This window comes from Winogradskyella aurantiaca (assembly GCF_003362725.1).
In the GTDB taxonomy this organism is placed as follows: Bacteria; Bacteroidota; Bacteroidia; order Flavobacteriales; family Flavobacteriaceae; genus Winogradskyella_A; species Winogradskyella_A aurantiaca.
On record NZ_QKTV01000003.1, the window covers coordinates 57,672 to 115,342 of the forward strand.

Below are 57,671 nucleotides of genomic sequence, written 5' to 3' on the forward strand. Positions count from 1 at the left end.
TTCCCTGATCCCTGAACACTTAAATCTTTGGTAAAGGTTTCAACTTTCACAGAATGCTTCGTTTCAATTTCGTTTTTCAATTCGGTTAATTTGTCAGCTCTTCGAGCTACAATAATTAGGTTGCCACCTCTTTCTGCATGGATATAAGCAAGTTCTTTACCTATGCCACTGCTCGCACCTGTTATTAATGCTGTTAATTCCATTTGGTTCTCTTTTAATTAGACAGTACAAATTTAAAGCAGTCTCCAACTTCTATTTTATATGAATTACAGAATGATGTATACAAATTACTGATAATCAAAAAACCAGAGCTATGACTCTGGTTTTTATTAAAGGATATGTTGCGTTTATTTATTTAACTGAATCATTTGCAGGTAAGGTAATATCTTTCTTAACAACTGCTTTACCGTCCGACTGCTCCATAGAAATTAAACAATCTATATTTTTACGTTTTAAACGTCTTTTACAATTTTTACTTATTAACGGATCATCTTCAAACATTAAGGCTGGAAGTGCAAAATCTTCTGAATCTGGCAGTTTAGCTACCAAATAAAACTGCTTTGGACCGTAACGTCTTGGATAGTTTAGTTTTACAATAGCTTCACCAGGAACAAATGTATGAAAGGTATAATTACCTTGATCATCTGTCTTCACCCATGTTCTGTGACGTAAACGCTCCTTTCCATTGTTGGTTTCAAACTGAAACTCTCCATTTTCATCATGTTGATATAAATACAATATCACATTTTTAGCAGGAGTCAATCCATCAGACAACAGTACTTTTCCTGTTATAGTTACTTGTTCTGGTTTACTATCAGCATCAGGCATGGTAGCCTCATTTGATAAATCCATTTGCTCATAATCGTAAAACGGAATATCCTCATTTTGACCAAACGCCAAAATTGGAGTAAAAGACAGAACTAAAACAAGGATGAAATAATTTAAAGGTTTCATAAGATTCGGGTTTATTAATCAATATAAAACTAGAACCTAATCATGAGGGTTGCATTTTTTTTTGTTTAAACCCACAAAAGTCCGATTTGAGGATTTTTCGAACGATTTTATCCGATAAACAACAAGTTTTCAATCACTTAAAACCATCTCAAATTCAATAATCCCAGCATCAATTTCTGTTTTAACTAATGTACCATTCTCATAATGGTATACACTTTTATGCCCGTTTGGTGCTGTTTTAGTATACTGGTGTGCACCAGAGGTTTCGAGTTTATGAAATTCCCCCTTCTCTTCAGAAAAGACTTTTGATAAGCCAATTGGTTCATCAAAAAACAGACGTTCTACACTAAAAGAAATGGATTGATTGATGCTTATAGGTTTGTCACTATTCTTAGTGTACACATAACCTTCTTTAGTTTTTTTTACTTCCGAAAAGTTCTTTCCTTTTTTACCAACTTCTGAGAGTACTTTGGATTGCAATAGGATATCATTGAGGTAAACTGTACTATTTTGATGCTGGATTCTAATGGTTGCCAATAAATGGTACTCAATATCTACATACGAATTATACCTCACAGAATCATTGGTTTTGACTCTTGTTGTTTCTAAGGACCCCATGACCTTCCCCTTGTGCAGTATACGATATTTAAGCGTTAACGATTGAGAACTTAAGGTGAGACAACTCAAACCAAATAAAAGCAACACAAGGGGTTTAATTGAGTTTAGCTTGCCTTTTAAACGGAAAATATCCATGTCTTCAATTTTATAATTTAAATTATGACTTCTTTTAAAACAATCAAAACCCTGAATAAACATTTATGATATCTTTGATTATTAAATAAGAAATCGCCTTTAGCATTGTTTAAACACTTTTTAATTACTCGATTTAATCTTAGAAAGGAAGACTGGATCTCAAACAAACACAATAAACCCATTCTCACAGATGAATGGCATGTGAATAGGTTCGAACTTTTTAAGACCTATTGCTTTCCCAGTGTTGCTGCTCAAACCAATAAAAATTTCGATTGGATTGTCTATTTTGACACAACCACTAAAGACGAATTTAGAACCATTATTTCTGAATTAGAGAAAGAGCTTCCAAATTTTAAGCCTTTTTACATTGATGGGATGACACATTTTATTCCTTCTATAAGGGCTCATATGAAGAATGTTGAAGAAGACTTTATAATTACAACAGGTATCGATAATGATGATTGCATTAGCATGAATTTTATAGATGAAATTCAACAACAATTCGATGCCCAGGAATTTATGTGCATTGATTTTGTTGATGGGTATACTGTAGAAACTCAATCCTCCATAAAAATTGGAAAAAAACTGCACGCCTTTAATCCGTTCTTATCGCTCATAGAACGAAATATCGATCCAAAAACCATTAAAGATCGGTCCCACAGAAATTGGAAAAAAGAGCGCAATATCAAAAGAATACCCAATAAAAGAATTTGGTCTTCGATCATTCATTTTGAGAATAAAGTGAATGAATTCACTGGTTATGGTAAAGTAGACCCAGAAGAATTCTTTGAGAAATTTAAAATATTACCCCGTCAGGAGTCTTATATCAGGGCCAATTTAGTTCCCACATCTAAATGGAAAATGCAAAGCTTCATAAACCACCTGGACTCTCGACTAACCTATGCTTCTAAAAGCATTAAACGTTCTTTAGGGCTTTATTACAAATAAGGTATGCATTGATTAAAAGTAATTGATTTAAATAGGATTAAAGACTTTCTCGATTAACAAGATTTAAAATAGCTTGTTTAATTTATGCTAATAAAAAATTCCAAAATTATAATGACCTTAATTCGCTTGTTATTATAAAATGAATGGCTGCATATAAAATGTTATCACAATTGAGCCCAAACATTCAATCATCAAAAAAAATATAGTAACATTTCTTAAGAAAATGTCATGATTAGTTTTAGGGTTGACAACGACCATTATATTTACAAAAACTTGGTATAAAAAAGATTGATATTACCGGCCTTATTCCCTAATCTTATTATTCTAATTTCTTCATGCTTATTGTTTTGGGGAAAATAGTCTCCATTTCACCAAATATCAAATCAACTTCCGGGTTGTCTCGATATACTAATGCCATGCCATTGTCCTGTATTTCAACAATTAATACCGCAAATTTTCTAGTTTTATAATTACCGTATGGAAATTTAATTATCCCATCGTCTATTATCTTAGGTATTTTAATACCTGAAATATACCTTCCAGTTTGAAATTCGCATTTACCAGAATCAAATTGGCAAAATTTGGCTCTAAACATTTCCATATAGACATTTTCAAATTGTACTTTCTCAGTATATATTTTAATTTGAAATGCATCATTATTTTGAGTGCCCTCCCAAACCCCAGTGTACTTTTCAAATATATCTGTTGGTATCCTGTAATAAGCACCATCAATGGTATTTTCTAGTTTCTTTCCTTTTTCAAGGTAAATTTCTTGTCCAATTCCAATATGAGGAATGACCAATATTAAAGTGATAATAAAATATTCTTTCATGAGGACAATAGTCTTACTTATTCATTTGAAGAATTAGAGTCTAGACCCTTCTATTACTGCAAAAAAAGTGCTTTATTATTTCAATCCCTCTAGATGAGAGTTAGTTACTACTACGATTATCACATCATAATACCATTTTTAGATTTAATGGGTGGCGGCAGTTCTGTTTCACCAAGCATTTCTCTAAGATCGATCTCAATGGTTCGGCATAGCGATAGCATGGGAATATCGTTGGCCATCCCCTGAAATGGATTCTCTGAATAGTCACCAACAACATCCATCATCACATAAATCCAAGCTACTAAAGCAGATACAGGTACAGATACCCATAAGCCCCATTCTCCAATTTTCATCAATTCCGGAACCATACTAAAGGGAATAAACAGTATGAAAATATAGACAAAATGTTGGCTCATATTGGCGTATTGTCTGGGCAAAGGAAACTTCTTAATACGCTCATTCTTTCCTTGAAGTTCATAAAACGTCCTTAGAACTCCAGAAATGGTCATATGTCTAAAGTCGTCAATTAGGTCGTTTGCTCTTAATTCTCTTAAGTCTTTGGCTTGCTCATTAATTATTTGAGTCGCGGTATTAGCATAATTGACAAGCCTGTCATGTTCCTCTTCTGGTAAAAATTGACGCAATTCCACTTGTGTTACCTCATCATTTACTAAACCAATTCCATATTGTTCCTGGAAAATACTTGCGGTTCTACGCACATGTCCTTTCTGGCTAATATGTTCCCACTCTGTTGGAATTAACAATTGACTTCTATGTGCATACAACCAAGCTATGTGTCTGTATATTAATCGCTTCTTTACTTTATTAATATGTTCTTGAGGAACCTCAGAAGAAGTGAATTGATTAGAAATAAAATTGGTGACGTACATTCCCCAAGTGCGGCTATCATTTACAATTCCACCCCATATCTTTCTTGCCTCCCACATACGATCATAAGACTGGTTGTTCTTAAAACCAACATAGAATGCCACAGCAGTACCAATAACGGATACAGGTAGCCATGGAATTACAATCGAGATTATTTTGTTATAATAAAGTGCCGCCACGACACCCATGAACAACATGAGCCAGATAATTCTTACCCAGCCCCATTTCAACATTTTTAATAAACTGATGCTTTTGGTTGTGATCATACAGGTAATTTATCTATGGATCCTTCGTATCTAATAGAAGTCCTATTGGCACCATATACCTGAACTACAGCACGTTTATTGGTAAAAACATCCATTTTAACATTAAACTGCTCCGTTCCATTTTTTATCACAAACCTTACCAATACGCGGCTATTCTTATCGTTTTCAATAATTTCCATAGACTGCGGTGTGGTATTAAATTCAATCGCCGTAGATCGGGTATCTGCATAATACCCGGTTTGAACTTCACCATAATAAGGGAGCCGCCCTTCAACATTATCAGTACTAAAATTCAAATAACTATTGTCTTTTTCCAAAACAATTCTAGATCCAACATTTTCAGTCCCTCTAAAAATTGCATCTGTGGCTTCTACCACGGCATTTGTTTGAAGTGGATATGCAATGGTTGCAGAAAACCGGTAATTCTGCGAATTAACAATTTCCTTTATCTCGTTATACTGTTGCAGGTTGTAAGCCTGTTCTGCCTCAGATTTTGAAGGACCACATGACACCATTATTACAGTGCATAAAATTGCGCTAACTCGGTGTAATCGTTTCATACATTACATGTTTTGTGATGAACCTAAATTTACTAAATATTAACGGATGCATTTAGAACTGATTCAGCTTATTATTCTCAATATTTAATGCTTTTCTACAATCGTCCAATAAATTCGATGAATTCCATTTTTTATTTTTTGAACGAAAAAAGAAGAATTTCAACTTTAATTTTTTGAAGTCCTTAGTACCCGTGTTTAACTTCAATAATAGAAAAACTGGATTCCCTCGCCTTGAATATTATAAATTTAGAGATTATGGAAACCACATTATCCTTGTTTAATCAAATTAACAGCCTCTCCTATTGGTTCTTGCATCAATCGCGATTTAAATGTGTTATTAAGCTGGATGCAGAAATAGACGAATACTACGTAAGTGTCAGAAAAAATAATGAGATACTTTACACTTATTCCATAAACAGATTCAGCAAAAAAAACAGGAGTTACCTGGAATTTGAATTGCGATCCATCGTTAATCAACTACTCTATTTCAAGGATTACGTTGCTGAAGCATCGTGACAAGAAAACATTGTGACCAATGAAAGCTATTTATTATTTCTTGTCAACTAATAAACTTGAATTACTGGAGTTATCAAGCTTATCCCAAAGATAATCTGAGGTTAATCTAAAACTACCAAGATGTTCAAAACTACAATTCTGTGGCTCTATAATGGATAAAAAAGGTTCCTGTTTCTTGTTATTATATAAATGGTAGACCTCACCAACCTGGGGTTCAAAACTAAATTTAGCATTGGTCACCAACTCATTATATTCTAACACTACCATTAATTGTTCATACTCCGCTTTAAGAGCTTGATACTTGGTCTTAAGATGCTTATTCGCCTTGTATACCTGAGAATTCTTCCAGGTCCCATTATTAGGCATTGTTATTTGTGGCGCCCCTACCCCTGTTGCATATGGCTTAAAGGCAGCGTCGTATTGTTGAGTATCCTCATTAAAAACAACTAAATCTGGCTTTTTCTTTTTGGTCATCTGATTTCTAATTAAAGATATTCTGAAGTTAAATTTTCAACGACCAAACCGTCTTCCAGGCTTTTGATAATTCCTTGGGCAGCACGCTCTCCTGAAATCATCGCTGCATTTAAGGAACTATTCAACAAATAATCTCCAGCTAAAAAGATTGTGGACTTCAATTTGGTTGTCTCTGGGCTTATGTCGTACTGTAATTCATTTAATTGAGGTAGAGCCTTAGGAATATGAAACAGATGCAGAAATTCAATACCGGTAATTCCACAATAGGAATCCAATTCAGTTTTAATAATTTCTATCAATTCCTTGTCATCAAAACTATGATCTTTAACTACTGTAACTGAAAGGAGTTCTTGATTTCCTTTATGTTCCATATCTAAAGATGAAGAAAAGAATATATTGTTTATAAAAGCATTTTTATCTGCGATCAAACCAATCAGCGCTTTTTCTATTGACCGTTTTGGAATTTTAAAATAAAGATTGGTACAAGAATGCCATTGAACATTTTGAGATTTCAAGTTAGATATCAAATTCCCAGGATCTGTCGCTATTAAGGTAAAATGCGTTGCTAATTTAACTCCATCGTCTAATAGAATTTCTGAGTCACCAACAGATGCAACCTTAGCGCCAAACTGAATAGACGTATTCTTCAATTTCAATTTTAATTGATCCGAAATTGCTCCAATACCATCTTTAGGCACAACAGCCAGACCTTCGCCAAACATTTTGTAAACAAATTGAAACATCCGGCTTGAGGTTTTTAGTTCATCTTCCAAAAAGATTCCAGAGAAAAATGGCTTGAAAAAGGTCTCAATCATTTTTGATGAAAAACCGAGGTCTTCGAGATATTCTAATGTGCTCACTTCTTTTGAAGAAAAAATTGATTCTATGGATCTGGACTTCAATTGTTTATTAAGATTAAAAATTCTAACCTTGTCGGCTAGGGTTCCAACATCCGCTATTAAAGTTGACCAAATGAAATTGAAATCACGAATTGGATCTCCAATGGCCATTGATCTTCCATTTTTAAAAACAACAGCACCTGGCAATAATTTCTGAAGGTCCAATTGATTGAAATCCAAATATTTTTTGGCCATTGGATAGGCTTCAAGTAACACCTGAAACCCCTGGTCTAATTGGTAGCCGTCGACTATTTGAGTTTTGACTCTACCACCAACTGAATTGGAAGCCTCTAAGATAACAGGGCGGTACCCTTGAAGTTCTAATACCTGAGCAGCAACAAGGCCGCTTACCCCCGCTCCTACAATATGAATTCTATAATCCTCTTTTTTCATAGCTGTCCTGAAGAAAGCAAAGTTAAAGATTCAATTTTCAAAAAAGGCTGAATTCTTATAAGCATGTTAAAATCTTACGCAGAAGTTAAATGAGGTCATAATTTTGTTTTTCAATTTTTATAAAATGCAGAATTTGTTTCGCCTTATAGCTTTATTAGAAGGAGTTAGTTACATCCTCCTTTTAGGAATTGCCGTACCAATTAAGTACCTATTAGAGGATCCTCAATATGTCAAGCTATTAGGAATGCCTCATGGCCTCCTCTTTATATTATACATCGTTCTTGCTATTTGGTTAAAACCCGATTATGGCTGGAATAAAAACCAATTTATTTGGGTAATCATTGCTTCTATTATACCTTTCGGAACGCTTTATATAGATAGGCGCTATCTGAAAACCAGCTAAATGAGACATAAAATTTACGATTTCCTGCTTTCCAAGGGAATTTCAGAAGGAACAGCGGCATTCCTCAACATGATGGTCTTATTAATTGCCCTTCTCATTGTGGCTTTTATTATAGACTTCATTACCAAACGCATACTTTGGAAAATATCTGAGAGTGTAGCCAAGCGCACCAGTACTAACTTTGACGATATTCTTATAACTAATAAGCTCCCAAGGAATATAGCTCATATTATTCCACTTATTATCCTCATTGAATTTGTGCCAGACGTATTCACTGATTATTTAGACATTGAGGATATTGTAGAAAAAGCGCTTAAAATTATCGCGGTATTCTTAACCCTAAGTATTGCTAGAAGCTTTTTTAGTTCGGTTAGAGATTACTTAAAAACTAAAAATAGTTTTAAGGACAAACCTATAGATAGCTACATACAGGTGTTTATGATTTTTGGTTGGATTCTTGGAATCTTTACCATGGTTGCTATTGTAACTGGTATTTCCTTCTTCCAGTTTCTGGGTTCAATAGGTGCAGCCTCAGCAATTATCATTTTGGTATTTAGAGACACCATATTAGGATTTGTTGCTAGTATTCAGGTGACCATTAATGACATGGTACGAATTGGGGATTGGATCACATTTGAAAAATACGGTGCTGATGGTGACGTGACTGAAATTAATCTAGCAACAGTCAAGGTTCAAAACTGGGACAAAACTATTACTACCATTCCAACATATGCCCTCATTTCAGATTCCTTTAAAAATTGGCGTGGTATGATGGACTCTGGTGGTCGGCGAATTAAACGTTCTGTTATCATTAGAACTGCAAGCATTCATTTTTTAACCCCTGAAGATATTGAACGTCTGAAAAAAATTGAATTGGTAAGTGATTATATCACAGAAAAAGGGAGTGAAATTGAAAAATTCAATTCGGCAGAGGGTATTGATAAAAGCGTCCTAATTAATGGACGTAACCTAACTAATTTTGGTGTATTTAGAAAGTACTTATTGACCTACATAGAAAACCATTCTGCGGTTAATAAGGACATGACTTTAATGGTTAGACAATTAGAACCAACACCTCAAGGTATTCCAATGGAAATATATGCCTTTAGTAGTGATATCAGGTGGAAGAATTACGAGTTTATTATGGGTGATATTTTTGACCATGTTTTAGCCTCAGTCAAATACTTTGATCTTGAAATCTATGAACTGGGCATGCACATAGACGCTTAACTTTTATTCAATCTGTCTCGTACAAACTCGACTTGGGTTTTTCCATGAGGTTTAGGGTTGCCGTTCTCGTCAAGATTTACCATGACAATATTGTCAACTGTTAGTATGGTTTCTCGTGTCATCATGTTTCTGGCTTCACATTTCAATACTATTGAGGAGCTTCCAAACTTTACAACATCCATACCCAATTCAACAATATCACCTTGTTTGGCCGAACTCATAAAATTGATTTCTGAAATATATTTGGTAACCACTTTTGAATTTTCCAACTGTACAACCGTATATAAAGCAGCCTCCTCATCAATCCATTCCAATAGTCTTCCACCAAATAAAGTAGCATTAGGATTTAAATCTCCTGGTTTAACCCATTTTCTTGTGTGAAATCTCATAATTAAAATAATTGATTGTTAATAACAAAGTTAACAAGATAACACAAGGTCCATCACCTCATGATTACTATTAATTAAATTTAAATCCATATTCTACTAAATCCTGAATTATGACTTCTAGATCTGAACACCTACAAGCCGCTAGGCCCACCATTGCTAGTGCTAAAATTCTGCCTGGTATGAGCTCTGAAGAGAAATTCCAAAATGCCACTTTAAGACCTGTTGTTAAGCTGCAACATGAATTATTAATATCTGTTTTTAGGAATTACATAAGTAAGCACAAGAATGTTTTTTATGAGCTATCTCTTCAAAAACAAATAGATTATATAGAAAATGCCATACACAAGGATATGAAGTTTAGAAATAGTGTCAAGGGTATGATCATTGGACAATTCACTATCTCAGAATATGAAGCTTATATTCTCAATTCCTCTGCTTTAAACAAGCGCATGATGAATATTGTTAAAGAACGTCTAATTGACAGCATTCAAATTTTTACCGAAACTAAAGTGTTAAAGGCTGTATAGTTATTGTAGTCAAATGACGTTACTTACTGAGGTTTTAACTTGTTGTTTATAATAGGGTAAACTATTTCTATAATGAAATTTTAGTGCTTCTAATTGAAAAACAACAGTCTGGGTTCACTGTATAAGGGATTCCCCGTTTAAATCGGTTGTCAATATATCACTCATCAGATCAAAAAATGGTCGTACAGATTTAAAGGCGTTATTAACATTAATCATAAAATTCTTATTCAGTACTTCAGAGTCTTTATAAGGTTTTGTAAAAATGTATTGCTTACGTCTAATTAAGTCAATAGCAGGGTGTTCTTTATTAAATCCTTTTGGTGCCGTCTTGAGAGACTCCCCTACAAAGCCTCCCCAGGCTGTTTTAAAGGACTCAGACTCAAGAATATTTCTAATTTCAGAATCGTCCATTTCAAATTCTTTACGTATTCGAAACAAGTCTTCTTTGTTTGGCTCCCAAAACCCTGTAGCAATAAAACTTTTGTCATTGGGCTGGATGTGCAAATAATAGCCTCCTCTTAATTGAGGCTTAACACGGTGGAAAGATCCACCAAAATGAGTTTTATACGGTAGTTTATTTTTTGAAAATCTAACATCTCTATATATTCTAAATACCTTAATCCGGTCAATCTGATCATGTGTTTCGAGGAGCTCGCCCAATTGATTGTAAAATTCTTTGACTTCAGATTCAATAGCTTTGAACTGTGCTTTGCGTTCATTAAACCAATCCCGATTGTTATTATTTTCAAGATTTTTCAAAAAATTAAATACCCCTTTATCTATTTGTTTTTGCATAACTATTGACGTTTTCAATGGTGTATCAAAGATAAACCTATAACAACTGCTTTGAAAAGTTTACGATATTTTTAATATTTGCGCCCAATTGCAGAGAATAATGAAAAGGATTAAATAATTTCAATTCTTTTTTTAGCAAATTTGCTAATTGAAAGAATTTTCATTATAATGCGATCTGTATTATAACTTCAATCATTTATGGGTAGACCAGCAACACGACCAACCAAGTTAAAAGACGGATATTACATTGAAATTAGAAACAAAGGTGATAAGTCTGGGGTCAAGATATATAGTGCAACCAAACTTCAAATGGAACGGGCCATTAGAATGTACGAAAGATCTAAGCAAGTATACATTCTTGGGGAATCTGTTAATGGCAAGTTCGTAGTTAAAGAACCTGTTCTTCATACGGCGAGTTAGTTACTTAGCCTATCATTTTAATTTATTATTTATAAATTGTTGATTCAATCAGCACAGAAATTTGTGCACAATTTTAACTAATTGAATCAATAATTATGAGTGAATCAACTACAAACAAGCCACACGTGTGGTTTTGGGTAATTTCTATTGTTGCCCTAATTTGGAATCTGCTAGGCGTCATGGCTTATCTTGTTCGCGCCTATGCCACGGAAGAAATGATTGCAGCTTTACCACCCGAACAACAGGCTGAATATCTTATTGAATTCCCAGCTTATTATACAGCTGCATTTGCCACTGCAGTTTTTGCCGGAGCTTTGGGATGTATCGCCTTATTATTAAGAAAGAAGTTTGCCTACTATCTATTTATAGTATCTCTTCTAGGCGTTTTAGTTCAACAAATCTACTTGTTCTTAAACGTGGATGTTCCAAGTTATGTAATGCCTGTATTAGTGGTACTGGTCTGCATATTTTTAGTTTGGTTCTCCAAGAAATCCATCAGTAAGGGTTGGATCAAGTAAAACTGAATTATTTAGAATAGAAAGGGGATTTATCCCCTTTTTTTTATTCAAATGCTATAGAGTGTAAGATCAATCCAGATGCAGGTGCAATAAAGTTAATCTTATCCAATTCACCAGTTTCTAAAGAAGATTGGATGTGCTTTGAAGTCAATTCTCCATTACCAACTCTTATGAGAGCACCCATCATTAAACGTATTTGGTTTCTTCCAAAACCTTTGCCTCTCACCTTCAAAACATAGGACGTTTCTGGAAAGAAATTAGCCCTATAATCTTGATTCATAGTTATTTCTGAAGAATCAACAGTTCTGTTGTGTATACTGTCATCGTTTGATTTGTAACAATACGCTTTAAAATTATGCGATCCTTTAAACAATTGAGCAGCTTCCATCATAAGACCAATATTTAGATCCTCCTGAATATTAGTCATAATTGGAGCGCAAAACGGATGATTCTTTTGTCCAAAAGAAAAAACATAATGGTATTCCTTAATTTTTGAATCCTGTATAACGTTAAAGTTCTTATCAACTTCAATTATGGACAAAGCCTTAATGTCTTGTGGTAGATTTAAGTTAAATAAATCTATGAACTCCTTAAAATCAGCAATCGGCGTGTCATAAATAAATAACTCAAAAGCCGCCTCGTTAGCGGATACCATAGCATCAGTGCGACCAGCACCAAGTGTTTTAAACCTGGTTTCACCGAGAACGTATTTCAGAGTCCGGTCAATCATATGGTGCAAGGTTTTCAACTGAGGTTGTTTTTGCCATCCATGAAACCGATATCCTAAATATTGGATTTTTACCAGATAATAAAACCGCTTCTCGAACACTATTGAAGATTTACTAAATACTATTGATGTCTTGATTCCAGAACTGAAACAACATCTTCTAAGGTAAAACCTTTCGCTTTAAGTAACATTAAATAATGAAATAACAAGTCTGCCCCTTCATTTAGAAATAAGTCGTCATTATTGTCCTTAGCCTCAATAACAATTTCAACCGCCTCCTCACCTACTTTCTGGGCAATTTTATTGATTCCTTTGGCAAATAGAGAAGCCACGTATGATGATTGTGAATTGCCTTCAGCTACTCGTGAGTCAATAATTTCTTCTAGACGACTTAAAAATCCAAAGTCAGACTTGTTTTCTTCATACCAGCAGGTATCAGTACCAGTGTGACAGGTGGGGCCATTTGGTTGAACCTTAACCAATATGGTATCACCATCGCAATCAACTTTCATGTCAATTAATTTGAGAACATTACCACTAGTCTCACCTTTGGTCCAAAGTCGGTTTTTGGAACGGGAAAAAAATGTAACCAATCCAGATACCTTTGTTTTTTCAAAAGCCTCTTCATTCATATAACCAAGCATCAACACGGTTTTTGTAGTGTTGTCCTGAACAATTACCGGAACTAAACCGTCGCCATTTTTATTAAAATCTATAGTCATAATCTAACCTCTATATCCTGTTCTTTAAGTTGTTTCTTTAATTCCATAATTGGAATTTCACCAAAATGGAATACACTAGCTGCCAATGCCGCGTCCGACTTTCCTTCTTTGAAAGTATCCACAAAATGTTGAACAGTACCCGCTCCACCAGAAGCTATGATAGGAATGTTTACCAAGTCAGACAATTTAGCTAGAGCCTTGTTTGCGAAGCCAGATTTAGTTCCATCATGATTCATTGAGGTAAATAAAATTTCCCCTGCGCCTCGTAGTTCAACTTCTACAGCCCATTCAAATAATTTAAGGTCTGTTGGAATGGTCCCACCTGCCAGGTGCACGTACCATTCATCATCGATTTGTTTCGCATCTATGGCTGCAACGATGCATTGACTGCCAAATTTTTCAGACAATTCATTAATTAAATCGGGGCGTTTCACTGCAGCGGAATTAATCGAGACTTTATCAGCACCACAATGCAACAGATCATCAACATCCTCTACCGAGGAAATTCCACCACCAACCGTAAACGGAATATTAACTTGCTCTGCTACCTTTAAAACCATGTCATGCATGGTCCTTCTGCGCTCTTGAGTCGCTGAAATATCTAAAAAAACCAATTCGTCAGCGCCTAATTCCGCATACTGTTTAGCCAAAACCACCGGATCTCCAGCGTCCCTTAGGTCAACAAAATTAACCCCTTTTACGGTGCGGCCGTCTTTAATATCCAGGCAGGGTACAATTCTTTTTGTGAGCATACTAACTATTTGTAATTATAAAATTCTCCAACTCTTTAAGACTAATTCTGTTCTCATAAATTGCCTTCCCTATAATGACACCTTCGCATCCTAATTCTTCAAGTTGTGGTAATTCCTCAAACTTTGAAATACCTCCTGAAGCAATCAATTTAATACTTGGATTTCTTTTAAGTATAGCTTCATAAAGCGAAAAAGATGGCCCTTGAAGCATTCCATCCTTTGAGATGTCAGTACAAATTACATAGGTAATTCCTTTGGTCTCATAGGATGCTATAAATGGAATTAGATCCAATTCACTATTTTCAAGCCATCCACTAGTTGCTATTTTGCCATCTTTTGCATCTGCGCCTAAAATTATTTTCTCAGAGCCATGAGTGTTTATCCAGCTTTCAAATAAACCAGGATCTTTAACAGCAATGCTTCCACCAGTAATTTGATTGGCACCGGATTCAAAGGCAATCTTCAGATCATTATTTGACTTTAATCCCCCACCAAAATCAATCTTTAGTCCAGTTCTTGTTGCAATGGCTTCCAGGACATTATAATTAACAATATGACTCGCCTTTGCACCATCAAGATCAACCAAATGCAGATACTCAATCCCAGAATCTTCAAAGGATTTGGCTACCTCTAATGGATCTTCATTGTAAACCTTTTTGGTATTGTAATCTCCTTTAGTAAGTCTAACACATTTACCATCGATAATATCTATTGCAGGAATAATTCTCATATTATAGATTTAAAAAGTTTTGAAGTAATTTTTCTCCAATTACACTACTTTTTTCAGGATGAAACTGTACACCAAAAAAATTATCATTCTCTAATGCAGAAGCATAGTTAAATCCATAATCTGTTGTGGCAATCGATTCTTCACAATATTCGGCATAATAACTATGCACCAAATACATATAGCTACCTTCTTCTATATCCTTAAATAATGGTGACTTTAAGTCTTTAATAATATTCCAGCCCATTTGAGGAACTTTCAAGTCATTTGAAAATCGTTTTACTTCGGTGTCAAATATTCCTAAACCAGTGGTATTCCCTTCTTCGGTATGGTTGCACATCAGCTGCATTCCCAAACATATGCCTAATACTGGCTGTTTCAACTGGGGGATTAATGCATTAAGTCCGGATGCTTCTAACTTATTCATAGCAGATTTTGCTTCACCAACCCCCGGAAATATAACCTTGTCTGATTTTAGTATGTCTTCAGGGTCATCGGATAACTTTGCTTCAAAGCCTAAACGCTGAAAGGCAAACTGAATGCTTTTAATATTTCCTGCCCCGTAATTAACAATCGATAATTTCATTAGAGTACTCCTTTTGTTGATGGTAAAATCATTTTTTCAACATCGCGCTTGACTGCCATCTTAAGAGCTTTAGCGAAAGCCTTGAATATCGCCTCAATTTTATGGTGTTCATTATCACCTTCAACTTTAATATTTAAGTTACATTTAGCCCCATCAGAAAACGACTTAAAGAAGTGGAAGAACATCTCTGTTGGCATTTTTCCAACCATTTCTCGTTTAAACTCCGCATCCCAAACAATCCAATTACGCCCACCAAAGTCTATAGATACCTGAGCTAATGAATCATCCATAGGCAGACTAAATCCATACCTTTCAATTCCTAATTTGTTACCAAGAGTAGTGGCAAAAACCTCACCAAGTGCTATGGCGGTATCCTCTATGGTGTGATGTTCATCAACTTCTAAATCACCATCAACTTGAATATTTAAATCAATTTGACCATGGCGCGCAATTTGATCTAGCATATGATCAAAAAAGGCAATTCCCGTATTGATTTGACTTTGGCCCGAACCGTCCAAATTAAGATCGATTTTAATTTTGGTTTCGTTAGTGTTGCGCTCAAAACTACCTATACGTTCTGTGGATTTTAAAAACTCATATATCTCCTTCCAATCATTAGTTTCAAGCGCTATATATGACGAAAGCTCATCATTAGTCACAGTGACCTCATCCGATCCTAAATAGGTCTCATCATTGATATAAATTCCTTTTGAACCAAGATTCTTTGCCAATTCAACATCCGTTAAGCGGTCTCCAATTACAAATGAATTTTCAAGATCATAGTCACCGTTCATATAATGCATTAACAAGCCTGTATTAGGTTTTCTTGTAGGAGCATTATCTTTTGCAAATGTTCTGTCAATTATTTGTTCAGAAAACACAACCCCTTCCTGTTCAAAAGTTTTCATGATAAAATTATGGACTGGCCAAAAAGAATCTTCGGGATATACCTCAGTTCCCAGTCCATCCTGATTGGTGACCATGACCAATTCAAAATTCAATTCTTTGGCAATTTTCGACAGATATTGAAATACTTGAGGATAAAACTCAAGTTTCGAAAAACTGTCTATTTGCTCATCTTCAGGTTCACGAATAAGGGTTCCGTCTCGATCTATGAATAATATAGGTTTCATTGTAACTCTTTTAATGCTTTAATAAGTGCTTTATTTTCTGTATTTGTACCCACTGTGAACCTTAAACAATTGTGACATAAAGGTTGGTTGGTTCTGTTTCGAACAACAATTCCTTTTGAAATAAGTTCTTTATATCGCATATTGGCGTCATCTACTCTTACCAGAATAAAGTTAGCATCAGACTTATAAACCTCATCAATAAATCCAATATCGTCAAGAGCTTCGAAAAGTTTTTTGCGGTCTTTTAGAATTGTATTCACTTCATCTTTAACATTGGTCAAGTCATTCAATCGTTCTAAAGCTTTCGTTTGTGTTAACTGATTAACATTATAAGGCGGTTTAATTTTATTTAGAACAGATATTATAAACTCTGATGCAAAACAGATACCAAGCCTAATACCGGCCAAACCATAGGCCTTGGACAAAGTCTGCGTTACAATCAAATTAGGAAACTCATTTAATCGACTCAACCAACTCTGACGCGTTGAGAAATCGATATAAGCTTCATCAATAACTACAATCCCTCTAAATTTGGCAATTAGTTGCTCCACTAGACTAGCATCAAAACTATTGGCCGTTGGGTTGTTTGGTGAACACAGAAACAGTAGTTTGGATTTATTATTTTGGATCTTTAGAATCTCATTAACTTTTGGTTGGAAATTCGAATTAAGCTCAACCTTAATAATCTCTGCGGCATTTAAGTCCGCCAAAACAGAATACATTCCATATGTTGGAGGTAATGTGATGACATTATCTTTATTTGGTTCACAAAAGGCACGAAAAATAAGATCAAGGACTTCATCGCTACCATTGCCAAGTAAGATTTGATTTTCTGGAACTCCTTTTATCTCTGATAGTCTCTTTTTAACTAAAGTTTGCTGGGGATCCGGGTAGCGATTAACCTCGGATTCAAATGGATTCTCATTGGCATCAATAAAAACCATATCAGCCGAAGCGTCCTTGTATTCATCCCTAGCAGATGAATAGGCGGTAATTCCTTTTATGTTATCTCTGAGTAACGATTCGACAGTCATGACTTTAAATCCTTTAATCTTAAGCTTACTGCATTCTTGTGTGCGTCTAAGCCTTCAGCCTCAGCCATCAGTTCTATAGCACCACCAATATTCTTAATACCTTCTTCGGATATTTTTTGAAAAGTCATACTTTTTTGAAAACTATCAAGGTTCACACCTGAATAGGCTTTAGAAAATCCGTTGGTAGGTAATGTGTGATTAGTACCTGAAGCATAGTCACCAGCACTTTCAGGAGTATAATTACCTATAAATACCGAACCAGCGTTTCCAATATTATCCACAAAATAGGAATCATTTGAGGTTGTAACAATAAAATGCTCTGGGCCATAATCATCTATAATTGTCAAGGCATCTTCAAAATTGGGAACAACTATGGTTCTTGAATTTTCTATAGCGCGCTTTGCAATGTTTTTTCGAGGTAGATTCTGTAATTGATTATTAACTTCTTGACTCACTTCTTCGGCAAATGACTCTGAAGTTGTGACTAAAATAACCTGACTATCTACCCCATGTTCCGCCTGACTCAAAAGGTCGGATGCTACATAACTAGCCTTGGCAGTTTCGTCCGCCATTACCAAGAGCTCACTTGGTCCTGCTGGCATATCAATAGCCACTCCATATTTGGTTGCCAATTGCTTTGCAACAGTCACATACTGGTTTCCAGGACCAAATATTTTATATACCTGCGGTATGCTTTCTGTTCCGAAGGTCATTCCCGCAATGGCTTGGATACCTCCCACTTTAAAAACTTTGGTGACACCGCATAAACTGGCGGTATACAATATTTCATCTGCAAGTTCACCTTTTTCATTTGGTGGAGAACACAGAACAATCTCCTTTGATCCTGCAATTTTAGCAGGTACTGCTAACATTAGAACCGTAGAAAATAAAGGTGCTGTCCCACCTGGAATGTAAAGTCCCACTTTTTGAATAGGTCTTTTTTCTTGCCAACATTCTACACCTTTCATGGTATCAACTTTAACTCTTTCTGATTTCTGGGCCTTGTGAAATGTTTCGATATTAGATTTAGCTAATTGAATAGCTGATTTCAACTCTGGACTTACTCTACTCGATGCTTTGCTTAATTCCTCAGCACTAACAACAAGGCTATCAAGATCTACCTCATCAAACTTAGACGTATAGTTTAACAGTGATTGGTCACCATTCTTTCTAACTTCATTGAAGATTTCGTCAACAGTTTGCTCTATATCATCTACGGTTTTAGTGGGACGCTCAAGCAGCTCTAGCAACAAACTCCTTTCAGGATTCTTATAGATCTTCATTATAGTACCATATTTTCAATTGGACATACCAAAATTCCTTCAGCCCCATTAGCCTTTAGCTCATCAATTACTTCCCAGAAGTCATTTTTATTGATAACAGAATGCAACGAACTCCAGCCTTCCTTAGCTAGTGGTAAAATGGTTGGAGAGTTCATACCTGGTAGTATTTTACAAATATCATCCAGCTTATCATTAGGAGCATTTAGCAACACATACTTATTGGATCTACCTCTTAATACAGACTTTAATCTAAATTGGATCTTATCAATCAGGGCTTGTGATTCTGCGCTAATTGCTGGTGAGGTGGCCAATACTGCTTCAGATTTCAATAACATCTGAATTTCTTTTAGGCCATTCTTAAACAGCGTACTACCACTAGAAACTATATCACAAATAGCATCTGCCAAACCAATATTAGGAGCAATCTCCACAGAACCATTGATTATGTGCAAATTGGCCTTAACTTCTGCTTTTTCAAGATACTGTTCAACTGTGTTTGGATAGGAAGTGGCAATTCTTTTTCCTTCCAGATCTTTAAGATTTTCAGCATTGGAAGACTTTGGAACAGCGATAGATACCCGGCACTTGGAAAACCCTAAGCGTTCCACTATGGTTATGTCCTCACCTTTTTCTATAAGAACATTCTCTCCAATAATGGCAGCATCTACTACCCCATCTCTCAAATATTGAGGGATATCCCCATTTCTAAGGTAAAATACCTCTAATGGAAAATTTCTGGCAGAGGCCTTAAGTTGGTCTTTGCCATTATCAATGGAAATACCGATTTCTTTTAAAATCTTCATGGAATCGTCATGAAGACGTCCGGATTTTTGTACTGCAATTTTTAATTTACTCATTTTTCTGTCTTAGTTGAAAACATCAAATGTTAGAAATAAAAAACCCATTTGATGTTCTCAAACGGGTTTAAAATATCTATTGATTTTATTCAATACATTTCTAACTCGCTTGAGTGCAAGTATTGAAATGATGATGATGTAATTGAATAAAACTCATGTTTCTTTTTCCTGAACAAATTTTCAGAAAAATATTTTAGAATTCCAAGGTATTAACAAACTTTTATTGATTACCTAAAATAATTGGCATACCTGATTCACCTGATCCAATGATTACCACCTTTGAATTTGGTGATTCCGCCAGTTTATTTGTTGCCTCAATCCCCTTATCCTGGAGGATTTTATCAGTTAATGACGCACTTAAAATTTTATTAGCATCGGCTTTACCCTGCGCTTCTATACGTTGTTTTTCGGCCTCTTTTTGAGCTGTTACTAATCTAAACTCATATTCTAGAGATTCCTGCTCTTGTTTCAATTTACGCTCTATAGCCTGCTTAATGGTTGGAGGCAATTGAACATCCTCGACCAACACTCTTTTAACAATTAAGTATTGTCCATTTAGAAGCTTAGTAACTTCGTCTAAAATTTCTTGTTCGATAACATCTCGTTTACTTGAATACAATTGCTCTGGAGTGTAACGCCCTACAACAGATCTAGCAGCTGCATTAATTGCAGGATCTAGAAGTTCATGTTCATAATCTTCACCTTTAGTTTTAATTAAATTGCCTAAGTTACTATACTCCGGTTCATACCAAATTGTACCATTAACTTTTACTTCTAATCCATTAACGGATAATACATTCATGTTATCCGAAACAGATTGCTGTCTAACTTTTCTAATTATCATTTCATTCCAAGGAGCCACAATATGAAATCCCTCTCCGTAGGTCTTTTCGGTGTTTATTCCATCTCCAAACCGCTCAAAAATTACACCGCCCTCACCTGGGCCAATAGTCACAGCTGATTTTGCAACTAAAATTATTAAGAACACTATTCCAATTAATATTGGAAGACCAACTTTTGGTAATTTATCCATCTGATTTTAATTTAAATTAATCCGTTATACTTTCTTATAAACCATTCCAAAGATACGGCTATTGCTATTAAAGCTAATAAATAATACCAATCAATTAAGGCTTTAGTTTCACGAATCTCTTTTTGAATGGTAACAAAATTTCCATCCTCATTAAGATTAGAAATCAATTCATTTATTGTGTCGCTATCATAAGTCAAACCAAGTTGGTTTGTAGCCAAGGCACTGAGATAAGAATAGTTAGATCTCAGGTATTGTTGTTCTATATTAAAAGCAATAACAGTGAATACACCCGTCTGCGATATTCTATCTTTTTTATTGCTTACACTAAATTCATAAGTTCCGGATTCCAAACCACTTAAATCCACCTGATAGCCATCTTCAGCATACAGTAGTGGCAATTCACGTATGTTGTTAGTCTCTGAATTCTTAATTGATATTGACAAATTAGCCGTATTGTCAATTTCATAAGATTCATTAAAGAATTGTGCTTTAATTAAAATCTCATCGGAGCTATTGTAAAATGATTCATAATCAACAATAAGACGCTGACGACGTTTATTAGAACTTAAATACTGTACCAGCTTTCCAATAAAGGTGTCAAAATTTTCAAAGCTTCCAAACCCTAGATACGATTGTGCTCTCCATCTCCAAAGGCCCTCACCAAGAAGAAGACCATGCTTTTCTTCATTAAGTTCCATGGTACTTAACATTGGAAAACCTGTGGGATTTCCATTAACCGATTTATAAATAGCGGTCTCAACCGAAGAATTGAAACTTATAGTCCCAAACTCTGATCGCAAAGGCGGAAAATCTTCTAATTGAGTATCACTTATTATAAAGGGCCCAAACGCCGTATTTAAATAGGGTTGATATAACTCTTCCTGATAGGTGATTTCCTGGTCATATAGGTTTTGATTGTCATTTAATAAATCCCAATCTGTCGTGGGGCCGGATATGACCCATGTATTGAAAGTCCCTTCAAATAAAGGTTCTAATATGGCATTAAATGAAATATCAGGTTGGTATAATACTACTAACTGAAATTCATTCATCCTGCTTGAGAAATCCTTAGGGCTTAGTAATGACACCTCTCGCTGATCATTGCTAGTTATAGCTTTCTTAAGGGCACCAATATCCGGATGGGGCCTGTTATAAACAATGGCTACCTTAGTCTTCTGATCAATAACCTCGATTGCAAATTCTTTGCTGTTATTAGCCTCGTTTTTTTCATTAGATAAAGGCCCTATCTCAACCGAATAATTTTGAATACCTAAGGTATTTGCTGTTAAGACCGCAGTGATAATTTCAGAAGTGTTTGTTGAATTAAAATCTAAGTTTTGAGAAAAAACAACCGAATTACCATTGGAAATCTTAAGCTGGGCGCTTTGCGACAGCTTACCAGAATAGTTTACTAATATTTCAATCTCAAACTTGTTTTTATGATAGACATACCTATTATGATTGACACGGCTAACGGCTAAATCTTCATATGAGGTGGTATCACCAAGAACAATGGGATAAATGCTCTTATTACCATTTAACAATGAAAACCTAACATCGGCACCAAAGGTTTGATTACCATCACTTAAGACCAATAATGGGGCTATGGACTCTTCAAAAATATCATCATAACCATTTATAAGGCTCGAAAAGTCAGTTTTATTATCATCAAATCCCAGACTATCCAATCTCGTGAAATTGTTTCCGAACTTGAAGTATTCAATGTCAAATTTTGAATTTAATTGTGCAGCCTTTCTTATTTCACCCAATACTTGAGACACTTCTGTTTGCAAATTTAGATGCCTCATAGAGGCAGAATTATCAACCGCAACTACCAGTTTTGGCTTCTTATTTGAATAAGAGACTTGTTCAAATTTTGGATTGATAATGAGGAGTACGACGCAAAATAGGGTCATACTGCGCAAAAAAGCTAACACCCATTGCTTCGGTCCTCTATCTTTTACCTTAATCACATATTGAAACAGCGCTATAAATAGCGCCGCAACAAATGATAATATTAATACTGTAATTGTGGTAAAATCCATATAATTGGTTTGCTATGTTAGCATACCTCCATCCACATTTAAGGTTTGTCCTGTCACATAGGCACTCATATCACTGGCTAGAAAGACACAGGCATTAGCAATATCTTCAGGAGTACCACCTCGTTTTAATGGAATGGCTGCCCTCCATCCTTTCACTGTTTCTTCATCTAGCTTTGCAGTCATTTCAGTTTCGATAAAACCAGGAGCAATAACATTACATCTGATGTTTCTTGATCCAAGTTCTAAGGCTACAGACTTTGAAAACCCAATAATTCCAGCTTTTGAAGCGGCATAATTAGTTTGACCAGCGTTACCTTTAACACCAACCACAGAACTCATGTTAATAATGGATCCTTTACGTTGTTTAAGCATGGTCCTTTGAACGGCTTTGGTCATGTTAAAAACCGATTTAAGGTTGACTTCAATTACTTTGTCAAAATCCTCTTCCCCCATACGCATCAATAAGTTGTCTTTTGTAATACCGGCATTATTGATAAGAATATCGATAGCTCCAAAATCTTCTAATACCTGATCAACTAGTTCTTGTGCCTCTGTGAAACTAGCGGCATTACTTTGGTAGCCCTTAGCTTTAATTCCAATATCCGACAATTCTTTTTCCAATGCTTTAGCTGCATCTACTGATGAACTATAGGTGAAAGCAACATTAGCCCCATTTTTAGCAAATACTTCGGCAATTCCTTTTCCAATTCCACGACTTGCACCTGTTATAATGGCTACTTTATCTTGTAACATATTTTTACTTTTTTAATTATTGATTGGTTAATTAGTTACCTTAAAACAACTTAATTTCAAAGATAGAAGATACAATTTGTATGATATAAAAAAACCTTACAAGATTTTGTAAGGTTTTTAACAGTATTTTTATAAAACTACGGGCTAGCCCAATACTTCGGCCACTTTTTTACCAATTTCAGCAGGCGAATCCACCACATGGATACCACAGGCTCGCATAATTTTTTTCTTGGCTTGAGCAGTATCATCACTTCCACCTACAATAGCACCGGCATGCCCCATGGTTCTCCCAGCAGGAGCAGTTTCACCAGCAATGAAACCTACAATAGGTTTGGAACTACCACTTGATTTATACCAATTGGCTGCATCTGCCTCTAACTGCCCACCTATTTCACCAATCATTACAACGGCTTCAGTTTCTGGGTCATTGATCAATAGCTCAACAGCCTCTTTGGTTGTGGTTCCAATAATAGGATCCCCACCAATTCCAATAGCAGTAGTAATACCTAGGCCTTGTTTCACAACTTGATCAGCAGCCTCATAAGTCAAGGTACCTGACTTAGAAACAATACCTACTTTTCCCTTCTTAAAGACAAAACCAGGCATAATACCTACCTTAGCCTCATCAGGTGTAATTACACCGGGGCAATTTGGACCTACCAATCTACAGTCTCTATCTTTAACATAATCAGAGGCCTTAATCATATCTGCAACTGGAATTCCTTCAGTAATTGTAATTATGACTTTAATTCCCGCATCAGCAGCTTCCATTATTGCATCAGCAGCAAATGCTGGTGGAACAAAAATGATGGATGTATCAGCAGCAACAGCATCAACCGCTTCTTTAACAGTGTTAAATACGGGTTTGTCAAGATGAGTTTGCCCTCCCTTTCCTGGAGTAACACCCCCAACGACATTTGTACCATATTCAATCATTTGACCTGCGTGAAATGTTCCTTCACTACCAGTAAATCCTTGTACTATAATTTTAGAATCTTTATTAACTAAGACGCTCATATTTGTCTGATTATTTAATTTTTATTGCGCTGCAAAAATAATCCTTATAATAGGAAAACAGAAGATTATTATTTACTTATTTTTTTTAGCTGTTCTAGGATATCAGGAATTTTGCGAATTGCTGCAATCTCCTTGTATTTTGATCGGAATTCGTCTGCGGGAGTACCAAAATAGTGCTTGCCGCCTTCCAGAGATTTACTAACTCCTGATTGAGCAGAAATTGTTACCTTATCGCCTATTGTAATTCCACTTGTAACTCCTACCTGGCCCCAAATGGTCACTTCATCGCCAATTACAACGCAGCCCGCAATTCCAGTATGTGATGCTATAAGACATTTTTTACCAATAACAGTATCATGTCCTATTTGAATCTGATTATCTAACTTAGAACCAGACCTGATAGTTGTTGCCGCAGTAACACCTCTGTCGATGGTACAAGATGCACCGATATGGACATCATCTTCAATTACAACATGGCCACCAGAAATCAATTGATCATAACCTTCTGGCCGTTTCTTGTAATAAAAGGCACTTGCACCTAAAACTGTGCCTGAATGAATGATGACATTATTTCCAATAATAGTATCATCATAAACAGTGACATTAGGATGGATTACACAATTATCACCTATCACCACATTATTTCCAATAAATACATTGGGTTGAATAATAGTATTTTCACCAATCCTAGCCGATTCCGCAATGGATGCATTTGCAGCCCTAAATGGTTTAAAGTGCTTAGTAAGTTTATTAAAATCTCTAAACGGATCTTCGGATACCAACAATGCCTTTCCTTCGGGACACTCCACTTTTTTATTAATCAAGACGATCGTCGCAGCGGAATTTAAGGCCTTATCATAATACTTAGGATGATCTACAAATACAATGTCTCCTGATTCTACTACATGGATTTCATTCATGCCATGAACAGGAAAATCAGGTTCACCAACATACTCAGCATTGATAAGTTCAGCTATATATTCTAAGGATTGTACAGTTGGGAATTTCAATTGAAATTATTCTTTAATACGTTCTTTGTAGGTTCCTTTTTCCGTTTCAACCTTAATTTTATCGCCTTCGTTTATAAATAATGGCACATTAATAGTTGCGCCCGTTTCAACTGTAGCCGGTTTGGTGGCATTAGTAGCAGTATTACCTTTGACTCCTGGTTCTGTGTGTGTTACTTCCAAAATAACACTAGCAGGCATCTCAACCGATAAGGGTAAACCATCCTCAGTATTAATTAAAACAGTAACAACTTCACCTTCTTTCATGAGGTCTGGACGATCCAGTGTACTTTTTTGAAGTGCAATTTGAGAATAATCAGCAGTATTCATGAAATGATAATCATCAACATCATTATACAGATACTGAAATTTATGAGTTTCAACCCGGACATCTTCAATTTTATGACCTGCAGAAAAGGTGTTATCGATAACTTTTCCTGTCGTAACACTTTTAAGCCTGGTTCTTACAAATGCAGGGCCCTTACCAGGTTTTACATGTAAGAATTCAATGATTTTATAGATATCGTTGTTGTATTTAATACATAATCCATTTCTAATATCTGATGTACTTGCCATAATTAATACTGATCAACAGTGTTTAAAATTAATTTGATTTAAAATACCCTTTCATTATTCCGCGGTGGGAGTTTTTGATAAACTGCAATATTTCATCGCGTTCAGGAGTTGCGGCCACTTCTGCTTCAATGATTTCAGAGGCCTGGGTATTGTTATAATTTCTTTGGTATAAAATTCTATAAATATTTTGAATCTCCCGGATCTTCTCTGTAGAATAACCTCGACGTCTTAACCCAACAGAATTGATGCCTACATAGGACAATGGCTCGCGAGCGGCTTTAACAAACGGTGGAACATCCTTTCTTACTAATGAACCACCAGTAACAAAGGCATGATTTCCAATGGAGCAAAACTGGTGAACAGCCGCCATACCTGCTAAAACTACATAGTCGCCTACGGTTATATGTCCCGCCAAGGTACTATTGTTTGAAAAAATACAGTTATCCCCAACAATACAATCATGCGCCACGTGGCAGTACGCCATAATAAGACAATTATTACCTATAACAGTCTTCATTCTATCGGTTGTACCGCGATTAATGGTTACACACTCTCTAATGGTAACATTATCACCAATCTCGGCAGTCGTGTCTTCATCATTATATTTTAAATCCTGAGGTACAGCCGAAATTACCGCCCCTGGAAATATGTTGCAGTTTTTACCAATTCTTGCACCTTCCATGATGGTGACGTTACTGCCAATCCAGGTTCCTTCGCCGATAACTACATTATTATGAATGGTGGCAAATGGTTCTATGACCACATTTTTGGCAATCTTCGCACCAGGGTGCACATATGCTAACGGTTGATTCATTTTGTCTTATTTAACTTTAGAGATTTGAGCCATGAGTTCAGCTTCTGCGCATAATTTCCCATTGGCATAGGCATACCCTTGCATATGACAAATCCCTCGTCTAATTGGAGTTATTAAGGTACACTTGAAAATAAGGGTATCACCAGGAACTACCTTCTGTTTAAATTTCACCTTATCAATTTTCATAAAATACGTGAGATAGTTTTCAGGGTCTGGCACAGTACTTAGCACCAAGATACCCCCGGTCTGGGCCATTGCCTCTACAATTAAAACCCCTGGCATTACTGGTGCCCCAGGAAAGTGACCACGAAAGAAGTCTTCATTCATAGTCACGTTTTTCATACCTACCACATGTTCTTCGGTAAGTTCAAAAATTTTATCTATTAGTAAGAATGGTGGTCTATGAGGTAGCATAGCCATAATCTCATTAACATCCTTTAATGGTTCGGCGCCAAGATCTATACTAGGTACGTTATTACGACGCTCATTTTTAATCACCTTTTGCATTTTCTTAGCAAACTGTGTATTAACAAAATGCCCAGGCTTATTAGCTATCACCTTGCCACGCAATCGAACACCTATTAGAGCCAAATCACCAACCACATCAAGTAGTTTGTGTCTAGCTGCTTCATTTGGATAGTGCAAGGTCAGGTTATCTAAAATACCATTCGGTTTTACTGCTATACTTTCTTTATTAAAAGCCTTTTTCAATTTTTCAATGGTACTGTCAGAGATCTCCTTATCCACATAAACAATAGCATTGTTGAGATCACCACCTTTTATTAACCCATGTTCCAATAACATTTCTAATTCATGCAGAAAGCTAAACGTTCTTGATTTAGATATTTCAGTTTTGAAATCTGATAACTTAGACAGGGTAGCATTTTGAGTTCCTAAAACTTTGGTCCCAAAATCCACCATGGTCGTAATCTGATAATTCTTGGAAGGCATGAGAATAATTTCGCTTCCTGAATCCTCATCATAATAAGAAATGTTCTCAGTAACTACATACTCTTCTCTCACCGCCTCTTGCTCGACTACACCAGAAATTTCCAATGCCTCTATAAAAAATTTCGAAGAACCGTCCATAATGGGTGGTTCAGAAGCATTCAGTTCAATTATAACATTGTCAAGATCCAAACCTACTAAAGCCGCCAGTACATGCTCCGATGTCTGAATGACTACTCCATTCTTCTCAAGGCAGGTGCCTCGTTGTGTATTAGTTACATAACCAGCACTTGCTTCAATAGTAGGTTCACCTTCTAAATCAACACGTTTAAAAGCAAATCCAGTATTTTCTGGTGCCGGCTTAAATTTTAAAGTGACCTGATCACCAGTATGTAATCCCACTCCTTTTAAAGATACCTCTTTAGAAATGGTCTTTTGTTTTATCTCGGTTTTAACTATTCCCATCTAATTTTTTTTCAATATCCGAAATGGTTTTTACCCATTTTGGGAAATTTTTAAAGTGTACATAGGATTTATTATAATCTGCATATGCTAATGCAGGTGATCCTTGTAACACCTCATTATCTTTTACATTTCTACCAATTCCTGACTGCGCTTGGATTTTTACATTATTACCAATAGTAATATGACCTACGATTCCTACCTGTCCCCCGATTTGACAATTCTCACCAATCTTAGTAGATCCGGCAATTCCTGTTTGGGCTGCAATTACAGTATTTCTGCCAATTTCAACATTATGAGCAATTTGAATTTGGTTATCCAATTTAACCCCACGGCGGATTATGGTAGACCCTAAAGTTGCTCTGTCTATAGTAGTACCGGCTCCAATATCTACATAATCCTCAAGAATCACATTTCCTATCTGCGGAACTTTGGAGTATTCTCCTTTTTCATTCGGTGCAAAACCAAAACCATCTGCCCCGATAATAGCCCCTGAATTAATCACACAGTTGTTTCCAATAATACAGTCTGAATACACCTGGCTGCTCGAAAATATAATGGTATTATCACCAATTTCTACATTATCACCCACGTATGAATTTGGAAAGATCTTGACATTGTCGCCTATTTTCACATTGTCACCTATATATGAGAAGGCACCTACGTAGATATTTTCACCATAGGAAACTGAGTCAGATATAAAAGACGGGGTCTCAATCCCCGATTTATTAAGTTTGATTTGGTTGTAATACTCTAATAATTTTGAAAAAGCCTTATAGGCGTCCTGGACTTTAATGAGAGTCGTTGTAATTTCCTGTTCAGGCTCAAAATCTTCGTTGACAATAGTTATACTAGCTTTGGTAGTGTAGATGTAGCTTTTGTACTTAGGATTTGCCAAGAAGGTTAAAGATCCTTTTACTCCCTCCTCGATCTTTGCCAATTTAGAGACCTCAGCTTCTGGATTTCCTACTACTTCACCTTCTAATATTCCTGCTATTTGCTGTGCTGTGAATTTCAATTAATGATTAAATAGATTGTGATTAGCGCAAAAATAGAAAAAATGATCTAATCCAAAGATTTGGGATAGCATAAGTAATACTTGGTGATGGAATTAGAAATATCACCAATATTCAGGTGATTAGATACTTTATTTAGAGGTTTAATTTTGCCCGTCTTTAGCAATACCTTTATAGGTTGTGCTTTAGGGTTGTAGGCTCTATTTGAAATCTCGTTGGTAAAAACAAAGTAACCAGCTTCATAATTGGACAGTTCATTACGTTGTGCGAAGTTTTTTCGAAGTTCCTCAACTTTGGACTTACTAAATCGCTTAGTTTTCATTTTTATACGAAGGAGATTTCTGTTAATAAGCATATGACTTAATCGACTCAAGACAAAATCCTTATGGCCCATCCATTCTTTTAAAGCTGATAAGACGTCATAGTCATCTAGAAAGGCAAATTTCTGAAGATTAGCCTCGTTCATTTCTCCCATACCGACTGAATGACTCAAAAAGTACTGCAAGCTCTCACTACCTTTTACTGATTGCCCATTCTCCACTAACTCCTTAGCGCGCTTTAAAATACGCATAAGCAACTCCTCTGCTACAATTCCAGTCTTATGCAAATAGACCTGCCAATACATGAAACGTCTGGCAATTAAAAACTTTTCTACACTGTAAACACCTTTTTCCTCAATCACCAATTCGTCATCAATAACATTCATCATTGTAATGAGACGCTCGCTATTAATATTCCCTTCGGCAACTCCCGTATAAAAACTGTCGCGTTTAAGGTAATCTGCTCTATCCATATCGATCTGACTAGATATTAGTTGCCCCATAAATCGTCGATGATGATCTCCTTTGAATACAGATATAGCCAACTCAAGTTGGTTATTGAATTGCTTATTCAAGGATTCCATAAATTTAAGTGATAAGAATTCGTGTGGAATACCATCAACAATGCTGTGCTCCATGGCATGCGAAAAAGGTCCATGGCCTATATCATGAAGCATTATCGCAATGTAAAGTGCTTGCTCTTCATCTTCTGAAATGACTACTTGTTTTGAGCGTAATACCTGAACTGCTTTTTGCATCAAAAACATACTTCCAAGCGCATGATGAAAGCGTGTATGATGAGCTCCTGGGTAAACTAAATACGACAATCCCATTTGGCTAATCCTTCTCAGTCTTTGAAAAAAAGGATGTTCAATTAAATCAAATATTAAGGCATTTGGAATTGTAATAAAACCGTAAATTGGATCGTTAAATATCTTGAGCTTATTATTGAGCACTTGATGATTTTATTACCTAGAAGCGCAAATATACATGAACCAATTTAATATCCTTTGGGTTGACGATGAAATTGACCTGCTGAAACCTCATATAATATTCCTTAATAATAAAGGCTATTCTGTCACCTCGTGCCAAAGCGGAATGGAGGCTTTAGAAATGATAAAAGAAGATAGTTTTGATATCGTTTTTCTTGATGAGAACATGCCAGGTCTATCAGGTCTAGAGACTCTTAATTCTATAAAAGAAAAGGAATCTAATCTTCCAGTTGTTATGATTACCAAAAGCGAGGAAGAGTATATCATGGAAGAAGCAATTGGTAACAAAATCGCGGATTATCTCATTAAGCCAGTAAATCCAAACCAAATATTACTAAGCTTAAAGAAAAACCTGGACCACAATCGATTGATTTCGGAAAAAACTACGTCCAATTACCAACAAGAATTTCGAAAGATTGCTATGGATCTGGCAATGATTAATAGTCATGAGGAGTGGGCAGAATTGTATCAAAAATTGATTTATTGGGAACTCGAGTTGGATCAGATCCAGGATTCCGGTATGATTGATATTCTTGAATCACAGAAAGTAGAGGCCAACCTGCAGTTTGGAAAGTTTGTTGAGAAGAACTATCAGGATTGGTTTGATGGTAATGGGGATGCCCCAATGTTGTCCACCGACTTAATCAATAAAAAAGTATTACCCCATATCAGACGAAATGAAAAGGTACTTTTAGTAGTTATTGACAATTTGCGATATGATCAATGGAAATCTATTGAAAAGCACATAAGTCCTTTTTACGATAAAACTCAAGAGATGTCCTACTACAGTATTCTTCCAACGGCAACCCAGTATGCGCGAAATGCAATTTTCTCGGGATTAATGCCTTCTGACATGGAAAAACACCACCCGAATCTTTGGAAAAATGACATGGATGAGGGAGGTAAAAATTTACATGAAGCTGAGTTTCTTGAAGCGCAACTTTCGCGTTTAGGAATGCGAGATGTTCAGTTTAGCTATCATAAGATCACCAATCTTAAGTCCGGTAGAAAGTTGGCTGATAATTTAAAAGCCCTTGGCAATAATGACTTGAATGTGGTAGTTTATAACTTTGTAGATATGCTGTCTCATTCCAAAACAGAAATGGAGGTAATAAAGGAGCTTGCGTCAAACGACAAGGCCTACAGATCCTTAACAGAAAGTTGGTTTAAAAATTCACCTCTACTGGATATCATTAAAAATGCACAATCACTTGGACTTAAACTTATATTAACTACCGATCACGGTACCATCAATGTAAAATCTCCAAGCAAGGTTATTGGTGACAGAGATACAAGTTTAAATTTACGTTATAAAACAGGACGCAGTTTAACCTATCAAGGTAAAGATGTCTATGCGGCAAAGGATCCAAAATCAATCAAACTGCCTGCTATGAGCATGAGTAGTTCCTTTATATTTGCGAAAGGAGATCTATTTTTAGCCTACCCCAACAACTTCAATCATTATGTTAGTTACTACAGAAACACCTATCAACACGGTGGAATTTCACTGGAAGAAATGATAATACCATATGTTGAGTTCTCTCCTAAATAACTCCACAAAAAGCAAAAAAATCGGATGAAATACATTTTTTTCTAGGTTTTTTGGCTTTTTTGACGTACTATTGTAGCGTATTTCATAATGTTATACGGACAATGGAAACAATATATTCATACGATTTGAATCAACTTGAGAGTGTTAGCCATGATATTTTAAGGGCTTTCGATTCCAAGGTTGTTGTATTTATTGGTGAGATGGGAAGCGGTAAAACCACCCTTGTTAAGGCTTTACTAAAGCAGATGGGTGGGCAAGATACCGGTAACAGCCCTAGTTTTTCATTGGTGAATGAGTATGAAACAGATGAAGGAACAGTCTATCACTTTGATTTGTATAGAATAAATGATGTCTCAGAAATATGGGATATGGGTTTTGAAGACTATTTAAGTGCGGAGAATTGGCTATTTATTGAATGGCCAGAGCTTATATTGGACCAAATTCCTTCAGATTTTAATAAAATTGAGATACAAAATGTATCAGAAATGTCAAGATCCCTCAAATTGACCATAAATAACACAGTATTAACCTAAAAGTATGCTATGACAGACATCTAAAACGTAAGATTCTTACGGACATTCCAACGAAATATAGGCTGAATTACGGAAAAACCGTAACGGCAAGGTTCAAATTCATCGGATTTTAACACGTTAGCATTTTATCAGGGAAGCACTCTCAGGTAATTTTGTAGCAGTATTAATTAATTAATCCCTTGAATTATGAAAAAACTAATTTTAGCTGTAGCCATCTTTGGAGGAATGTTATTTACTGCACAAGCAACAAATATCATCGACATCAATGATCAAGTTACTACACAAGTTGACGGAAAGAAACTTAAGCCGCCCACACACGGATAAGATTTCTTATAACAAAAAGAGAATTTTAACAGGGAGTATCTTAGCTACATTAATAGCCGGTACTCCCTTTTTATTTTATCTCTACGAATATGTACCAGATGTCCAAAAATGGGATAACTTCTTATTTACCTATGAGAGTTATTATTACCAAAGTGCTAATGCTGCTGCTTGGATATTCATGATGAAAGTGATTCCACTTATCCTCTCTTTAATTTGGTTTTTTACTTGTAAGCACTGGTGGTATCATGCGTTAATAGTGCCAATTACGATGTTTTCTTTTCAATTGATAACTTTCCTAATTGAGGATTCCAAACCAATTGATGAGTTTCAAATAATTTGGTTACTTCCAATTATGGCTCTAGTTTTTCCTTCAATCTATCTTATTAGAGCAAAAATGTTTAACAAGTTAAATGATGCTAATAAAACCATGGAAGAACTCGAAGAAGAATTTATGATCAAACCAAAAGACTTTATGGGTAGGCTTAAGCAGTACTTTTAAACTTGTCTTTACAGTATAAATTTAAAAAGTCACCAAATTGGTGACTTTTCTTTTTTTATCTAAACTTTATATAAAATAGCAATCGCAACCCATGTACTAGGTAAGTATCATACTGAGATTTTGAATAGTTCCAACCAAGTCATGCCTTTTCTATCAAAAATTAGTAATTTTATTTTATATCCATTTTATGAACCAACCAAAAACTCCATTCACGAAGGCGCAGTTACTTCCTCAAGAAGAAACATTAGAGGTTTTAAGAAAAAAAGGAGACTTATTTATTGGAATACCTAAAGAAACTCATTTCCAAGAAGAACGTGTTTGCCTTACCCCCGATGCCGTCTCAGCCCTAACAGCCAACGGACATCGAATTATGGTAGAAAGTGAAGCGGGTCTTGGTGCTAACTATTCAGATCGGGATTATAGTGAAGCCGGAGCTGAAATAAGTAAGGATAGAACCAAGGTGTTTGGTTGTCCTATAGTTTTAAAAGTAGAACCACCATCTCTTGATGAAATTGAATTGTTAAGCCCTCAAACTCTTTTAATCTCTGCTTTACAACTTAAAACACAAAACAAATCTTATTTTGAGGCTTTAGCTAAAAAACGAGTAACAGCACTAGCATTTGAGTTTATCAAAGATGAAGATGGGGCTTATCCGGCAGTGCGCTGTTTAAGTGAAATTGCAGGAACAGCGTCCATCCTAATCGCCTCTGAAATTATGTCTAACGTCAACGGAGGTAATGGGGTCATGATGGGTAACATTAGTGGTGTCCCACCTACCGAAGTTGTTATTTTGGGAGCAGGAACAGTTGGGGAATTTGCTGCAAGATGTGCTATTGGACTTGGTGCTAATGTCAAAGTTTTTGACAATTCCATTACAAAATTGCGTAGGCTCCAATCAAATCTGGGGCGCACCGTTTACACATCCACAATGCAGCCAAAGAATTTATTAAAATCGCTTCAACGCTGTGATGTAGCTATTGGCGCCGTTAGAGGTAATAACCGATCCCCAATTATTGTTACTCAGACTATGGTAGAACTAATGAAACCTGGTTCTGTGATCATTGATGTAAGTATAGATATGGGCGGATGTTTTGAAACTTCCGAAGTTACAACGCACGATCATCCTACCATTGAAAAAAATGGTGTCATACATTATGGGGTCCCTAATATTCCAGCTCGTTATTCTCGTTCAGCATCAGTTTCCATTAGCAATATCTTCACCCCTTATTTGTTACAAATTGGTGAAAGTGGCGGTATAGAAAATGCCCTTAGACACGATAGAGGTTTAAAAAATGGGTTGTATTTTTACCACGGTATTTTAACCAATAGATCTGTTGCCGATTGGTTTGGTCTCGATTGTAGCGATGCCAATTTGCTGATTTTTTAATACAATTCAATGAAGTTTATCAACCGACTTGGGTATTACCTAGGTGGATTTGCCATAGGTTTAGTAATCCTTGCCTTTATTTTAAATGGTAAAGATGCATCCTGTGATTATAGCCCTAATGCCAGGACCGTTAAAAACATTACTTCAAAACCTATCACCTACAGTGCATCTGCTAAGGAACTAGCTTTAAGCAAAGGTATAGACAGCATAGATGTTATCAACTTGATCAAATATGGAGACGTTGCTTTTAATAAGAGTATTATCAACGAAGACAGTTGTAACACCTATGTAATAGAAAACTCTTTTAAAGAACAGCCTGTAGAGTTGACTATCATGAACTGTGAATCCCAAGCCTTCCTAGCAGATATTAAAATGGACTAGTATGGCCTTTAAGATTTGGCTTTCTCCCCCTCATATAGGTACCGATGAAGTATCCTATATAGAGATGGCATTAAAAGCCAATCATCTCGCCTATTTTGGGGAGAATACAATTGAGTTTAACTCTTCACTAAGAGCATACAGCCAAACAAAATATGCCGTTTTAACCAATTCAGGAACATCGGCTATTCATTTAGCATTAAAAGTCCTCGGTGTTGAATCAGGTGATCATGTGATTTGTCAGTCTAATAGTTTTGTGGCTTCTGCAAATCCAATATTATACCTTAATGCAATCCCAGTGTTTATTGATTCAGAGAAAGACACCTGGAATATGAGTCCGGATTTGTTGGATGAGGCCCTTAATACCCTGAAAAAGAAAGGAATTAAACCAAAGGCCATTATTAGTGTGGATCTCTATGGAATGCCATGTGAATATGACGGTATTCGAAAAATTGCGAATAACCATGAAGTTCCAATTCTTGAAGATAGCGCCGAAGCATTAGGGAGCTCATACAAGGGTATTCCTTGCGGTAATTTAGGTTCCATTGGCGTTTATTCATTTAATGCCAACAAGATCATAACAACCTCTGGTGGTGGCGCTCTTGTAACCAATAGTAAAGACTATTGTGTTAGGGCCGATTACCTTGCTAATCAGGCTAAAGCAGATAAGGCTTATTTATGGCATGAAGAACTTGGCTATAATTATAAATTTTCAAATGTATTGGCAGGAATTGGTGTGGCGCAACTGAATCGATTAGATGAATACACTAGAAGACGGAGGCATATATTTAATGTCTATCAAAAAAAGCTATGCGATTTAAATCCAGAAGTGTCCTTTCAGAAAGAGTCTTCAGATTCTTATTCTAATCGCTGGTTGAGCTGTTTTACTTTTACCTCATTTGAACAAAAAGAGAGTGTGAAACAAGCTTTATTAAATGCGAATATTGAATGCAGGAGTTTATGGTTTCCACTCCACAAACAACCTGTTTTTAGACAAGCTCTAAGTTTCAACAATGGAGTATCTGAGGACTTATTCGAGAAAGGCCTATGTCTTCCTAGCGGATCAAACCTTCAAGCAAATCAACTTGAAGAAATCATTAGTGTTATCAGTGAACAAATAAAGTAGAGAATCTTATCTTTAGTGCCTCATTAAGGCATGGTACAACAACAGCTACTTTATATCAATTCAGACTTAGCACTACAGTCTTATCGTTTCTACAAAAATGTTAATACATTACCATTTACAAATACCACTGCGTTATTAGGCTCAAATTTAGCTCATAAACAGTTGCGATTTAAGCACTTTGATTTATCAGATTTAGATTCTTTAAGAATTGGCAGTTCTGTATCACGTGATATTCTAGTTGCCACACCCATCTCTAATATCGTATCATGCTTGGAAGATTTGAGGTTTTTAGAAGCTTTAGGGTTCGATATGAAAATAATAACTAGTTCTGAGTTTTGGAATAAAAAATCAACTCCTGAATTACACCTTAAAACCTTTAACACAACTGAGGTTATAAAATACCAACCCGTTAATAAGCCTGGTAATTTAGAATTCTACAAAGATAAAACCATACTTATCACAGGTGCGGGCGGTAGCATTGGGAATGAACTCTTAGATTATATAAAGGGCATCAAGTTCAACAAACTCATACTTTTGGATCACTCGGAGTATGCCATTCATCATCTTAAACTTAAGATTAGAAATGAATCAGATGCTAATATTGAAATTGTAATTGGTAGCATTCGTGATAAGAATAAACTTAGAACGATTTTCACAAAATACGCTATTAATATTGTTTTTCACCTAGCAGCTTATAAACATGTTGGTATCATGGAAGCAGATCCCTATGAGGCGTTTAAATGCAATGTTATTGGCACTAAAAACCTATTAGACCTATCAGATCAGTTTGAGGTGAGTCAATTCAATTTTATCTCAACCGACAAAGCTGTTAATCCCTTAGGTGTTATGGGATTGACTAAAAAGCTCGCCGAATCATATATGTTGAATTACAAAAGTAACACCAAGGTAACAGTTCTTAGATTTGGCAATGTCTTTGGCTCTAGCGGAAGTGTAGTTGAAAATTTTGAGTCAGCTATTTCTAAAAATGCTACTCTTAGAATCTCTCATAAACACATGAAACGTTATTTTACCCTACCTAAGGACATCGCTTCGTTTATAATGAGCAGTCCTTTGTATGCCAACCATAAGGATACGATGGTCTTCAATGTATCTGAGCAAACATCCATTTTAGACTTAGCAAAAGTAATTTTACTCCTTAAGGGTTATCCAAATAATTTTAATTATCCAATTGAAATTACTAACAGTAAAAACCAAGAAAAACTTCAAGAAGAACTATATAACCCCAATGAATTGGTGAAAAATACCGAATGCAATCAAATAAATAGGATCCCATTCACGGTAGAAGACAATAACATAATTGAACAGATTCAGTCATTTAACACCCTATTAAATAAGTATCCTGAACGCGTAAGTTTTGAATTATTACAAAGTCTTTACAAAAAAACTAAAATCATTAAAGCTTAAATCTTTCTTCGGGTACGCTCACGTTTAATAAGTTCAAGTTCCCGATTGGTCTGTCCAGCTACTGATGTATTTTCCTCAGCTCTTCTAATAAGATATGGCATCACGTCTTTTACAGGCCCAAATGGTACATACTTGGCCACATTATAACCTTCCTGAGCCAGGTTAAAGCTAATGTGATCACTCATACCATACAGCTGGCCAAACCAAATTCTATGATCATTCCTTTCTAATCCTTTATTGCCCATTAAATCCATGGCCAGGTAACAACTTTTTTCATTGTGGGAACCTATAAAAATGCTAATATCCTCTATATTATCTATTATGTAAGACAGACTATCATTAAAGCTTTTGTCAGATGCCGCTTTATCAACACAAATGGGCGATTTATAGCCGTGCTCGTTAGCCCGTTCACGCTCTTTTTCCATGTAAGCACCTCTAACAATCTTTGCACCAATGAAAAAACCAGCCTCCTGAGCGCGCTTGTGAAGCGCTTTCAAATAATCTAATCGATCCCAGCGATAACACTGAAAGGTGTTAAAAACAATTGGTTTTACTTTATTATAACGACCCATCATTTCCTCAACCAATTCGTCAGCGGCATCTTGCATCCAACTTTCCTCACCATCGATTAAAACCTCTACATCATTTTCCGAAGCGGTCTTACAAACCTTGTCAAAACGGTTAACAACACGATCCCACTCTTCCAACTCCGCTCTGGACAACTCCTGCCCTGCTGATATTTTTTCATATAAGGCAAAACGACCAAATCCTGTTGGTTTAAACACAACTATGGGCATCGATTCTTTTTCTTTACAGAAACTCACGATTTTAAGAACCTTTTCCATGGCGTTATCAAATTGTTCTTCCGTCTCTTTTCCTTCAACTGAATAATCCAATACCGAACTCACCTTTTTTCCATAAAGGTTTTCAATAACTTTTAAGCAATCGTCTTCACTAACACCACCACAAAAATGATCGAAAACTGTAGAACGTATAAGCCCCTCTACAGGCAGATTAGCTTTTAATGCAAAATTTGTAGCTGCCGTTCCAATGCGAACTAATGGTTGGTTAGAGATCATTTTGAACAAAAAGTAGGCGCGTTCAAGTTCAGAATCTGATTTGAGTGAAAACGCGACTTGAGTATTATCGAAAAGAGTCATAACTAAAACTTAAATTGCATAGCAAATATATTTAGAACCGAGAACACTTTTTTAAAAATCTCCTTAATTTCACCACTTGAAAGAAAGTTTAAATGAATTCTATTATATCCGGTGATTCTGTTGTTCATTTTGGTAATACAGGATACGATACTTTTAATGATTTAATTATAAATGCAAATTACTCTAAGTATTTTGTTATCGTTGATTCTAACACTCATGAAAACTGCTTAGGTATTTTTTTAAGTAAAACAAAAATACCATCAGAATCATTAGAACTCATAGAAATTCCTGTAGGTGAATCCTATAAAACCATTGATACCTGTACGCAGGTGTGGCAAGCCTTATCCGATTTGGGAGCAGATCGACAAAGCCTTGTTATAAATCTGGGAGGTGGCGTTGTCACTGACCTTGGTGGTTTCGTGGCTTGCACCTTTAAACGAGGTATCGACTATGTAAATGTTCCTACAAGCTTACTTGCTATGGTGGACGCCTCAGTCGGTGGTAAAACTGGTGTTGACCTTGGGGTTCTTAAAAATCAGGTTGGGGTTATATCCAACGGTAAAATGGTATTAATAGATGTTACTTATCTCAATACACTGTCTCAGGATCAAATGAAATCGGGTTTAGCCGAAATGCTTAAACACGGATTAATCGCCGATTCCAATTATTGGAAAAAACTAAATAGTCTTAGCGAACTCAATTGGGAGGACTTGGGAAGTCTAATTCACAGGTCAATTGAGATTAAAAACGAAGTTGTTACAAAAGACCCAACAGAAAAAGGCCTACGAAAGTCTTTAAATTTTGGTCATACCTTAGGACATGCCATAGAAAGTTACCATCTCAAAACAGAGGAAAAAAATGATCTTCTACATGGGGAAGCAATTGCCATTGGAATGGTATTAGAATCGTATTTATCTTTCAAATTAAATGCGCTTGACCACAAAGATCTTCTGGAAATAAAAGATACTTTTAATTCCATTTATCAGGCGATTCAATTTGATCCAGACGACATCAGACACATCATAGACCTGATGAAACATGACAAAAAGAACAGTCATGGTAAAGTAAAGTTTGCCTTACTCAATCATCTTGGTCAACCACAATTAGATTGCGTGGTCGATAACAGTCTCATTCTTGAAGCCTTTGAATTTTATGCGAATTAGAGGTATCGTTGCTTAATAACGTTCTGATGGTGCATTTCATGACCCAGTATTATGAATCCAAGAGCACCAGCACTAATTCTATTGCCATTAACAGACCCTGCCATTTCTAATTGATGGACTGTCAAATGCTTAAAAAGTAGAATTGTACTTTTCCTTACCTACACATACATTTCAATCAATTCAGCTAACCGCACTTCGTTAGCTTGAGCGTTTAAAACAAAAACATCTTGATCAAAACTTTTTAAACCTTCTCCTTCCCCCCTTATAATTTTGAGTGCTCGATATGAAAATATTCGCTCTGTATCGATTAAATGCAAAATGATGTCTTTTGGCGTCCATTTCCCAGGCTCATATGCAAACTCATGCAGTTCTTCTGGAATCGCTTCAAAAAAACCTGAAAGTTTATGAAGGTTGGTTTCTAATTTTTTAATGAGATCAGTCCCTAGAGCTAATTGCACATATGGTAAATAATATTCTGGATAAGATTGCTTGTCGGGTTGGTACATAAAAAAGAAACCCCTTAAAAAAGGGGTTGTGTCTAATTTTTTTTAAATATTAAAGCTCATTGAAAATGGTGTGCATCAATCGTTTCTTATCATTGATACTTTCCTCAAGTGATATCATAGTTTCGGTTCTGTATACTCCTTCTATATCATCAAGCATAAAGATGACATCTTTTGCATGCATGGTATCTCGTGCTCTTACTTTACAAAATATATTAAACTTTCCTGTAGTTATGTGTGCAACTGTCACATAAGGAATTTCGTTAATTCGCTCCAACACAAACTTGGTTTGTGATGTATTTTGTAAAAAGACCCCGACATAGGCGATAAATGAATAGCCTAGTTTTTTGTAATCAAGTGTTAATGAAGAACCCTTAATTATACCTGCCTCTTCCATCTTTTTTACACGAACATGAACTGTTCCAGCGGAGATTAATAATTTCTTGGCAATATCTGTGAATGGAATTCTTGTGTTGTCAATCAACATGTCAAGAATTTGGTGATCTATCTCGTCTAATTTGAATTTTCCCATAGCTGTGTCTTTAAACTAAATGCAAAAATAATAGAATTTTATTATCGATAATACACTAAATCGACCAATTTTTAAGGTTTTATCAAAATTTTTTCATTTTTTATGACTACGAAATCGATTTCGTCACCTTCTTTAATTGGATTTTTTTTTGAAAATTCTATGATTTCCGCCTTAGCATCTAGTTCATTATGACCCAGATAACCGGTTAATTTTCCTATAGTCTCGACCTTAGGAATAAAACTTATGGTGCCCTTATCTAAAATCTCTTCAAATAATAGTCCAACATCTACAATTTTAGCATCCCTAGTTTGTACGTTTCGGATGATAACATCCAAATAGCTTTTAGCGTTCAAAGGAATGTTCCAATACCCCGTTTCATCAACAATCGCTAACTTTTGAATACGCTTTAATAAACTTATGTATGATAGAAACACATAATAACGCGTCTTTTCTCTATCATAATCCTCAGGAAAATGCCCTGCTTCAAATAATATTGTTGGTACGCCAAGAGACTGAAATGTATCGCCAGTGCAATTTAGATTAAAAGCATCAGCATATAACCCAATACTTCCGGGCAAATAACCCTTGAGATCTTCATAAATTCCATAAATCAAATGCATGGCTGTTTTTCTATTTGATGGAATAGATCTATCAGTATTAGATGCTGGCGCCAAAAAAGATAAGGTCGCCGACTTACCCATCTCACCAGCTGCGTAAATGGTTCGCTGTCCGTGAAGGTTTAAGCAATAGTCAGGTTTAAATTGATGGAATGCCTCAAAAAGCACTTTTGTTTCAGGTTGTGAACGATCTTGGGCATCCCTGTTAAGATCAACTTGGTTAGCATTAAACCTAGTATAAAAATGTGCACCGTCAGGGTTTAGAATTGGGATAATTAAAAAATTAAAATACTTTAATAACTCTTTAGATGAAATTAAGTAATTGATTAAATCAAAGGTCGCTTTAGTGGTGGTTGATTCATTTCCATGCATTTGGGACCACATCATTATTTTGATTTTTCCTTGCCCAAGCTTTAAACCAAAAATAGATCTGTTATCGGCAGAAGTTCCAAGCTTCGTAACAATAACCTCCTTAGGCAAGTCATTAAGCAACGGCTCAATATGTTGATTGGTTATATACCGACCAAACAATGTTTTCTCCTTAATTAATGAATATTTGGTTTCAGAAAATATCACGTCTTATAAATCTATGTATGACAAAGGTACTTAAAGTCAATGTTACATATGTAAACACCATTATAATGAATTTGTTTACAATTGGTAGGGAATTTCCAAAGCCTAAATACTCCAAGACTATTAATTATTGAAAAATTATCAATGAACTTTTATTAAGTATTATATTATATTTATTTTCAGTAATTTACAATATATTATATCAACATTATATTTAATAATATATCAAAATATACAAGAGAATATATCCTTTATTATTTTAATTTATTTACATTTGTAAACTGATCACAGTTAAATAGAAGTTTACAATGGTAAACAACACTGATTTTTCAAAAAGACTTCAAAAAATCATTGCTTATTACGAAGAAACCGCTTCGGGTTTTGCTGAAAAAATAGGAGTACAACGATCAAGCATTTCTCATGTGCTTTCTGGAAGAAATAAGCCTAGTCTGGATTTTGTTATGAAAGTTTTAAAGGCTTATCCAGATGTAAACATGTATTGGCTTTTAAATGGTAAAGGATCCTTCCCCTCTCAACAAGAGACCAGCCTCATTCATAAAGAAAATAATACACATAAAAATAAACCTTCGATACAATTACCAAAACCAGATACAGAGATAGAACGTGTTGTTATTTTTTTTAAGGATGGTAGCTTTAAAAGCTATGAATGAGTGCAAGAATATCTATTTTTGCTACTTATGCGTCACCAACTTCTTTTAATAAGCTTAAGTCTTTTAGTTTTACAATCTTGTTATGAGGTTCAAAGAAACTGTAATGACTTTAAAACTGGTAGATTTTCATTTTCATACATGATCAACGGTAAAGAAATCACTACTGAATTCGAACGTACGAATTCCTTCAACATAGACTATGTAAACGGGATTGCTGACAGTTCAAGCATTAGATGGATCAACGATTGTGAATTTGTTTTAAAAAAGTTGCATCCCAAAAACAGGGAGGAAGAAAAGGGGATTCACATGAAGATTTTAACAACTACCGATTCTTCTTATACTTTTGAATATAGATTGGCAGTTAAAGAAGCCAATAAACAGAAACGGGTAGAAAAAGGAACCGCTTTAAGAATCGATTAATGATTGACTTTCTATTATCCACAGACGCCATAATGGCTTTATTAACTCTGACCATTCTGGAAATTGTTTTAGGAATAGACAATATTGTTTTTATTTCTATTGCTGCCAATAAGCTACCTGATAATCAAAGAGCCAGAGCAACTAATATTGGATTAATCCTGGCGATGGTACAACGAATTATTTTGTTGTTTTTTGTTTCGTTTCTGGTTGGACTTAAAGAACCCTTTTATACAGTAAATACGGAATGGATACAAATGGCCATAAGTTGGCAAGCCTTAATTCTTTTAGGTGGAGGCCTTTTTCTTATTTACAAGAGTACTTCAGAAATAAAAGATAAAGTTGAAACCCCAAAACAGGATGCCGAAAACATTAAAGCAAAAGCTATCAAATCCCTGAAGCAAGCCATTACACAAATCTTAATAATAGATTTTATTTTTTCAATCGATTCTATTCTTACGGCTGTTGGTATGACCAATGGACTTCACCCTAATAACAACTACACGTTGGTCTTGATGATCATAGCTGTGGTGATATCAATTGTTATTATGATAGCCTTTGCCAATACCATTCGGGAATTTATTAATGCACATCCAAGTATGCAGGTACTCGGCCTGGCGTTCCTTATATTAATTGGCTTTATGCTGATTACTGAAGCAGCACATTTATCTCATACCGTTATATTTGGTAGATCAGTAGGAGCTATACCAAAAGGTTATCTGTATTTTGCTATAACCTTTTCCTTAAGTATCGAATTTTTAAACCATAAAATTCGAAAGAAGTCCAAAACCGAAAGTCCAGATAAGCAGGAATCAGAATAGCGATGCTTGCCCTGTCTCGTCTACTTCCCCATTTGGCTCAGCTGCAGTATCAGAATCAACAGCAGGAGCATCTTTATTTGCATCACTCTCTTGAGGCGCAACCATCTTAGCTTCCACCACCTCTATATCATTAGCAGAAAGTTCTTTAGGCGGTTCAAAAGGTAACGGGTCAAGTAAACTAATTTGATTAATTTTTTCTTTTGTTAATTGGTTCCCAAGCGCACTAATGCCTTTAACGGAAATAAAATTCTCTAAATCAACTTGCATGTTAGGTTTTCTGTCCTTACCACGTTCCTTTGTAAACTCAACGTCGGCTACTGGACGCCAATCTGTTGACACAATTTCTAATTGTGAATTGGGATGATCTGAAATAAATGTCTCTTCCCGCCCTTCATTTTCAATCAAAAACCTCTTGACAAAATAGCGTTCTTTACCCCCATCAAAATATATAGCAGAGATTGGTTTTTTAGGCACCCATTTTTCAAGCACAATCATGTCATTATCAAAACGAGTCGTCAATTCAGGAATAATAGTTTTAACTATGCCAGACTGAGTTATAATTAATAAGCGGTCTTCACCTCTGAATTCACCAATGAGTTCGCCTCTTTCATCCACATTAAGTCGCTGAACGGTATCATCAAACCAAATTTTACGAGGTTTTAAGGTTGAAACTCCTTTCTCTTTTAATTCGATTCTTTTCACCGAATATTTAGTGACCAAATTTCCTTTTGAGCCTCTACCTTTAATGAGAATATCAGCAAAATCTATATCCCATTTCAACTTCTTAACACTTCCTACTTGTCTTAAAAGTACCGTTACAATTTCGGCCTCCCCATTCGGGTTGGCAGAAAAGTAAAGGACATTTGAGGACTTTGAACCATTAGTTAAATCATACTCTCTGTCTCTGGTAATGCTCGTGACCGAAAATCGCTTGATGTAGGTAGCCCCCCCTTTTCCATCTCGATAAATTAAATTATACACCGTTCGACTGTCTTTCTTTTTAAAGACAGCTACATGAATAATATTTTTTCCAACAAAGGTTTTTGATTCAACCTTGGTCACCATCATTTTGCCCTCCTGAGTAAACACAATGATATCATCGATATCGCTACAATCACAAACGTATTCTTCACGACGCATGCCCGTTCCAACGAAACCTTCAGCTCTATTGACATAAAGTTTGGTGTTCCTGATGACCACCTTGGTAGCATCTACATCATCAAAGACTCTTATCTCGGTCTTTCGCTCTTTGCCTTCCCCGTATTCTTTCTTAAGCCTTTGGAAATAAGCCTCGGCAAAGTCAATAAGATTTGCTAAATGATGTTTCACCTCTTCTATTTGTTCGTCCAAAGCCTCAATTCGCTGAGTAGCTTTATCGATATCGAACTTTGAAATACGCTTAATTCTTATTTCTGTAAGCCTGGTGATATCTTCTGTCGTTACAGCTCTAAGAAGGTGTTTGGTATGAGGCTTTAATCCTTTATCAATGGCACTGATAACCCCTTCCCATGTTTCCTCTTCTTCTATATCTCTATAAATTCGGTTTTCAATGAAAATGCGTTCGAGGGAGGCAAAATGCCACTGCTCTTGCAGCTCCTTCAACCGTATCTCTAAATCATTTTTCAGTAATTCAACGGTGTTATCCGTTGATTTCCTTAGCATTTCTGAAACACCTATAAAGATGGGTTTATTATCTTCAATAATGCAGCCGAGTGGGGAAATGGACATTTCACAATTTGTAAAGGCATATAAGGCATCTATGGTTTTATCAGGCGAAATACCAGAAGGCAGATGTACTAAAATTTCAACTTCAGCCGCTGTATTATCTTCTATCTTTTTGATCTTGATTTTCCCCTTGTCATTAGCTTTAAGAATGGAGTCAATAAGCGATGATGTTGTGGTGGCAAATGGAATCTCGGTGATAACCAGAGAATTCTTATCACGTTGCGAAATACGGGCTCTAACACGTACCTTTCCGCCTCTATTCCCATCATTATAGTTAGTAGCATCAATAATTCCTGAGGTTGGAAAATCAGGCACTAGAGTGAAGCGTTTTCCTCTTAGATGCTTTATGGAGGCATCAATTAACTCAAGAAAATTGTGAGGTAAAATCTTTGTAGACAATCCTACCGCAATACCTTCTGCACCTTGAGCCAATAACAATGGAAATCGCACAGGAAGATTAATAGGTTCTTTTCGTCGACCATCATAAGAAGATTGCCATTCAGTAATCTTTGGATTATACAATATTTCCAGGGCAAACTTAGAAAGACGCGCTTCGATATATCGTGATGCCGCAGCACTATCACCTGTTAAAATATTACCCCAGTTACCCTGCGTATCTATCAGTAAATTCTTTTGACCAATTTGCACCATGGCATCAGCGATGCTTGCATCTCCATGAGGGTGATATTGCATGGTATGCCCAACAATATTGGCAACTTTGTTATACCGCCCGTCATCCAAATCTTTCATGGAATGCATGATGCGGCGTTGAACCGGTTTAAAGCCATCTTCAATAGCAGGAACAGCCCGTTCCAAAATCACATAGGAGGCATAATCTAAAAACCAATCCTTGTACATACCAGTGACCTTAGTGATGGTCTCATGGTTTCCATTATCATTTGGTAATAATTCCTCTAACTCTTCCGACATATATTATTTTGTCTTTTTATTCTCTTTTATAATTTTACTCAGAGATTGCCTTATGTATCTGAGTTTTCTGCGTTTAACTAAAGTCACATTAAATCTAGCCTTATGCTGTTTATCATGCCTATCGGAGTACAGAACCACTAATTGATTGTAGACATAAAAGCGTTTAATTTTAAAACCTAACACTTTTTTCTTTTCTATTTCAATCTTATGCTCGCGATAATTCAAATAATCTGATAGCAGCAAACCACGATTTATGATGATCAAATTTGGACCATCGCTATCATATTCAAAAAACCTTGCGATTCCATGAATAATTACGGCCACCACCAAGGTGCCAAAAAACACATAAAGAGACCCGTCTGATATGGCATCAAAACTTTGAAAAACTGTTGCTAGAAGAACGGCTACAACAATAAGAACAAAGTATACCGAAATGATAAAATTCCTGACGCTTCCGTTGTCTGTCCTCATGATTATTCCTCCACAAGATCTAATTCAACCTTAAGGTTATTGATAATAAATTCCTGCCTTGAAGGTGTATTTTTACCCATGTAGAAGGACAACAACTCGTCTACAGACATTTCTTTATCAATCATAACGGGATCTAAGCGCATATCATCGCCAATAAAGTGCTTAAATTCATCAGGTGAAATCTCACCAAGACCCTTAAAACGGGTAATCTCAGGCTTAGGCTTTAATTTTTCAATCGCATTAATGCGCTCTTCTTCGGTATAACAATAAATGGTTTCTTTCTTATTTCTGACTCTAAACAAAGGGGTTTGCAAAATATACAAATGCCCTTCTTTTATCAATTCTGGGAAGAACTGCAGAAAGAAGGTGATTAGTAACAATCTAATATGCATACCATCTACATCGGCATCGGTGGCAATAACCACATTGTTATAACGCAAATCCTCAAGAGATTCTTCTATGTTAAGTGCAGCCTGAAGTAAATTAAACTCCTCATTCTCATACACGATCTTCTTGGACAACCCATAAGAATTTAAGGGCTTTCCTTTTAGACTAAATACCGCCTGGGTATTAACATCTCTTGATTTAGTAATACTTCCAGAGGCAGAATCACCCTCAGTTATAAAAAGAGTTGTTTCAAGGCTTCGCTCGTTTTTAGCATCCCCAAAATGCACCCTGCAATCTCTTAGTTTTTTATTGTGTAAACTAGCTTTCTTGGCACGATCCCTAGCCAATTTTCTAATACCTGATAATTCTTTACGCTCCTTCTCTGCCTGAAGGATTTTTCTTTGAAGTTTTTCGGCAGTCTCAGGATTCTTGTGTAAATAATTGTCAACGTTTTTCTTGACGTAATCATTAATATAGGTGCGAACTGTAGGATGATCTCCTCCCATTTCTGTAGACCCCAATTTGGTTTTTGTCTGACTTTCAAAAACCGGCTCCATCACTTTAATGGCAATAGCAGCAACTATTGATTTTCTAATATCTGAGGCATCGTAATTCTTTCCAAAAAAATCACGTACCGTCTTGACCATAGCCTCTCTAAATGCCGCTAAATGCGTACCTCCTTGAGTCGTGTTTTGACCATTTACAAAGGAATGGTATTCCTCTGAATACTGCGTTTTACTATGTGTTATAGCCAACTCAATATCTTCGCCTCTTAAATGAATAATTGGATAGAGCTGATCTGCCTCTACGATATTCTCAGAAAGAAGATCCTTAAGACCATTTTCACTTACAAATTTTTCACCGTTAAAAACAATGGTCAGACCTGGATTAAGATAGACATAATTCTTGAGCATCTTTACGATGTACTCATTTCGGTATTTGTAATTCTTAAAAATAGAATTATCAGGAACAAAGGTTACTTTTGTCCCTTTGCGTCTTGAAGTGTCTTCTAGCAGCTCCTGGTTGGTTAAACTACCCATTTCAAATTCTGCAGATGCAGATTTACCATCCCTGTTGGATTCTACTCTAAAATAGGTCGACAACGCATTAACCGCCTTAGTACCAACCCCATTAAGACCTACAGACTTTTTGAAGGCCTTGGAATCGTATTTTCCACCTGTGTTCATTTTCGACACGACATCCACAACCTTTCCCAAAGGTATTCCACGTCCATAATCCCTGACCATGACGCGTTCACCTTGAACTGATATCTCAATTGTTTTACCAGCACCCATAACAAACTCATCAATGGAGTTGTCTAAAACCTCTTTAAGAAGAATGTAAATACCATCATCTGGCGAAGAACCATCACCCAACTTTCCAATATACATTCCTGGGCGCATTCTAATATGCTCCTTCCAGTCCAGAGAACGAATATTATCTTCAGTATAGTTGGTTTGCTGTGCCATAGGTCTCAGTAAATTTTAGGAATAAAAGCTAATATAAGACCTTACCTCATAAAAAGAAATACAAGGCACACAAAGTAATTAACAATAAAAAGTATTGAATTGTTGAGAATTTAAAAACTTAGAAAACCAAAGTCTATTGGGTTCTAAACGTTAAAAAGGAAATGCATTATGTCTCCATCCTGAACCACATAGTTTTTTCCCTCAACACGCATTTTTCCTGCCTCCTTAACTTTGGCTTCGCTACCATAATTAATGTAGTCGTCGTAGGCAATTACTTCAGCTCTAATAAACCCTTTTTCAAAATCGGTATGAATAACACCAGCTGCCTCTGGCCCTGATGCTCCAATATTAACCGTCCAAGCTCTTACTTCTTTAGGACCAGCTGTGAAGTAGGTTTGTTGTTTTAATAATTGATAGGCTGATCTTATAAGCTTTGCCGACCCTGGCTCTTCCAATCCTATATCCTCAAGGAACATTTGTCGCTCCTCATAGTCATCCAACTCATTAATATCTGCTTCAGTTCCAACAGCCAGCACAAGAACTTCCGCGTCTTCATTAGCCACAGCAGCTCTTACCTGTTCCACATAGTCATTACCAGAAACAGCGGCGCTTTCATCGACATTGCACACATACATCACAGGCTTATCTGTAATCAATTGAAGTGGCTCTACATAATCTTCATAATCTTCATTGGAAAACTCTAAAGACCTTACCGAATTTCCAGATTCCAAGCCTTCTTTAATCTTTAAGAGAATAGCTTCTTCTGCTTGCGCTTCTTTATTTCCGGTTCTGGCAGCTCTCCCAACTTTATCAAGTTTCTTTTCTGTTGATTCCAGATCCTTCAGCTGCAATTCAATATCAATGGTCTCTTTATCTCGTATTGGATCTACACTACCGTCTACGTGCACCACATTATCATTATCAAAGCAACGTAACACATGAAGAATGGCGTCTGTTTCTCTAATATTAGCTAAAAACTGATTTCCTAAGCCTTCACCTTTGCTTGCTCCCTTTACCAATCCAGCAATATCAACAATCTCTACAGTAGCAGGGATCACCTTCTCAGGGTTTACTAATTCCTCCAATTTAACCAATCTTGGATCTGGTACATTAACAACACCAATATTTGGTTCAATAGTACAAAATGGGAAATTTGCGCTCTGCGCTTTGGCATTGGATAGGCAATTAAACAAAGTTGATTTTCCAACATTAGGTAATCCTACGATTCCAGCTTTCATATAATCATTTTAAAGTAAAAACGGCACTGCGTTTGAATTGGCGGCAAAGATAATTAAATATTCAATCCTGATGACCTACCTACCAATGAGATTGAGATCGAATATTTTGTAATTTGTAACAAAAGAATTGCTGGCTCGTTGAGCTTTTATAAACCATCAATCGTCATGAAAAAGAATCTTTTCTTAAGCTTACTTTTTGCTTTTAGTTTAGTTACATATTCTCAAGAAATTTCAGGTAGAATTCTGGACTCCAAAGGTGAACCTGTAATTTTTGCTGCAGTCCAAAATAATGAGTCAAGCGGAGTCATCACCAACGAAGAAGGCTATTTTAGTATTACTTTAGATGAAAGACGCAACTTCATAACTATTAGTTGTTTGGGCTTTGAAACAATAGATGTACCCCTTTCTGATTTAAAAGCTAATAATTTTATCGTTGTTCTTAAAGAACAGGTGAACGAATTGGATACTGTATTTCTGTCCAACAGCGAATTAGATGTCGAGGAAATCATTAGAAAGGCCAATGAAAATCTGACTTCAAATTATAAAAATGAAGGCATCACTTACCGGTTGTTTTATCGCGGTACTGAATACAACCAATTCAATAAATTAGAATTTGAAATTAACAAGGCTTCCGGTTTTAAAAAACGAGAATTAACCGCTGTTAATCTAAGTCTTGACTCTCTAACTAATGATATTAAAGATAGTCAGTCCATTGATTTCACAGATTACCTAGCTGATCTAATGATTCTTGATAAAGAAAATGCGAAACTTGATGTGGTAAAGGCCACCAAACTCATAGATACTAAAAATTCTATTTCTGTTGATAGAATTCAAAAAAGGGCTCAAGACATTTTCCTAACCTATCTCGACACAACAAAAACCTACAAACTTAAAACTGGACTCCTTAAAATTGAAGATTCCTTAAGCCTTAATGATGGCGACGGGAAAAGAAATGACAAAAAAGAAGAAGTTAGTGCTTTGGAATATGACACTTCCAATCTTAAAGACAAGAGTCATGAACACCTGCACATCTCTCAAATTTACGATGGTACAACCCTTCGGAATTTACTAGATGATGATTTATATGACTATGAGTATGTCAATTCAACCATGTTCAATGGGGAGTTAGTTCACATGATTGCCTATGAACCAAGGCGATCCAAGGCAAAATTTGAAGGGATATTATTTATTTCTGATGACTCCTATGCCGTCATTAAAGCGGATTACAAATACGCCAAAGGTAAGCGTGGTGAAAAACTAAACCTTAAATTATTGTTAGGAATTAAATTCGTAGAAAACGTTAAGGAAGGTACTATCATTTTTACTCGAGATGAAGACTACTATCAACCAAAATACATCAAAGAGGAAACCGGATCGTATTTTTATGTGAACAGACCCTTAAAATTCATTGAGAATAGTCCGTCACGAAGAAAAGTTGGTTTTAAATTTTTGATTGAAGGCAACAACCGAAATAAAAGCGAACTCCTCATCGTATCACAATCGGATTTGAACAAACAGGCCTTCGATGAATTCTCTGAATTAGAAAAAACCCCTTATGAACGTCTTAAGGTTTATGACCCTAGCATTTGGAAGAATTACACGTCTCTAGAGCCTTTACAAGAAATGAAAACGTTTAAAGCAGAAGAATAAATTAATCTTCCGGGTGCATAAAGCGTTGTTTCCCTAGTAATTCCTCTTCCGTCTCAACAATATCTTCGTCAGGAACACAACAGTCAACCGGACATACAGCAGCGCACTGGGGTTCTTCATGGAATCCCATACATTCCGTACACTTATCTGGCGCAATGTAGTAGATTTCGTCACTTATAGGCATCTGTGGTTCATCCGCATCAACAGCTTTGCCATTAGGAAGTACCACTTTACCTGACAAACTGGTCCCGTCGTTATATCTCCAGTCATCCGCACCCTCATAAATTGCGGTATTTGGGCATTCAGGTTCACACGCACCACAATTTATGCATTCATCAGTGATAATTATCGCCATGATTATTTTTCTTTTTCGTTTGCGTAAATTTGCACTGCAAAAATAATACCTCAGGTATTGATACGCAAGCATTAGATGAATCTAGACAACAGAATTAAGGCCTTTGCAAATCTTGGCACTCTTTTAAAGGAATTTCTTAAAAGGAAAGACCAAACTAGTATCGAAGCAGATAACACTGGAAGCACATTTCAGGTTTTAAATGATTCTTTTAGGAGGACACATCAAAAGAACGCTTGGTTTACCGAATCGAATATCAAGTACAGTTTTTCGCAATGGTCCCAGTTATTAACAGTTAATAACCTGATAGAATGGACTAATAATTACAACTTTGAGTCCCAGACGCCAAAAAAAGTAGCAATTATAATGGCGGGCAACATTCCCTTGGTAGGGTTTCACGATTTTTTGTCCGTTTTAATCTGTGGTCATCATGTCATTGTTAAACAGTCTTCTAATGATGATGTACTTCTAAACACCTTATGTCAACTCTTATTTGAAATTGAACCAAGATTTTCAGAACGTATTGAATTTACAGATGGACAATTGACAAATTTTGAAGCGGTGATTGCTACAGGAAGCAACAATACAGCCAGGTATTTCGAATATTATTTTAAGGATGTTCCAAGTATTATTAGAAAAAATAGAACATCTGTTGTCGTATTGTCAGGAAATGAATCGGCCGAAACTCTTGAGGCCTTATCAGAGGATATCTTCAGGTATTATGGTTTGGGCTGTAGAAATGTTTCTAAACTATACGTTCCTCAGGATTATAATTTTGATGCTTTCTTTAACGCCATTTATAAATGGCACCCAATAATTCACGAACACAAGTACGCTAACAATTATGACTACAACAAAGCTGTTTATTTAATGAGCGAATTTGATATGTTGGACAATGGTTTTCTAGTTTTAAAACAAGATGAACAATTAACCTCACCAATTGCCACTTTAAACTATGAGTTTTATAATGACAGAGCGTCATTAAACTCTCACTTAGATTCAATAAGTGAGGATATTCAGTGTATTGTCTCTTCTGGTTTTAGAGATGATGAGGTTTCTTTTGGAACAACGCAACAACCGGGATTGATGAGCTATGCAGATGGTGTTGACACTGTTGAATTCCTGTTGACAATATGATCTAAAAAAATAGCATTTTAATAACAATTACATTCCTTTTTATTAGCACCTTTGCAGCGAAAACTAACGTATTATGATCAAGAAACACAACTTTAGCGCAGGCCCTTGCGTTTTACCAAAATCAGTGATGCAAAAGGCCTCAGAGGCCGTTCTAGATTTTGATAATGGTTTATCCTTACTCGAAATATCGCACCGCAGTAAACCATTTGTGGATGTCATGGAACAGGCCCGTGCATTAGCGCTGGAACTGCTTGGACTTGAAGGTAAGGGCTACAAGGCATTATTCCTTCAAGGAGGTGCAAGTACGCAGTTTTTAATGGTAGCACTCAATCTTCTTGAAAAACGGGCAGGATACTTAAATACAGGTACTTGGAGTGATAAGGCCATTAAAGAAGCTAGAATCTATGATGATATCTATGAAGTAGCTAGTTCTAAAAGTGCTAATTTCAATTATATCCCAAAGGGCTATGATATTCCGGATGACTACGATTACTTTCATTGCACATCAAATAATACCATTTTCGGGACCCAGATAAAAGAATTCCCTACCCCTTCCATTCCTATGGTTTGCGATATGAGTAGTGATATTTTCTCAAGACAGTTAGATTTTTCTAAGTTTGATATCATCTATGCTGGTGCACAGAAGAATATGGGCCCTGCAGGTACTACTTTAGTGGTTGTTAAAGAAGATGTACTTGGTAAAGTATCCAGAAAGATACCATCTATGATGGATTATAAAGTTCATATAGGAAAAGGCAGTATGTTTAATACTCCCCCTGTTTTTCCAGTTTACGTTTCTATGTTAACCATGCAATGGCTTAAAGAATTAGGAGGTATAGCAGCTATCGAAGAGGAAAATGAAAAGAAAGCTTCATTGATTTATTCTGAGATCGACTTAAATCCATTATTTAAGGGTTTTGCAGTAAAAGAAGACAGATCATCCATGAATGCCACTTTTACATTAGAAAATGAAAACCTGAAAGAAACCTTTGACGCTATGTGGAAAGAAGCAGGAATCAATGGACTAAACGGTCATAGAAGTGTTGGTGGTTATAGAGCTTCTATGTACAATGCCTTAAGCCTTGACAGTGTTAAAGCATTAGTTGAAGTAATGAGTGAATTAGAGCGAAAAGCTTAAAAAAATAACGAATAGGAAAATGAAAGTATTAGCAAACGATGGTATTTCACAAAGCGGTATTGATGCATTAGAATCTGCTGGCTTTAATGTTGAAACCACTACAGTTGCTCAGGAACAACTGGTGAACTATATCAATTCTAATGAAATTGATGTATTGCTTGTTAGGAGTGCTACAAAGGTTAGAAAGGACATCATTGATAATTGTGCCTCTTTAAAAATCATTGGTCGTGGTGGCGTAGGTATGGATAATATCGATGTCGATTATGCAAGAGAAAAAGGTCTTCACGTCATTAACACCCCTGCAGCTTCATCAAGTTCAGTAGCCGAGTTAGTCTTTGCGCATTTATTTGGAAGTGTACGTTATTTATACGACGCTAACAGGAATATGCCTCTAGACGGAGATTCACGTTTTAAAGCTTTAAAAAAGAACTATGCTAAAGGAAGTGAGCTGAGAGGAAAAACCCTCGGAATTGTGGGCTTTGGTAGAATAGGTCAAGAAGTGGCAAAAATTGCAATTGGAATTGGTATGAAGGTTATTGCCTCAGATAAATTTGTTGACGAAGCTACTATTGCACTTGACTTTTTTAATGGTGAAACCATGAATTTTAACATTAAAACCACCTCTATGGATGAGGTCTTATCCAATTCTGATTATATAACACTGCACGTTCCGGCTCAAAAAGAGTATGTCATTGGACAAAATGAAATAACTAAAATGAAGGATGGAGCAGGTATTATTAACGCTGCTCGTGGTGGTGTCATTGATGAAGTAGCTTTGATTGCCGCCTTAGAAAGTGGTAAACTCTCATTTGCAGGACTAGATACATTTGAAAATGAACCAAAACCTGCAATAAAAGTATTGATGAATCAACGTGTCTCATTAACTCCTCATATTGGCGCAGCCACTAGTGAGGCTCAAGACAGAATCGGTACCGAATTAGCATCGCAAATCATTGAGATATTGAACTAAAGATATCTAATTAATCACTTAAAAACCTTCGTTAATCACGAAGGTTTTTTTATATTATAGTTTATGAAAGCTGCTAATTTCAAAATTGTCATCCTATCGATACTTGTTATGGTCGTTGGCCTTTCTTGCAAATCGACTGATCGTGGACAATTGAGCACTGATGAAGAGTCAGTTAATAAAATTGAAAATGATACTGTTAGCATAGCAAACGAAGATGTTGGGTATGAGATCATCATTATAGAACCTGGATTTAATGCATTTTTAAAAGGAACTGCAAGACAAGAAGGTTATTATGATCAGTCTTTATTAGAGTCCAGAAATAGTCTTTTTGTACGTCAGTGGAACATAAGAGTGACACAACCAAATAACTATGACCCAAATTTATATGAAATGCCTATCAATTATGACCCGCATATCGATTATGGCTATGAAGTCAATTATAAACTTTACAACTACTTCATCTTTTTTCAGCTTAAATATAAGCAGCAACTGACCGAATTAGTTCCGCGAATTTAGCTTACATTTGCATCTTTCTTTAGCAAATGAAAAAGTTTAAGGAACGCTGGGAAATAAAGAAAAATTGGCAGTTGTTGTACCCGTTAGTTGGTATAATTACCCTTTTATATTCTAGTGTTAAGATAAGTCTTATTTGGTTCCAAGAGGCCGCCCCATTAATTATAGGAGTAGTCAGTTTAGGAATTTTCTTGTTGTTATTAAGAATTACCCTTTGGCTTTTTAAGGTACTATCAAAAAAATGGGTACTGACCTATCGTTGGGAAATGATACGTGTATTCATGGTCTTCGCAATCACGGGATCATCCTCTATGTTTGTTGGTAGACCTATTATAAAACTGATTGGCATTACTAAAGAAAACTTAAATCCAGTGATTTATTGGGCGCTGTTCATTATCATTGGGCTTATTTTTTACCAAATTTTACTCGTGTTTTTCGGTTGGCTATTTGGACAGTTTGAGTTCTTTTGGGCTTTTGAAAAGAAAATGTTACGTAGATTTGGCTTAAAACGCTTTATAGATTGAAAACTAATACAAATAAGGCTCTTTCTCAGCTATTGTCAATAGGACTAATTATAGCCTTATTACTTCCTTATGGTTTTCAGTTTAGCCATATTCTATCTTCACATGAGCATGAAATTTGTGATGGTGAAACATCTCATCATTTTCATGGTGAAGAGTTTAATTGTGATCTTGATAAGTATAAAACGAGTATTAACTTTGTTTTACCCCTATTTGTCAATAATCAATCAAGACTTAATAGATATACGACCTACAATAATAGGTATAAAAGTCTCATTTCATCAAGCAAAGAATCTTCTAAAAACCTCCGAGCACCGCCAGTTCAAGTGTAATTTTCAATTAATTGAATATTCACTAACAACAACTATATGAGAATTTTCATTATGGTATTGGCAATGGTCACATGCAACCTATTGCTAAGCCAGGAATGTAAATACATTTTTAAAGGAACTCTAAAAGACTTTCACGATAACTCGGTACTTTCTTCGGCCTTGATTTATTCTAAATCGGAAGGCAAGTCCTTTGTTTCTGATGAAAATGGAAAATTTGAAATAACTGGATTATGCGAAGGATCGCTTGAATTGGTAATCAGCCATATCGCCTGCGAAACAAAATCTTTAAAGTTTCAAATAAAAGGAGACCGAAGCGAAACGATATTTCTGGAACATCATATTGAGGCGCTTAATGAAGTGGTTGTTAGTGGTAACTCAATTAAAACTGAATCTAAGACTTTACAGGAAACTTCACTAAAGGAAGACCAACTCTTTAAATATAATGCTTCAAGTATTGGCGACGCACTTAAAGAGATTAATGGGGTTACTACAATTAACACAGGAAATACAATAGCAAAACCAATGATCAATGGACTGCATAGCAACAGGGTTCTAATTATGACTAACGGTGTTCGATTACAAGATCAG

General features: G+C 35.9%; 65 protein-coding genes (2 of these 65 cut by a window edge). 26 read left to right on the forward strand and 39 right to left on the reverse strand.

Annotated features, from left to right (window positions below; all coding sequences use genetic code 11):
- The 3 genes from DN064_RS06300 to DN064_RS06310 form a co-directional block, all read right to left on the reverse strand.
- A protein-coding gene (locus DN064_RS06300; RefSeq protein ID WP_115461792.1) for an SDR family NAD(P)-dependent oxidoreductase crosses the window boundary here: on the reverse strand, positions 1-203 show its start. Its footprint begins 574 nt before the window's first position; only the first 203 of its 777 coding nucleotides appear in the window; its start codon is at positions 201-203; its stop codon lies off the left edge, out of view.
- 148 nt (positions 204-351) lie between these two features.
- Positions 352-954 carry a hypothetical protein gene (locus DN064_RS06305; protein ID WP_115461793.1) on the reverse strand — a complete coding sequence of 201 codons (603 nt, stop codon included), beginning with the start codon at positions 952-954 and terminating at the stop codon, positions 352-354.
- Between the two features lie 129 nt (positions 955-1,083).
- Positions 1,084-1,707: a DUF6134 family protein gene (locus DN064_RS06310; RefSeq protein ID WP_157962256.1), complete on the reverse strand. Its 624-nt coding sequence runs from the start codon at positions 1,705-1,707 to the stop codon at positions 1,084-1,086.
- Positions 1,708-1,812: 105 nt separating this feature from the next.
- On the opposite strand from DN064_RS06310, the gene DN064_RS06315 reads away from it, so the two are divergent.
- Positions 1,813-2,655 (forward strand): glycosyltransferase, encoded by an 843-nt coding sequence (locus DN064_RS06315; RefSeq protein WP_115461795.1) that lies wholly within the window; start codon positions 1,813-1,815, stop codon positions 2,653-2,655.
- A gap of 319 nt (positions 2,656-2,974) precedes the next feature.
- Here DN064_RS06315 and DN064_RS06320 read toward each other — a convergent pair whose 3' ends face one another.
- From DN064_RS06320 to DN064_RS06330, 3 genes are all read right to left on the reverse strand, one after another.
- Positions 2,975-3,487 carry a hypothetical protein gene (locus DN064_RS06320; protein ID WP_115461796.1) on the reverse strand — a complete coding sequence of 171 codons (513 nt, stop codon included), beginning with the start codon at positions 3,485-3,487 and terminating at the stop codon, positions 2,975-2,977.
- Between the two features lie 119 nt (positions 3,488-3,606).
- Entirely contained in the window at positions 3,607-4,641 is a 1,035-nt protein-coding gene (locus DN064_RS06325) for a bestrophin family protein (RefSeq protein ID WP_115461797.1), read from the reverse strand.
- Positions 4,638-5,201: a DUF4251 domain-containing protein gene (locus tag DN064_RS06330; protein ID WP_115461798.1), complete on the reverse strand. Its 564-nt coding sequence runs from the start codon at positions 5,199-5,201 to the stop codon at positions 4,638-4,640. The genes DN064_RS06325 and DN064_RS06330 overlap by 4 nt, the downstream gene beginning before the upstream one ends.
- A gap of 255 nt (positions 5,202-5,456) precedes the next feature.
- On the opposite strand from DN064_RS06330, the gene DN064_RS06335 reads away from it, so the two are divergent.
- Positions 5,457-5,717 (forward strand): hypothetical protein, encoded by a 261-nt coding sequence (locus DN064_RS06335; RefSeq protein WP_115461799.1) that lies wholly within the window; start codon positions 5,457-5,459, stop codon positions 5,715-5,717.
- Between the two features lie 33 nt (positions 5,718-5,750).
- Here DN064_RS06335 and DN064_RS06340 read toward each other — a convergent pair whose 3' ends face one another.
- A complete protein-coding gene (locus DN064_RS06340) occupies positions 5,751-6,191 on the reverse strand; it encodes a DUF2452 domain-containing protein (RefSeq protein ID WP_115461800.1) in 441 nt (146 codons plus the stop codon).
- An 11-nt stretch (positions 6,192-6,202) separates the two neighbouring features.
- Positions 6,203-7,483, reverse strand: a complete 1,281-nt coding sequence (locus tag DN064_RS06345; protein ID WP_115461801.1) for an FAD-dependent oxidoreductase — start codon at positions 7,481-7,483, stop codon at positions 6,203-6,205.
- A gap of 124 nt (positions 7,484-7,607) precedes the next feature.
- On the opposite strand from DN064_RS06345, the gene DN064_RS06350 reads away from it, so the two are divergent.
- Both DN064_RS06350 and DN064_RS06355 read left to right on the forward strand, forming a co-directional pair.
- Positions 7,608-7,886, forward strand: coding sequence for a DUF3817 domain-containing protein (locus tag DN064_RS06350; RefSeq protein ID WP_115461802.1), 279 nt, complete (start codon positions 7,608-7,610; stop codon positions 7,884-7,886).
- On the forward strand, positions 7,887-9,116 hold the full coding sequence (locus DN064_RS06355) for a mechanosensitive ion channel family protein (protein WP_115461803.1): 1,230 nt from the start codon (positions 7,887-7,889) through the stop codon (positions 9,114-9,116).
- Here the strand turns inward: DN064_RS06355 and DN064_RS06360 are convergent.
- Positions 9,113-9,505, reverse strand: coding sequence for an acyl-CoA thioesterase (locus DN064_RS06360; protein WP_115461804.1), 393 nt, complete (start codon positions 9,503-9,505; stop codon positions 9,113-9,115). The two genes, DN064_RS06355 and DN064_RS06360, sit on opposite strands and share 4 nt — an antisense overlap.
- A 110-nt stretch (positions 9,506-9,615) precedes the next feature.
- Between DN064_RS06360 and DN064_RS06365 the strand changes: the two genes are divergently transcribed.
- Positions 9,616-10,032, forward strand: coding sequence for a glyoxalase (locus DN064_RS06365; RefSeq protein WP_115461805.1), 417 nt, complete (start codon positions 9,616-9,618; stop codon positions 10,030-10,032).
- Between the two features lie 114 nt (positions 10,033-10,146).
- Here DN064_RS06365 and DN064_RS06370 read toward each other — a convergent pair whose 3' ends face one another.
- Positions 10,147-10,827, reverse strand: a complete 681-nt coding sequence (locus tag DN064_RS06370; protein ID WP_115461806.1) for a DUF2461 domain-containing protein — start codon at positions 10,825-10,827, stop codon at positions 10,147-10,149.
- Between the two features lie 198 nt (positions 10,828-11,025).
- Between DN064_RS06370 and DN064_RS06375 the strand changes: the two genes are divergently transcribed.
- The gene (locus tag DN064_RS06375; RefSeq protein WP_115461807.1) at positions 11,026-11,247 is read left to right on the forward strand and encodes a hypothetical protein; all 222 of its coding nucleotides are present in this window, start codon (positions 11,026-11,028) and stop codon (positions 11,245-11,247) included.
- Between the two features lie 95 nt (positions 11,248-11,342).
- Complete coding sequence (locus DN064_RS06380) at positions 11,343-11,765, forward strand: hypothetical protein (protein ID WP_115461808.1); 423 nt, start codon at positions 11,343-11,345, stop codon at positions 11,763-11,765.
- A 43-nt stretch (positions 11,766-11,808) separates the two neighbouring features.
- Here the strand turns inward: DN064_RS06380 and DN064_RS06385 are convergent, their stop codons facing one another.
- From DN064_RS06385 to DN064_RS06475, 19 genes are all read right to left on the reverse strand, one after another.
- The gene (locus DN064_RS06385) at positions 11,809-12,513 is read right to left on the reverse strand and encodes a tRNA pseudouridine synthase A (protein ID WP_317047362.1); all 705 of its coding nucleotides are present in this window, start codon (positions 12,511-12,513) and stop codon (positions 11,809-11,811) included.
- A gap of 101 nt (positions 12,514-12,614) precedes the next feature.
- Positions 12,615-13,214 (reverse strand): bifunctional phosphoribosyl-AMP cyclohydrolase/phosphoribosyl-ATP diphosphatase HisIE, encoded by a 600-nt coding sequence (gene hisIE / locus DN064_RS06390; protein WP_115461810.1) that lies wholly within the window; start codon positions 13,212-13,214, stop codon positions 12,615-12,617.
- Positions 13,211-13,966 (reverse strand): imidazole glycerol phosphate synthase subunit HisF, encoded by a 756-nt coding sequence (gene hisF, locus DN064_RS06395; protein WP_115461811.1) that lies wholly within the window; start codon positions 13,964-13,966, stop codon positions 13,211-13,213. The genes hisIE and hisF overlap by 4 nt, the downstream gene beginning before the upstream one ends.
- Position 13,967: 1 nt before the next feature.
- Complete coding sequence (hisA, locus tag DN064_RS06400) at positions 13,968-14,696, reverse strand: 1-(5-phosphoribosyl)-5-[(5-phosphoribosylamino)methylideneamino]imidazole-4-carboxamide isomerase (protein ID WP_115461812.1); 729 nt, start codon at positions 14,694-14,696, stop codon at positions 13,968-13,970.
- A gap of 1 nt (position 14,697) precedes the next feature.
- Positions 14,698-15,279, reverse strand: a complete 582-nt coding sequence (gene hisH / locus DN064_RS06405) for an imidazole glycerol phosphate synthase subunit HisH (RefSeq protein ID WP_115461813.1) — start codon at positions 15,277-15,279, stop codon at positions 14,698-14,700.
- A complete protein-coding gene (gene hisB, locus DN064_RS06410; RefSeq protein WP_115461814.1) occupies positions 15,279-16,412 on the reverse strand; it encodes a bifunctional histidinol-phosphatase/imidazoleglycerol-phosphate dehydratase HisB in 1,134 nt (377 codons plus the stop codon). The genes hisH and hisB overlap by 1 nt, the downstream gene beginning before the upstream one ends.
- The gene (gene hisC, locus DN064_RS06415) at positions 16,409-17,446 is read right to left on the reverse strand and encodes a histidinol-phosphate transaminase (RefSeq protein ID WP_115461815.1); all 1,038 of its coding nucleotides are present in this window, start codon (positions 17,444-17,446) and stop codon (positions 16,409-16,411) included. The genes hisB and hisC overlap by 4 nt, the downstream gene beginning before the upstream one ends.
- The gene (gene hisD, locus DN064_RS06420) at positions 17,443-18,729 is read right to left on the reverse strand and encodes a histidinol dehydrogenase (RefSeq protein WP_115461816.1); all 1,287 of its coding nucleotides are present in this window, start codon (positions 18,727-18,729) and stop codon (positions 17,443-17,445) included. Before hisD ends, hisC begins: the two co-directional genes overlap by 4 nt.
- Complete coding sequence (gene hisG / locus DN064_RS06425) at positions 18,729-19,586, reverse strand: ATP phosphoribosyltransferase (RefSeq protein ID WP_115461817.1); 858 nt, start codon at positions 19,584-19,586, stop codon at positions 18,729-18,731. The genes hisD and hisG overlap by 1 nt, the downstream gene beginning before the upstream one ends.
- A gap of 220 nt (positions 19,587-19,806) precedes the next feature.
- Entirely contained in the window at positions 19,807-20,619 is an 813-nt protein-coding gene (locus tag DN064_RS06430) for a prohibitin family protein (RefSeq protein ID WP_115461818.1), read from the reverse strand.
- Positions 20,620-20,630: 11 nt separating this feature from the next.
- Positions 20,631-22,664 carry a VWA domain-containing protein gene (locus DN064_RS06435; RefSeq protein WP_115461819.1) on the reverse strand — a complete coding sequence of 678 codons (2,034 nt, stop codon included), beginning with the start codon at positions 22,662-22,664 and terminating at the stop codon, positions 20,631-20,633.
- A gap of 12 nt (positions 22,665-22,676) precedes the next feature.
- The gene (gene fabG / locus DN064_RS06440; RefSeq protein ID WP_115461820.1) at positions 22,677-23,417 is read right to left on the reverse strand and encodes a 3-oxoacyl-[acyl-carrier-protein] reductase; all 741 of its coding nucleotides are present in this window, start codon (positions 23,415-23,417) and stop codon (positions 22,677-22,679) included.
- Between the two features lie 144 nt (positions 23,418-23,561).
- Positions 23,562-24,434, reverse strand: a complete 873-nt coding sequence (gene sucD, locus DN064_RS06445; protein WP_115461821.1) for a succinate--CoA ligase subunit alpha — start codon at positions 24,432-24,434, stop codon at positions 23,562-23,564.
- Between the two features lie 68 nt (positions 24,435-24,502).
- Positions 24,503-25,444 carry a UDP-3-O-(3-hydroxymyristoyl)glucosamine N-acyltransferase gene (locus tag DN064_RS06450; protein WP_115461822.1) on the reverse strand — a complete coding sequence of 314 codons (942 nt, stop codon included), beginning with the start codon at positions 25,442-25,444 and terminating at the stop codon, positions 24,503-24,505.
- A 6-nt stretch (positions 25,445-25,450) separates the two neighbouring features.
- A complete protein-coding gene (gene efp / locus DN064_RS06455; RefSeq protein WP_115461823.1) occupies positions 25,451-26,017 on the reverse strand; it encodes an elongation factor P in 567 nt (188 codons plus the stop codon).
- 28 nt (positions 26,018-26,045) lie between these two features.
- Positions 26,046-26,831: an acyl-ACP--UDP-N-acetylglucosamine O-acyltransferase gene (lpxA, locus tag DN064_RS06460; RefSeq protein WP_115461824.1), complete on the reverse strand. Its 786-nt coding sequence runs from the start codon at positions 26,829-26,831 to the stop codon at positions 26,046-26,048.
- A gap of 6 nt (positions 26,832-26,837) precedes the next feature.
- The gene (locus DN064_RS06465) at positions 26,838-28,244 is read right to left on the reverse strand and encodes a bifunctional UDP-3-O-[3-hydroxymyristoyl] N-acetylglucosamine deacetylase/3-hydroxyacyl-ACP dehydratase (RefSeq protein WP_115461825.1); all 1,407 of its coding nucleotides are present in this window, start codon (positions 28,242-28,244) and stop codon (positions 26,838-26,840) included.
- Positions 28,231-29,259, reverse strand: a complete 1,029-nt coding sequence (gene lpxD, locus DN064_RS06470) for a UDP-3-O-(3-hydroxymyristoyl)glucosamine N-acyltransferase (RefSeq protein WP_115461826.1) — start codon at positions 29,257-29,259, stop codon at positions 28,231-28,233. The genes DN064_RS06465 and lpxD overlap by 14 nt, the downstream gene beginning before the upstream one ends.
- A 47-nt stretch (positions 29,260-29,306) precedes the next feature.
- Positions 29,307-30,533 carry an HD domain-containing protein gene (locus tag DN064_RS06475; protein WP_115461827.1) on the reverse strand — a complete coding sequence of 409 codons (1,227 nt, stop codon included), beginning with the start codon at positions 30,531-30,533 and terminating at the stop codon, positions 29,307-29,309.
- Positions 30,534-30,567: 34 nt separating this feature from the next.
- Here DN064_RS06475 and porX point away from each other — a divergent pair, with 34 nt between their 5' ends.
- From porX to DN064_RS06510, 7 genes are all read left to right on the forward strand, one after another.
- Entirely contained in the window at positions 30,568-32,121 is a 1,554-nt protein-coding gene (gene porX, locus DN064_RS06480; RefSeq protein ID WP_115461828.1) for a T9SS response regulator signal transducer PorX, read from the forward strand.
- Between the two features lie 101 nt (positions 32,122-32,222).
- Positions 32,223-32,654, forward strand: coding sequence for a tRNA (adenosine(37)-N6)-threonylcarbamoyltransferase complex ATPase subunit type 1 TsaE (gene tsaE, locus DN064_RS06485; RefSeq protein ID WP_115461829.1), 432 nt, complete (start codon positions 32,223-32,225; stop codon positions 32,652-32,654).
- 265 nt (positions 32,655-32,919) lie between these two features.
- Positions 32,920-33,477, forward strand: a complete 558-nt coding sequence (locus DN064_RS06490) for a hypothetical protein (RefSeq protein ID WP_232827414.1) — start codon at positions 32,920-32,922, stop codon at positions 33,475-33,477.
- 187 nt (positions 33,478-33,664) lie between these two features.
- Positions 33,665-34,864 carry an alanine dehydrogenase gene (locus tag DN064_RS06495; RefSeq protein WP_115461830.1) on the forward strand — a complete coding sequence of 400 codons (1,200 nt, stop codon included), beginning with the start codon at positions 33,665-33,667 and terminating at the stop codon, positions 34,862-34,864.
- Positions 34,865-34,873: 9 nt separating this feature from the next.
- On the forward strand, positions 34,874-35,245 hold the full coding sequence (locus DN064_RS06500) for a hypothetical protein (RefSeq protein ID WP_115461831.1): 372 nt from the start codon (positions 34,874-34,876) through the stop codon (positions 35,243-35,245).
- A gap of 1 nt (position 35,246) precedes the next feature.
- Positions 35,247-36,368: a DegT/DnrJ/EryC1/StrS family aminotransferase gene (locus tag DN064_RS06505; protein ID WP_115461832.1), complete on the forward strand. Its 1,122-nt coding sequence runs from the start codon at positions 35,247-35,249 to the stop codon at positions 36,366-36,368.
- Between the two features lie 30 nt (positions 36,369-36,398).
- Entirely contained in the window at positions 36,399-37,793 is a 1,395-nt protein-coding gene (locus DN064_RS06510; RefSeq protein ID WP_115461833.1) for a polysaccharide biosynthesis protein, read from the forward strand.
- On the opposite strand, the gene DN064_RS06515 is transcribed toward DN064_RS06510, so the two are convergent.
- Positions 37,790-38,953, reverse strand: coding sequence for a proline dehydrogenase family protein (locus tag DN064_RS06515; protein ID WP_115461834.1), 1,164 nt, complete (start codon positions 38,951-38,953; stop codon positions 37,790-37,792). The two genes, DN064_RS06510 and DN064_RS06515, sit on opposite strands and share 4 nt — an antisense overlap.
- Positions 38,954-39,045: 92 nt before the next feature.
- On the opposite strand from DN064_RS06515, the gene aroB reads away from it, so the two are divergent.
- Complete coding sequence (gene aroB, locus DN064_RS06520; RefSeq protein WP_115461835.1) at positions 39,046-40,116, forward strand: 3-dehydroquinate synthase; 1,071 nt, start codon at positions 39,046-39,048, stop codon at positions 40,114-40,116.
- Here aroB and DN064_RS14315 read toward each other — a convergent pair.
- The 4 genes from DN064_RS14315 to DN064_RS06535 form a co-directional block, all read right to left on the reverse strand.
- On the reverse strand, positions 40,113-40,241 hold the full coding sequence (locus DN064_RS14315) for a hypothetical protein (protein ID WP_262509042.1): 129 nt from the start codon (positions 40,239-40,241) through the stop codon (positions 40,113-40,115). The genes aroB and DN064_RS14315 overlap by 4 nt on opposite strands.
- Before the next feature lie 33 nt (positions 40,242-40,274).
- Positions 40,275-40,622 carry a DinB family protein gene (locus tag DN064_RS06525; protein WP_115461836.1) on the reverse strand — a complete coding sequence of 116 codons (348 nt, stop codon included), beginning with the start codon at positions 40,620-40,622 and terminating at the stop codon, positions 40,275-40,277.
- 49 nt (positions 40,623-40,671) lie between these two features.
- Positions 40,672-41,151 carry an Lrp/AsnC family transcriptional regulator gene (locus DN064_RS06530; RefSeq protein WP_115461837.1) on the reverse strand — a complete coding sequence of 160 codons (480 nt, stop codon included), beginning with the start codon at positions 41,149-41,151 and terminating at the stop codon, positions 40,672-40,674.
- 71 nt (positions 41,152-41,222) lie between these two features.
- Positions 41,223-42,344, reverse strand: a complete 1,122-nt coding sequence (locus DN064_RS06535; protein ID WP_115461838.1) for a M14 family zinc carboxypeptidase — start codon at positions 42,342-42,344, stop codon at positions 41,223-41,225.
- Positions 42,345-42,649: 305 nt separating this feature from the next.
- Between DN064_RS06535 and DN064_RS06540 the strand changes: the two genes are divergently transcribed.
- The 3 genes from DN064_RS06540 (at position 42,650) to DN064_RS06550 (ending at position 44,250) form a co-directional block, all read left to right on the forward strand.
- On the forward strand, positions 42,650-43,012 hold the full coding sequence (locus tag DN064_RS06540; protein ID WP_115461839.1) for a helix-turn-helix domain-containing protein: 363 nt from the start codon (positions 42,650-42,652) through the stop codon (positions 43,010-43,012).
- Positions 43,013-43,150: 138 nt separating this feature from the next.
- The gene (locus DN064_RS06545; RefSeq protein WP_317047363.1) at positions 43,151-43,432 is read left to right on the forward strand and encodes a hypothetical protein; all 282 of its coding nucleotides are present in this window, start codon (positions 43,151-43,153) and stop codon (positions 43,430-43,432) included.
- Entirely contained in the window at positions 43,432-44,250 is an 819-nt protein-coding gene (locus DN064_RS06550) for a TerC family protein (protein ID WP_115461841.1), read from the forward strand. The genes DN064_RS06545 and DN064_RS06550 overlap by 1 nt, the downstream gene beginning before the upstream one ends.
- Here the strand turns inward: DN064_RS06550 and DN064_RS06555 are convergent.
- The 4 genes from DN064_RS06555 to ychF all read right to left on the reverse strand — a co-directional run bounded on the left by DN064_RS06555 (position 44,242) and on the right by ychF (position 50,470).
- A complete protein-coding gene (locus DN064_RS06555) occupies positions 44,242-46,905 on the reverse strand; it encodes a DNA gyrase/topoisomerase IV subunit A (protein ID WP_115461842.1) in 2,664 nt (887 codons plus the stop codon). The two genes, DN064_RS06550 and DN064_RS06555, sit on opposite strands and share 9 nt — an antisense overlap.
- A 3-nt stretch (positions 46,906-46,908) precedes the next feature.
- Positions 46,909-47,376: a hypothetical protein gene (locus tag DN064_RS06560; RefSeq protein ID WP_115461843.1), complete on the reverse strand. Its 468-nt coding sequence runs from the start codon at positions 47,374-47,376 to the stop codon at positions 46,909-46,911.
- A 2-nt stretch (positions 47,377-47,378) separates the two neighbouring features.
- The gene (locus tag DN064_RS06565; protein ID WP_115461844.1) at positions 47,379-49,232 is read right to left on the reverse strand and encodes a DNA topoisomerase IV subunit B; all 1,854 of its coding nucleotides are present in this window, start codon (positions 49,230-49,232) and stop codon (positions 47,379-47,381) included.
- Between the two features lie 143 nt (positions 49,233-49,375).
- The gene (gene ychF / locus DN064_RS06570) at positions 49,376-50,470 is read right to left on the reverse strand and encodes a redox-regulated ATPase YchF (protein WP_115461845.1); all 1,095 of its coding nucleotides are present in this window, start codon (positions 50,468-50,470) and stop codon (positions 49,376-49,378) included.
- A gap of 165 nt (positions 50,471-50,635) precedes the next feature.
- Between ychF and DN064_RS06575 the strand changes: the two genes are divergently transcribed.
- Entirely contained in the window at positions 50,636-52,120 is a 1,485-nt protein-coding gene (locus DN064_RS06575; protein ID WP_115461846.1) for a carboxypeptidase-like regulatory domain-containing protein, read from the forward strand.
- Between the two features lies 1 nt (position 52,121).
- Here DN064_RS06575 and DN064_RS06580 read toward each other — a convergent pair whose 3' ends face one another.
- Complete coding sequence (locus DN064_RS06580; RefSeq protein WP_115462062.1) at positions 52,122-52,475, reverse strand: 4Fe-4S dicluster domain-containing protein; 354 nt, start codon at positions 52,473-52,475, stop codon at positions 52,122-52,124.
- 75 nt (positions 52,476-52,550) lie between these two features.
- On the opposite strand from DN064_RS06580, the gene DN064_RS06585 reads away from it, so the two are divergent.
- The 7 genes from DN064_RS06585 to DN064_RS06615 all read left to right on the forward strand — a co-directional run.
- Entirely contained in the window at positions 52,551-53,609 is a 1,059-nt protein-coding gene (locus DN064_RS06585) for an acyl-CoA reductase (protein ID WP_115461847.1), read from the forward strand.
- A 76-nt stretch (positions 53,610-53,685) separates the two neighbouring features.
- On the forward strand, positions 53,686-54,747 hold the full coding sequence (serC, locus tag DN064_RS06590) for a 3-phosphoserine/phosphohydroxythreonine transaminase (RefSeq protein WP_115462063.1): 1,062 nt from the start codon (positions 53,686-53,688) through the stop codon (positions 54,745-54,747).
- A 19-nt stretch (positions 54,748-54,766) separates the two neighbouring features.
- Positions 54,767-55,717: a D-2-hydroxyacid dehydrogenase gene (locus tag DN064_RS06595; protein WP_115461848.1), complete on the forward strand. Its 951-nt coding sequence runs from the start codon at positions 54,767-54,769 to the stop codon at positions 55,715-55,717.
- Positions 55,718-55,780: 63 nt separating this feature from the next.
- Complete coding sequence (locus tag DN064_RS06600; RefSeq protein WP_115461849.1) at positions 55,781-56,233, forward strand: DUF6146 family protein; 453 nt, start codon at positions 55,781-55,783, stop codon at positions 56,231-56,233.
- Between the two features lie 26 nt (positions 56,234-56,259).
- Positions 56,260-56,754 (forward strand): DUF6787 family protein, encoded by a 495-nt coding sequence (locus DN064_RS06605; protein WP_115461850.1) that lies wholly within the window; start codon positions 56,260-56,262, stop codon positions 56,752-56,754.
- Positions 56,751-57,083: a hypothetical protein gene (locus tag DN064_RS06610; RefSeq protein WP_115461851.1), complete on the forward strand. Its 333-nt coding sequence runs from the start codon at positions 56,751-56,753 to the stop codon at positions 57,081-57,083. Before DN064_RS06605 ends, DN064_RS06610 begins: the two co-directional genes overlap by 4 nt.
- 36 nt (positions 57,084-57,119) lie before the next feature.
- Positions 57,120-57,671, forward strand: partial view of a TonB-dependent receptor gene (locus DN064_RS06615; protein WP_115461852.1) — the 5' portion only. It continues 1,848 nt past the right edge of the window; only the first 552 of its 2,400 coding nucleotides appear in the window; its start codon is at positions 57,120-57,122; the stop codon falls past the right edge of the window.

Excerpts from the sequence above, each read along its gene's own strand:
- DN064_RS06560 (WP_115461843.1), bottom strand. The coding sequence starts at position 47,376 with ATGAGGACAGACAACGGAAGCGTCAGGAATTTTATCATTTCGGTATAC.
- DN064_RS06550 (WP_115461841.1), top strand. The coding sequence starts at position 43,432 with ATGATTGACTTTCTATTATCCACAGACGCCATAATGGCTTTATTAACT.
- DN064_RS06490 (WP_232827414.1), top strand. The coding sequence starts at position 32,920 with ATGATCAAGTTACTACACAAGTTGACGGAAAGAAACTTAAGCCGCCCA.
- DN064_RS06335 (WP_115461799.1), top strand. The coding sequence starts at position 5,457 with ATGGAAACCACATTATCCTTGTTTAATCAAATTAACAGCCTCTCCTAT.
- DN064_RS06500 (WP_115461831.1), top strand. The coding sequence starts at position 34,874 with ATGAAGTTTATCAACCGACTTGGGTATTACCTAGGTGGATTTGCCATA.
- DN064_RS06360 (WP_115461804.1), bottom strand. The coding sequence starts at position 9,505 with ATGAGATTTCACACAAGAAAATGGGTTAAACCAGGAGATTTAAATCCT.
- DN064_RS06565 (WP_115461844.1), bottom strand. The coding sequence starts at position 49,232 with ATGGCACAGCAAACCAACTATACTGAAGATAATATTCGTTCTCTGGAC.
- DN064_RS06365 (WP_115461805.1), top strand. The coding sequence starts at position 9,616 with ATGACTTCTAGATCTGAACACCTACAAGCCGCTAGGCCCACCATTGCT.
- DN064_RS06330 (WP_115461798.1), bottom strand. The coding sequence starts at position 5,201 with ATGAAACGATTACACCGAGTTAGCGCAATTTTATGCACTGTAATAATG.
- hisC (WP_115461815.1), bottom strand. The coding sequence starts at position 17,446 with ATGACTGTCGAATCGTTACTCAGAGATAACATAAAAGGAATTACCGCC.
- DN064_RS06515 (WP_115461834.1), bottom strand. The coding sequence starts at position 38,953 with ATGACTCTTTTCGATAATACTCAAGTCGCGTTTTCACTCAAATCAGAT.
- DN064_RS06510 (WP_115461833.1), top strand. The coding sequence starts at position 36,399 with ATGGTACAACAACAGCTACTTTATATCAATTCAGACTTAGCACTACAG.
- DN064_RS06370 (WP_115461806.1), bottom strand. The coding sequence starts at position 10,827 with ATGCAAAAACAAATAGATAAAGGGGTATTTAATTTTTTGAAAAATCTT.
- DN064_RS06310 (WP_157962256.1), bottom strand. The coding sequence starts at position 1,707 with ATGGATATTTTCCGTTTAAAAGGCAAGCTAAACTCAATTAAACCCCTT.
- DN064_RS06325 (WP_115461797.1), bottom strand. The coding sequence starts at position 4,641 with ATGATCACAACCAAAAGCATCAGTTTATTAAAAATGTTGAAATGGGGC.
- fabG (WP_115461820.1), bottom strand. The coding sequence starts at position 23,417 with ATGTTACAAGATAAAGTAGCCATTATAACAGGTGCAAGTCGTGGAATT.
- hisB (WP_115461814.1), bottom strand. The coding sequence starts at position 16,412 with ATGAAACCTATATTATTCATAGATCGAGACGGAACCCTTATTCGTGAA.
- hisG (WP_115461817.1), bottom strand. The coding sequence starts at position 19,586 with ATGAGTAAATTAAAAATTGCAGTACAAAAATCCGGACGTCTTCATGAC.
- DN064_RS06435 (WP_115461819.1), bottom strand. The coding sequence starts at position 22,664 with ATGGATTTTACCACAATTACAGTATTAATATTATCATTTGTTGCGGCG.
- DN064_RS06530 (WP_115461837.1), bottom strand. The coding sequence starts at position 41,151 with ATGGGAAAATTCAAATTAGACGAGATAGATCACCAAATTCTTGACATG.
- DN064_RS06555 (WP_115461842.1), bottom strand. The coding sequence starts at position 46,905 with ATGTCGGAAGAGTTAGAGGAATTATTACCAAATGATAATGGAAACCAT.
- tsaE (WP_115461829.1), top strand. The coding sequence starts at position 32,223 with ATGGAAACAATATATTCATACGATTTGAATCAACTTGAGAGTGTTAGC.
- DN064_RS06430 (WP_115461818.1), bottom strand. The coding sequence starts at position 20,619 with ATGGATAAATTACCAAAAGTTGGTCTTCCAATATTAATTGGAATAGTG.
- DN064_RS06575 (WP_115461846.1), top strand. The coding sequence starts at position 50,636 with ATGAAAAAGAATCTTTTCTTAAGCTTACTTTTTGCTTTTAGTTTAGTT.
- DN064_RS06585 (WP_115461847.1), top strand. The coding sequence starts at position 52,551 with ATGAATCTAGACAACAGAATTAAGGCCTTTGCAAATCTTGGCACTCTT.
- DN064_RS06465 (WP_115461825.1), bottom strand. The coding sequence starts at position 28,244 with ATGGGAATAGTTAAAACCGAGATAAAACAAAAGACCATTTCTAAAGAG.
- hisF (WP_115461811.1), bottom strand. The coding sequence starts at position 13,966 with ATGCTCACAAAAAGAATTGTACCCTGCCTGGATATTAAAGACGGCCGC.
- DN064_RS06580 (WP_115462062.1), bottom strand. The coding sequence starts at position 52,475 with ATGGCGATAATTATCACTGATGAATGCATAAATTGTGGTGCGTGTGAA.
- DN064_RS06540 (WP_115461839.1), top strand. The coding sequence starts at position 42,650 with ATGGTAAACAACACTGATTTTTCAAAAAGACTTCAAAAAATCATTGCT.
- hisA (WP_115461812.1), bottom strand. The coding sequence starts at position 14,696 with ATGAGAATTATTCCTGCAATAGATATTATCGATGGTAAATGTGTTAGA.
- DN064_RS06320 (WP_115461796.1), bottom strand. The coding sequence starts at position 3,487 with ATGAAAGAATATTTTATTATCACTTTAATATTGGTCATTCCTCATATT.
- sucD (WP_115461821.1), bottom strand. The coding sequence starts at position 24,434 with ATGAGCGTCTTAGTTAATAAAGATTCTAAAATTATAGTACAAGGATTT.
- DN064_RS06525 (WP_115461836.1), bottom strand. The coding sequence starts at position 40,622 with ATGTACCAACCCGACAAGCAATCTTATCCAGAATATTATTTACCATAT.
- DN064_RS06600 (WP_115461849.1), top strand. The coding sequence starts at position 55,781 with ATGAAAGCTGCTAATTTCAAAATTGTCATCCTATCGATACTTGTTATG.
- DN064_RS06345 (WP_115461801.1), bottom strand. The coding sequence starts at position 7,483 with ATGAAAAAAGAGGATTATAGAATTCATATTGTAGGAGCGGGGGTAAGC.
- DN064_RS06355 (WP_115461803.1), top strand. The coding sequence starts at position 7,887 with ATGAGACATAAAATTTACGATTTCCTGCTTTCCAAGGGAATTTCAGAA.
- hisIE (WP_115461810.1), bottom strand. The coding sequence starts at position 13,214 with ATGACTATAGATTTTAATAAAAATGGCGACGGTTTAGTTCCGGTAATT.
- aroB (WP_115461835.1), top strand. The coding sequence starts at position 39,046 with ATGAATTCTATTATATCCGGTGATTCTGTTGTTCATTTTGGTAATACA.
- DN064_RS06545 (WP_317047363.1), top strand. The coding sequence starts at position 43,151 with ATGATCAACGGTAAAGAAATCACTACTGAATTCGAACGTACGAATTCC.
- DN064_RS06375 (WP_115461807.1), top strand. The coding sequence starts at position 11,026 with ATGGGTAGACCAGCAACACGACCAACCAAGTTAAAAGACGGATATTAC.
- DN064_RS06595 (WP_115461848.1), top strand. The coding sequence starts at position 54,767 with ATGAAAGTATTAGCAAACGATGGTATTTCACAAAGCGGTATTGATGCA.
- ychF (WP_115461845.1), bottom strand. The coding sequence starts at position 50,470 with ATGAAAGCTGGAATCGTAGGATTACCTAATGTTGGAAAATCAACTTTG.
- DN064_RS06380 (WP_115461808.1), top strand. The coding sequence starts at position 11,343 with ATGAGTGAATCAACTACAAACAAGCCACACGTGTGGTTTTGGGTAATT.
- DN064_RS06495 (WP_115461830.1), top strand. The coding sequence starts at position 33,665 with ATGAACCAACCAAAAACTCCATTCACGAAGGCGCAGTTACTTCCTCAA.
- DN064_RS06605 (WP_115461850.1), top strand. The coding sequence starts at position 56,260 with ATGAAAAAGTTTAAGGAACGCTGGGAAATAAAGAAAAATTGGCAGTTG.
- porX (WP_115461828.1), top strand. The coding sequence starts at position 30,568 with ATGAACCAATTTAATATCCTTTGGGTTGACGATGAAATTGACCTGCTG.
- DN064_RS06305 (WP_115461793.1), bottom strand. The coding sequence starts at position 954 with ATGAAACCTTTAAATTATTTCATCCTTGTTTTAGTTCTGTCTTTTACT.
- lpxA (WP_115461824.1), bottom strand. The coding sequence starts at position 26,831 with ATGAATCAACCGTTAGCATATGTGCACCCTGGTGCGAAGATTGCCAAA.
- hisH (WP_115461813.1), bottom strand. The coding sequence starts at position 15,279 with ATGAAATTATCGATTGTTAATTACGGGGCAGGAAATATTAAAAGCATT.
- hisD (WP_115461816.1), bottom strand. The coding sequence starts at position 18,729 with ATGAAGATCTATAAGAATCCTGAAAGGAGTTTGTTGCTAGAGCTGCTT.
- DN064_RS06505 (WP_115461832.1), top strand. The coding sequence starts at position 35,247 with ATGGCCTTTAAGATTTGGCTTTCTCCCCCTCATATAGGTACCGATGAA.
- efp (WP_115461823.1), bottom strand. The coding sequence starts at position 26,017 with ATGGCAAGTACATCAGATATTAGAAATGGATTATGTATTAAATACAAC.
- DN064_RS06340 (WP_115461800.1), bottom strand. The coding sequence starts at position 6,191 with ATGACCAAAAAGAAAAAGCCAGATTTAGTTGTTTTTAATGAGGATACT.
- DN064_RS06350 (WP_115461802.1), top strand. The coding sequence starts at position 7,608 with ATGCAGAATTTGTTTCGCCTTATAGCTTTATTAGAAGGAGTTAGTTAC.